The organism is Alteromonas sp. MmMcT2-2, assembly GCF_022348305.1.
Lineage (GTDB): Bacteria > Pseudomonadota > Gammaproteobacteria > Enterobacterales > Alteromonadaceae > Alteromonas > Alteromonas macleodii.
The window spans coordinates 461,371-507,528 of record NZ_JAKRFA010000001.1 but is presented as its reverse complement, the minus strand read 5'-3'; the positions used below and the strand labels follow the sequence as shown (position 1 = coordinate 507,528).

The 46,158-nt window shown below is 45.4% G+C and carries 44 protein-coding genes (1 of these 44 only partly in view); 22 read left to right on the top strand and 22 right to left on the bottom strand.

From position 1 onward, the window contains the following. Positions 1-373: 373 nt before the first annotated feature. Entirely contained in the window at positions 374-1,285 is a 912-nt protein-coding gene (locus MHM99_RS02155) for a UDP-N-acetylglucosamine 2-epimerase (protein WP_239217968.1), read from the bottom strand. A 343-nt stretch (positions 1,286-1,628) separates the two neighbouring features. Between MHM99_RS02155 and MHM99_RS02150 the strand changes: the two genes are divergently transcribed. Beyond that, a complete protein-coding gene (locus MHM99_RS02150) occupies positions 1,629-2,171 on the top strand; it encodes a gamma carbonic anhydrase family protein (RefSeq protein ID WP_014947739.1) in 543 nt (180 codons plus the stop codon). Here MHM99_RS02150 and aroE read toward each other — a convergent pair. Further along, the gene (aroE, locus tag MHM99_RS02145) at positions 2,168-3,007 is read right to left on the bottom strand and encodes a shikimate dehydrogenase (protein ID WP_039222347.1); all 840 of its coding nucleotides are present in this window, start codon (positions 3,005-3,007) and stop codon (positions 2,168-2,170) included. The genes MHM99_RS02150 and aroE overlap by 4 nt on opposite strands. On the opposite strand from aroE, the gene MHM99_RS02140 reads away from it, so the two are divergent. After that, complete coding sequence (locus MHM99_RS02140) at positions 3,006-3,437, top strand: group II truncated hemoglobin (RefSeq protein ID WP_049586347.1); 432 nt, start codon at positions 3,006-3,008, stop codon at positions 3,435-3,437. The two genes, aroE and MHM99_RS02140, sit on opposite strands and share 2 nt — an antisense overlap. Before the next feature lie 124 nt (positions 3,438-3,561). Here MHM99_RS02140 and MHM99_RS02135 read toward each other — a convergent pair whose 3' ends face one another. The 7 genes from MHM99_RS02135 to MHM99_RS02105 form a co-directional block, all read right to left on the bottom strand. Then, positions 3,562-4,242: an OmpW family outer membrane protein gene (locus MHM99_RS02135; protein ID WP_049586348.1), complete on the bottom strand. Its 681-nt coding sequence runs from the start codon at positions 4,240-4,242 to the stop codon at positions 3,562-3,564. A gap of 234 nt (positions 4,243-4,476) precedes the next feature. Then, on the bottom strand, positions 4,477-5,409 hold the full coding sequence (hemF, locus tag MHM99_RS02130; RefSeq protein ID WP_239217957.1) for an oxygen-dependent coproporphyrinogen oxidase: 933 nt from the start codon (positions 5,407-5,409) through the stop codon (positions 4,477-4,479). Continuing rightward, the gene (locus MHM99_RS02125) at positions 5,406-6,011 is read right to left on the bottom strand and encodes a Sua5/YciO/YrdC/YwlC family protein (protein WP_239217955.1); all 606 of its coding nucleotides are present in this window, start codon (positions 6,009-6,011) and stop codon (positions 5,406-5,408) included. The genes hemF and MHM99_RS02125 overlap by 4 nt, the downstream gene beginning before the upstream one ends. Positions 6,012-6,056: 45 nt before the next feature. Then, on the bottom strand, positions 6,057-6,599 hold the full coding sequence (locus tag MHM99_RS02120; protein WP_239217953.1) for a type I DNA topoisomerase: 543 nt from the start codon (positions 6,597-6,599) through the stop codon (positions 6,057-6,059). Between the two features lie 85 nt (positions 6,600-6,684). Further along, positions 6,685-7,161 carry a DUF494 family protein gene (locus tag MHM99_RS02115; protein WP_014947732.1) on the bottom strand — a complete coding sequence of 159 codons (477 nt, stop codon included), beginning with the start codon at positions 7,159-7,161 and terminating at the stop codon, positions 6,685-6,687. A gap of 1 nt (position 7,162) precedes the next feature. Further along, positions 7,163-8,272 (bottom strand): DNA-processing protein DprA, encoded by a 1,110-nt coding sequence (gene dprA / locus MHM99_RS02110; RefSeq protein WP_049586354.1) that lies wholly within the window; start codon positions 8,270-8,272, stop codon positions 7,163-7,165. Positions 8,273-8,311: 39 nt separating this feature from the next. Next, complete coding sequence (locus MHM99_RS02105) at positions 8,312-9,394, bottom strand: LysM domain-containing protein (RefSeq protein ID WP_239217966.1); 1,083 nt, start codon at positions 9,392-9,394, stop codon at positions 8,312-8,314. Between the two features lie 207 nt (positions 9,395-9,601). Here MHM99_RS02105 and def point away from each other — a divergent pair, with 207 nt between their 5' ends. The 4 genes from def (at position 9,602) to trkA (ending at position 13,836) form a co-directional block, all read left to right on the top strand. Further along, positions 9,602-10,111 carry a peptide deformylase gene (gene def, locus MHM99_RS02100; protein ID WP_239217951.1) on the top strand — a complete coding sequence of 170 codons (510 nt, stop codon included), beginning with the start codon at positions 9,602-9,604 and terminating at the stop codon, positions 10,109-10,111. 8 nt (positions 10,112-10,119) lie between these two features. Next, positions 10,120-11,070 (top strand): methionyl-tRNA formyltransferase, encoded by a 951-nt coding sequence (fmt, locus tag MHM99_RS02095; RefSeq protein WP_039228916.1) that lies wholly within the window; start codon positions 10,120-10,122, stop codon positions 11,068-11,070. 2 nt (positions 11,071-11,072) lie between these two features. After that, the gene (gene rsmB, locus MHM99_RS02090; protein ID WP_239217949.1) at positions 11,073-12,392 is read left to right on the top strand and encodes a 16S rRNA (cytosine(967)-C(5))-methyltransferase RsmB; all 1,320 of its coding nucleotides are present in this window, start codon (positions 11,073-11,075) and stop codon (positions 12,390-12,392) included. Positions 12,393-12,456: 64 nt separating this feature from the next. Next, the gene (gene trkA / locus MHM99_RS02085; protein ID WP_014947726.1) at positions 12,457-13,836 is read left to right on the top strand and encodes a Trk system potassium transporter TrkA; all 1,380 of its coding nucleotides are present in this window, start codon (positions 12,457-12,459) and stop codon (positions 13,834-13,836) included. A 112-nt stretch (positions 13,837-13,948) separates the two neighbouring features. On the opposite strand, the gene MHM99_RS02080 is transcribed toward trkA, so the two are convergent. Both MHM99_RS02080 and elbB read right to left on the bottom strand, forming a co-directional pair. After that, on the bottom strand, positions 13,949-15,400 hold the full coding sequence (locus MHM99_RS02080; protein ID WP_014947725.1) for a TrkH family potassium uptake protein: 1,452 nt from the start codon (positions 15,398-15,400) through the stop codon (positions 13,949-13,951). A gap of 265 nt (positions 15,401-15,665) precedes the next feature. Continuing rightward, positions 15,666-16,319, bottom strand: a complete 654-nt coding sequence (elbB, locus tag MHM99_RS02075) for an isoprenoid biosynthesis glyoxalase ElbB (RefSeq protein ID WP_014947724.1) — start codon at positions 16,317-16,319, stop codon at positions 15,666-15,668. A gap of 421 nt (positions 16,320-16,740) precedes the next feature. Here elbB and polA point away from each other — a divergent pair, with 421 nt between their 5' ends. Then, on the top strand, positions 16,741-19,533 hold the full coding sequence (polA, locus tag MHM99_RS02070) for a DNA polymerase I (RefSeq protein ID WP_101563207.1): 2,793 nt from the start codon (positions 16,741-16,743) through the stop codon (positions 19,531-19,533). A gap of 416 nt (positions 19,534-19,949) precedes the next feature. Here the strand turns inward: polA and yihA are convergent, their stop codons facing one another. Next, the gene (gene yihA, locus MHM99_RS02065; protein WP_014975249.1) at positions 19,950-20,585 is read right to left on the bottom strand and encodes a ribosome biogenesis GTP-binding protein YihA/YsxC; all 636 of its coding nucleotides are present in this window, start codon (positions 20,583-20,585) and stop codon (positions 19,950-19,952) included. A 174-nt stretch (positions 20,586-20,759) separates the two neighbouring features. On the opposite strand from yihA, the gene MHM99_RS02060 reads away from it, so the two are divergent. The 4 genes from MHM99_RS02060 (at position 20,760) to MHM99_RS02045 (ending at position 23,497) form a co-directional block, all read left to right on the top strand. After that, on the top strand, positions 20,760-21,383 hold the full coding sequence (locus MHM99_RS02060) for a c-type cytochrome (RefSeq protein WP_014947721.1): 624 nt from the start codon (positions 20,760-20,762) through the stop codon (positions 21,381-21,383). A gap of 300 nt (positions 21,384-21,683) precedes the next feature. Continuing rightward, positions 21,684-22,385 (top strand): class I SAM-dependent methyltransferase, encoded by a 702-nt coding sequence (locus MHM99_RS02055; protein WP_080986387.1) that lies wholly within the window; start codon positions 21,684-21,686, stop codon positions 22,383-22,385. 127 nt (positions 22,386-22,512) lie between these two features. Beyond that, positions 22,513-23,016: a Der GTPase-activating protein YihI gene (yihI, locus tag MHM99_RS02050; RefSeq protein ID WP_239217947.1), complete on the top strand. Its 504-nt coding sequence runs from the start codon at positions 22,513-22,515 to the stop codon at positions 23,014-23,016. A 19-nt stretch (positions 23,017-23,035) separates the two neighbouring features. Then, the gene (locus tag MHM99_RS02045; RefSeq protein WP_039222303.1) at positions 23,036-23,497 is read left to right on the top strand and encodes a DUF2489 domain-containing protein; all 462 of its coding nucleotides are present in this window, start codon (positions 23,036-23,038) and stop codon (positions 23,495-23,497) included. 111 nt (positions 23,498-23,608) lie between these two features. Here MHM99_RS02045 and MHM99_RS02040 read toward each other — a convergent pair whose 3' ends face one another. Beyond that, entirely contained in the window at positions 23,609-24,217 is a 609-nt protein-coding gene (locus tag MHM99_RS02040) for a DNA-3-methyladenine glycosylase I (protein ID WP_156085682.1), read from the bottom strand. Positions 24,218-24,363: 146 nt separating this feature from the next. Here MHM99_RS02040 and glyQ point away from each other — a divergent pair, with 146 nt between their 5' ends. The 3 genes from glyQ to MHM99_RS02025 all read left to right on the top strand — a co-directional run bounded on the left by glyQ (position 24,364) and on the right by MHM99_RS02025 (position 27,879). Further along, the gene (glyQ, locus tag MHM99_RS02035; protein WP_014947716.1) at positions 24,364-25,269 is read left to right on the top strand and encodes a glycine--tRNA ligase subunit alpha; all 906 of its coding nucleotides are present in this window, start codon (positions 24,364-24,366) and stop codon (positions 25,267-25,269) included. Between the two features lie 2 nt (positions 25,270-25,271). Further along, positions 25,272-27,350, top strand: coding sequence for a glycine--tRNA ligase subunit beta (gene glyS, locus MHM99_RS02030; protein WP_239217945.1), 2,079 nt, complete (start codon positions 25,272-25,274; stop codon positions 27,348-27,350). 85 nt (positions 27,351-27,435) lie between these two features. Continuing rightward, positions 27,436-27,879, top strand: coding sequence for a hypothetical protein (locus MHM99_RS02025; RefSeq protein WP_239217943.1), 444 nt, complete (start codon positions 27,436-27,438; stop codon positions 27,877-27,879). Positions 27,880-28,046: 167 nt separating this feature from the next. On the opposite strand, the gene gyrB is transcribed toward MHM99_RS02025, so the two are convergent. The 4 genes from gyrB to dnaA all read right to left on the bottom strand — a co-directional run bounded on the left by gyrB (position 28,047) and on the right by dnaA (position 34,478). After that, entirely contained in the window at positions 28,047-30,467 is a 2,421-nt protein-coding gene (gene gyrB, locus MHM99_RS02020; protein WP_239217941.1) for a DNA topoisomerase (ATP-hydrolyzing) subunit B, read from the bottom strand. A gap of 8 nt (positions 30,468-30,475) precedes the next feature. Continuing rightward, positions 30,476-31,564, bottom strand: coding sequence for a DNA replication/repair protein RecF (recF, locus tag MHM99_RS02015; RefSeq protein WP_039228901.1), 1,089 nt, complete (start codon positions 31,562-31,564; stop codon positions 30,476-30,478). Positions 31,565-31,689: 125 nt separating this feature from the next. Further along, complete coding sequence (gene dnaN / locus MHM99_RS02010) at positions 31,690-32,790, bottom strand: DNA polymerase III subunit beta (RefSeq protein WP_012516526.1); 1,101 nt, start codon at positions 32,788-32,790, stop codon at positions 31,690-31,692. 32 nt (positions 32,791-32,822) lie between these two features. Continuing rightward, positions 32,823-34,478 carry a chromosomal replication initiator protein DnaA gene (gene dnaA, locus MHM99_RS02005; protein ID WP_049586370.1) on the bottom strand — a complete coding sequence of 552 codons (1,656 nt, stop codon included), beginning with the start codon at positions 34,476-34,478 and terminating at the stop codon, positions 32,823-32,825. A 626-nt stretch (positions 34,479-35,104) separates the two neighbouring features. Here dnaA and rpmH point away from each other — a divergent pair. From rpmH to MHM99_RS01970, 7 genes are all read left to right on the top strand, one after another. Beyond that, positions 35,105-35,239: a 50S ribosomal protein L34 gene (rpmH, locus tag MHM99_RS02000; protein WP_014290886.1), complete on the top strand. Its 135-nt coding sequence runs from the start codon at positions 35,105-35,107 to the stop codon at positions 35,237-35,239. Between the two features lie 15 nt (positions 35,240-35,254). Then, the gene (gene rnpA / locus MHM99_RS01995) at positions 35,255-35,614 is read left to right on the top strand and encodes a ribonuclease P protein component (RefSeq protein ID WP_015000154.1); all 360 of its coding nucleotides are present in this window, start codon (positions 35,255-35,257) and stop codon (positions 35,612-35,614) included. After that, positions 35,599-35,847: a membrane protein insertion efficiency factor YidD gene (gene yidD / locus MHM99_RS01990; RefSeq protein ID WP_014951464.1), complete on the top strand. Its 249-nt coding sequence runs from the start codon at positions 35,599-35,601 to the stop codon at positions 35,845-35,847. Before rnpA ends, yidD begins: the two co-directional genes overlap by 16 nt. A gap of 10 nt (positions 35,848-35,857) precedes the next feature. Beyond that, positions 35,858-37,516: a membrane protein insertase YidC gene (gene yidC, locus MHM99_RS01985; protein WP_049586373.1), complete on the top strand. Its 1,659-nt coding sequence runs from the start codon at positions 35,858-35,860 to the stop codon at positions 37,514-37,516. A 64-nt stretch (positions 37,517-37,580) separates the two neighbouring features. Beyond that, the gene (locus MHM99_RS01980) at positions 37,581-38,063 is read left to right on the top strand and encodes a YajQ family cyclic di-GMP-binding protein (protein WP_014977844.1); all 483 of its coding nucleotides are present in this window, start codon (positions 37,581-37,583) and stop codon (positions 38,061-38,063) included. 2 nt (positions 38,064-38,065) lie between these two features. After that, a complete protein-coding gene (gene mnmE / locus MHM99_RS01975; RefSeq protein WP_239217939.1) occupies positions 38,066-39,454 on the top strand; it encodes a tRNA uridine-5-carboxymethylaminomethyl(34) synthesis GTPase MnmE in 1,389 nt (462 codons plus the stop codon). Positions 39,455-39,623: 169 nt separating this feature from the next. Continuing rightward, a complete protein-coding gene (locus MHM99_RS01970; RefSeq protein WP_062361545.1) occupies positions 39,624-40,805 on the top strand; it encodes a site-specific integrase in 1,182 nt (393 codons plus the stop codon). 41 nt (positions 40,806-40,846) lie between these two features. Here MHM99_RS01970 and MHM99_RS01965 read toward each other — a convergent pair whose 3' ends face one another. The 4 genes from MHM99_RS01965 to MHM99_RS01950 all read right to left on the bottom strand — a co-directional run bounded on the left by MHM99_RS01965 (position 40,847) and on the right by MHM99_RS01950 (position 44,684). Beyond that, complete coding sequence (locus tag MHM99_RS01965) at positions 40,847-41,191, bottom strand: helix-turn-helix domain-containing protein (protein ID WP_034819415.1); 345 nt, start codon at positions 41,189-41,191, stop codon at positions 40,847-40,849. Between the two features lie 60 nt (positions 41,192-41,251). Further along, a complete protein-coding gene (locus tag MHM99_RS01960; protein WP_034819416.1) occupies positions 41,252-42,928 on the bottom strand; it encodes a DUF927 domain-containing protein in 1,677 nt (558 codons plus the stop codon). Between the two features lie 15 nt (positions 42,929-42,943). After that, complete coding sequence (locus tag MHM99_RS01955) at positions 42,944-43,141, bottom strand: helix-turn-helix domain-containing protein (RefSeq protein ID WP_034819418.1); 198 nt, start codon at positions 43,139-43,141, stop codon at positions 42,944-42,946. Between the two features lie 331 nt (positions 43,142-43,472). Beyond that, a complete protein-coding gene (locus MHM99_RS01950) occupies positions 43,473-44,684 on the bottom strand; it encodes an MFS transporter (protein ID WP_233420303.1) in 1,212 nt (403 codons plus the stop codon). Positions 44,685-44,782: 98 nt separating this feature from the next. Between MHM99_RS01950 and MHM99_RS01945 the strand changes: the two genes are divergently transcribed. Continuing rightward, entirely contained in the window at positions 44,783-45,571 is a 789-nt protein-coding gene (locus MHM99_RS01945) for a helix-turn-helix transcriptional regulator (protein WP_034819422.1), read from the top strand. A 453-nt stretch (positions 45,572-46,024) separates the two neighbouring features. Here the strand turns inward: MHM99_RS01945 and MHM99_RS01940 are convergent, their stop codons facing one another. Continuing rightward, on the bottom strand, positions 46,025-46,158 hold the 3' end of the coding sequence (locus MHM99_RS01940; RefSeq protein WP_239217937.1) for a DUF262 domain-containing protein. Its footprint extends 1,966 nt past the window's final position; the window shows 134 of its 2,100 coding nt (coding positions 1,967-2,100); its start codon lies beyond the right edge, outside the window; the stop codon is at positions 46,025-46,027.

The window sequence follows — 46,158 nt, the reverse complement described above, 5'->3', positions numbered from 1 at the left end:
TCAATTAAATATATCGAAATATGAATCGTCGTTGTGACACTCTTAACGAGTGCCCACACAGATTGTCTTGTCTAAATTTTTAAAGAACATTCACTAGAAACCGTTGTTTTTTAGTGACTCACCCTGCTCGAGTGAGGTGCGCATTATACGCTGGAAGTTTTCGTTGTCAACACTTTTTGAAAATTTATTTTCTGAAGCGTTTCTTCTAAACTCCCGTCTTTACTGGCCTATAAAGGTAGTAGAGACTTACTTCAAGAGGCTTGCTGTTTTGCTTTTCCCCCGAAGCGGATGCGCATTTTAGGGAAATGAGCGCTCACGTCAACACTTATTTTAAAAAAAGTGTCATATTCGTTTTGAACGCTCAAAATACCAACTATTTCCAGTATTTCAGCTTATTCCTTAACCTGAACTTGCGCCACAGGTTAAGCGGCTTAGCTTTTATCTTACCTTTATAGTTACTATCAAAGTCATCGACTGCATCTAAAATACGTTCGCAATTACGTCCATCTCTATAGGCTTCATGATAATGGGCAAAGTCATTAACCTCTTTCATTAATGATGCTGGTCGCGTTAATGCAGTTTCAATGGCGTTTTCTACTTCGCTTACTTCTGTGACATTAAGTAAATGTTGTCCGGGGTTTGTATTGCGATAAGTGACAACAGGTTTGTTCATCATCATAAACTCTAAAATTATAGAGCTGCTGTCACACAACATGACATCTGATTGCTGAAAGTCTTCAAGACGCACATTATCAACAAAGGTAACGTTACTATTTTCATCTGCCAGCGCACGATATCTATTTAATAGTGCTTGATCGTTGAGTTTAGGATGAAATGTTAAACGCCAATTCCATTTCTTTTCTTTCACTAACCTACTTATTGTGTCGACAAGTACAGGAGCAGAGGTAATGCCTTTAGAAAAAGTGGTGGCGTAGAGAATAGTGGGAACATCGTTTTCCTTCTTATATGAAGAAAAGTAGTCATCCACTTTCGCCCAACCTGTTTGATACACTTTAAAAAACTGATGCTTTGCTTCAAGCTGCTTAAAATACTCTGTGCTACTTGGCCCCTGAGTACAGTACATATCAAACCACCCGCGAATAGAGAAGTGATCATCTGTAGCGCTACTCTTCTCCCCCCGCTTGCCAATCGGGTAACCGTGAAATACTGATACCTTTATACCTGGCAAAAAGTGATAGATGATATTTCCACACGCAAATATGGCTAAGGGGTTGTATTCAATAACATCATTAATAGTATGAAGGCGAATTTCATCAGGCTTCAATAGATCGGGACATTCTCCTTCCAAAAACCACGCTACTTCGTCACCTCTAGCCCTAATGGCCTCTTGTAGTGGTCTATAAATAGGATACGCATAGGAAAGGGCAGTGAAAAATACATAGCGCTTGGGCATTACAACGTCTCGATAAATTCTATTAGCAAACTACATTATCATTTTTCTCTTTGTGATTTACTACCCTCCTCTTCGCGTGTTGCAACGTAGGATAGTTATCTGATGCTTAAAGCATTACAGGTAGGCTCTGTAACCACCCTACTAGTACCAACTCATCGGCATTGCTGTTAGAGTTTGCGTAATTCACTTTCTGCGCAATTTATATGAGTGTGTAATGCATAAATCGATTGATAGTTTTAAAGGTGTTTCTCCTACATTAGGAAAGAATGTCTATGTTGATGGCTCGGCAAGAATCGTCGGTGATGTAGTTTTAGAAGATGATGCGAGTATTTGGCCGCTGGTTGCAGCTCGTGGCGACGTGAACAAAATTCGTATTGGTGCCCGTTCTAATATTCAAGATGGCAGTGTTTTACACGTTACCCGTAAATCTGAGAAAAACCCCAATGGCTTCCCACTTATTATTGGTGAGGACGTTACCGTTGGGCATAAGTGTATGCTGCACGGCTGCCAGTTGGGTAATCGAATTCTCGTTGGCATGGGCGCTATTGTAATGGATGGTGTTGTTGTTGAAGACGATGTGTTTATTGGTGCAGGTACATTAGTACCGCCGAACAAAAGGTTAGAAAGCGGATTTCTTTACGTGGGAAACCCCATGCAAAAGAAAAGGCCGCTCAACGACGCCGAAATGGCATTCCTGAAACAATCTGCCGTTAACTATGTTGTATTGAAAGATGAGTACCTTGAAGAAGCGAACTAGTTTCGCTTCTCACCTTGCTCAACGATAGCCCTGACACGTTTTACAATATCTGAAGTATCGGGGCGCTTTTGTGTCCATATGTAGAAAGCTTCAGCCGCTTGCTCAACCAGCATCCCTAATCCATCTATTTGCGTTTTGACACCAAGTTCGGCCGCATCTCTCATAAAGCGCGTGGGTGAGTTTTTATAAACCATGTCGTACACCACTTCACAATTTTGTAAAACACCATCATTTAAACGGCACGGCAATTCATTGCTTAAACTGGCGGCTGTTGAATTAATAATAATATGAGGCGCAACATCTGCGATATCCTCAAGCGCGACCACCTGCACTTTAGCGTTAGAGGCAGCATTTACTACTTCCTCAGCTTTTGCTTTGGTTCTATTTGCAATGGTTAAAGAAGCGGCCCCTGCTTTTATTAACGGGGAGATTACGCCACGGGCTGCGCCGCCGGCACCAATAAGCAACACGCGCTTACCCTTAATTTCCACACCGCTGTTAAGCAAGTCGTTTACCAGCCCTACACCATCAGTGTTGTATCCCCACACTTCACCGCTGTCACCATTCATTAGCGTATTAACAGCTTGTGCATCTTTGGCTGCTTGGTCATCTACCTTTGCCAAGTTGAATGCATCAAGCTTAAAAGGCATAGTGACGTTACAACCTACCGCGCCTTCCTGAGCTAAAAACGCGTTGGCGGCATCTACAAAACCATCTACTGGCGCAAGTATCTTTTCATAAGAAATCTTTTCTCCCACTTGTTCAGCAAACATTTGATGGATAGTTGGTGATAAACTCTGTGCAATAGGATTTCCGAATACAGCGAATTTTTTCATGGGAATACGAGACTTATTTAATATAAAGAAGAAAAGCGATAATCGTGCTTCGCAGAGTACACCATATGAACGTATAGGTGGAGAGGAGAAAGTACGGGAATTAGCAAATACGTTTTACGACATAATGGAAACCGATCCACTCGCCAATGAACTGCTAGCTATTCACCCCCAGCCATTTGACAGAATTCGCCACGTGTTCTTTCTCTATTTAAGTTTATGGCTTGGTGGTCCTGATGATTACCAGCAGCAGTATGGCCACCCGCGTCTGCGTGCACGCCACCTACCTTATACCGTAACACCAGAGTTAAAAGCGCAGTGGATGTATTGCATGCGAAAAGCCATGTTTAAAACGGTTGAAGATATCGCCTTAGCTCAACAGTTGATAGACGCACTTGATCAACTCGCCAATCACATGGTGAATACAAAATAAAAAAGCGCGTTGAAAGGATTAACCTTTTAACGCGCAACTCCCCTGTTACTGTCTACGCTCTTTATGGCGCATAAAGTAGTGCAATTGTGAAAGCCTAATAGTTAATAAGGCGTAGAACTAATAATTAGAATGTGTAACCCACCGATAAGGTATACACCCAAGGATCTATTTCAATATCACTTACCTTTCCAGCAGCATCACCCACTTTGAAGGTTGCTTCGGTATCTATATCAATGAATCGAACCGATGCATTAACATGCCATTTGGTATCAATTTGGTAATCCATTCCCACCTGTGCTGACAAGCCAAATGAATTATCAAGCGAAAGGTCGCTTAAGCCAGCTGTTTCATTTGCACCTGTAAACTCTTCATCAAAGATAAAGGTATAGTTGATACCAGCACCAATGTACGGCTGAAACGCAGAGCTGGCATCATTAAAATAGTAGTTTGCGGTAAGCGTAGGTGGAAGGTGCGTGACTTCTCCAAGCTGGTTACCCGTCCCTAACGGGTCAGCAACAGAAAAATTCACGTCGTGCTTAAACGGCGTTGCGGCAAGCAGCTCAATATTAATGTTATCAGTAATAAAGTACGCTACGTTTAGACCTAGCTGAGTATCGTTATCGATATTAAGGGCAACGCCAAGATCAGTTCCACCCGCGACGATGTTAGAGGTAGATTCGTCAGGAGCAACGGTAGTAAGACCGCCACGAACAATCCAGTCGCCCTGCTGGTGAGCGCTAGCTAAAGGTGAGAGTGCAGCAAGAGTAAAGCAAAGTGCAGATGCAGAAAAAAAGTGTTTGCGCATGATGTGTCTCTTTTGTGTTTAACTAAGATGGCGATACTTTACGCCTGTGGTTAAGAGAAACATTGATCCAGCGCAAGTTTGATAACTCACTGAAACACAGATGATATTCCACCTTGATGTAGATCAAAAAAAACGCCGCATTAACGTTAATACGGCGTTTTTTAGTCATTAAAGATGAAAGCTGCTATCGGCGGTCCGCGTAAGGATTTAAGCGGAGCCTTATTTAATAATTAATCACCAATCAGTAGGTTTTAACCAGTCTGTCAGCTTGGCTTCGGCGCTACCCGGTGCAGGTGTATAACAATACTCCCAGCGCGCGAGCGGCGGCATCGACATTAGAATTGATTCCGTACGCCCGCCGGTTTGCAATCCAAATAAAGTGCCCCGGTCAAATACAAGGTTAAACTCAACGTAGCGGCCCCGGCGATAAAGTTGGAAATCACGCTCTCTTTCGCCGAAATCGGTTTGCTTACGACGTTCAACAATAGGAACGTAAGCATCGATGAAGCCATTACCAACAGCCTGCATAAATGCAAATGACTGTTCAAAGCCCCATTCATTCAGGTCGTCGAAGAACAAACCGCCCACTCCGCGAGTTTCATTGCGATGCTTTAAGTAAAAGTAGTCGTCGCACCACTTTTTGTACTTAGGGTAGACATCATTGCCAAATGGTTTGCACAGCTTCTTTGCAGTGTCATGCCAATGCAAAACGTCATCTTTAAACGGATAAAATGGCGTCAAGTCGAAGCCGCCGCCAAACCACCAGATAGGTGCTTCGCCCTCTTTTTCTGCAATAAAAAAGCGAACATTAGCATGTGACGTTGGGATGTACGGGTTATGTGGATGAATAACGAGTGATACACCCATTGCTTGAAAGTTTCTTCCCGCAAGCTCAGGGCGATTAGCCGTTGCTGAAGCAGGCATTTGACTACCAAACACATGAGAAAAGTTAACGCCGCCTTGTTCAATCACCGCACCATTTTTTAGTACTCGAGAGCGGCCACCGCCACCCTCTTCTCGCTGCCAGCTGTCTTCAACAAACTGGCCCTTACCATCGGCAAGTTCAAGGGTTTGGCAAATGGTGTCTTGCAGCCGTAGTAAATAGCTTTTTACTTGTTCTATTACTTCAGCGGCATTTTTACCGTCCAGTAATTCTGCTGATGTCATGCTCTTATTACCTCTGCTGTGTCACCATCGCGAATGGTACTGGGTTTAGTTGCACCGCCTACTTCCCCTTCGACATAGAAGACGGAATCAGCGAATACGGCTTTTGCCTCTTCAGTGGTGATGGCTGGCGGTTGGCCGGTCAGGTTAGCGCTTGTAGAAACTAACGGTTTACCTAACTTGTTGCACAATTCCACTACTACAGGGTGATTAGTTACGCGCACCGCTATTTTACTATGCTTGCCGGTTAACCAAACTGGCGCAGATGACGACTTAGGTAATAGCCAAGTATTAGGGCCTGGCCAGCTCGAAAAAATATCGGTGCGTCTGTCAGGGCGAATGGCGTTATCGTTAACATAAGGCAGTAGCTGACTGTAGTTTGCTGCAATCAAGATCACGCCCTTTTCTACCGGTCGCTGTTTTATCTCTAACAGCGCATTTACAGCGGCTTCATTGTCGGGGTCACATCCGATGCCCATTACCGCTTCGGTTGGATAAACGATTAAACTGCCAGCTTGGAATGCGGATACAACAGGGTCTACTTCAGGTGAGTTAGCCTCAACGGGGGTAAACGTGTTTACGTTCCCATTTTGGATATCAGACATGGTTTTAATCTCTACGTATAGTTCTTCGTTTAGTTGTTCGTATAATTACTTTTTAAAGCCACAACTAGGCTGAGGACACTGTAACTGCCCCTTTTTATCTATCAATACTCCCCAACCGCAGTCTGGGCAGCTTTCATTAACCGGCGTGAAATTTAGCACATATCGACATTGTGGATAATGGTTGCACGCAAAAAACTGTTTGCCGTATTTGTTAGTACGCGAGATTAGATGCCCTTTCTTACACTTTGGACAATCCACCAAAGTATCTTCTTTTTCTTTAATGGGCTCTATGTGATGGCATGAAGGAAAATTGATACAGCCGATAAACATGCCAAACCGCCCTTTCTTTATGGCTAAGTCGGATGCGCATTCAGGGCAGGCTACACCGTCTAAGGTTTTCAGTATGGTGGTTTGTTTATCGTGAAGTGGCTTACTAAAGCTACATTCCGGATAGCCCGTACACCCGATAAAAGGGCCAGATTTACTGTTCTTTATATGAAGAGGTTTACCGCACTCGGGGCAATCTCCGAAATTATCATCGAGAGCATGCTCGTGCGCTGAAAAGAGTGAATGGTCTATTTTAGACATGTATTGGACGTTAAGGCCTTAAACGCGCTGCAATTTCACAGCGCATTTTTAAGTAAAGATTCAAATACCAGTGACTACAACTGCATTAATGCAGAACACCATCTGGCTCTTCGAACAAAAGATCTTCCATTTGTGCGTAGGCTTTCTCTTTGCCAGGTACGTTGAATAGTACCATTAGCACAACCCACTTCAGGTCTTCCAAGCAAAATTCATTGGAATCAATTTCCATAACGCGATCTATAACCATTTCGCGTGTGGAGGCATCCAACACATTAACCTGTTCTAAGAACATAAGAAAACCGCGACATTCCACATCTAAACGCATTTGTTCTTCATGCGTGTAAATACGGCTTAAGCTAGTGCTAATACCTTTGCAAAAGTACGGTTTGATGTCCGTCTCTTGCAGTGCCGCTAACTTTTCTAACCATGCGAGGGCTTTATAAATCTCATCGTGATGAAATCCTGCGCGCACAAGCTCTTCCGTTAACTCGTCTTGGTCAACACGAATTTCCGTTTCACTGTGAATGAAGTTTTCAAACAGATACATGAGGATATCGAACATATTATTTTCCCCTCAATTTAACGTAACCACCAGGGACAGCGGCCACTAAACCACGCAACTCATATTCTAATAATGATGCCATTGCTTGCGATACAGATAAGGCATTGCGCTGGGCTATGACATCAATAGCGGTGATGTCATAATCCACACTAGCTAATAATTTATCGGTTGCCAAGCTATTCGCTGTACTTTTTTCGTTTTGCTCGTCAACATTCAAGCCTAGTTGTTCAGGCTGAACGCCAACTTCATCTAGAATATCGCTTATATTTGTTACTAATTTGGCGCCCTGTTGGATTAACCAGTGACAACCTTCAGCGTAAGCGTTAGCGATATTGCCTGGCACAGCGAATACTTCTCGCCCCATATCTGCGGCCAAATTCGCAGTTATCAAGGTGCCACTCTTAATTTTTGCCTCTACCACTAAGGTTCCAAGGGATAACGCTGCGATAATTCGATTTCGCCTTGGAAAATGCCAAGGCTTAGGTCCCTGCCCCGGAAAAAACTCTGTAACGGTGACACCTCCGTCATTGTTGATAGCTTCATAGAGCTTACTATTTTTAGCCGGATATACCTTTTCAGGTCCCGTACCCATTACCGCAATGGTTCCGGTGCTACCAGACAGGGCGCCTTGGTGTGCGGCGCTATCAATGCCCATGGCAAGGCCGCTCGTCACTACAACTCCGCTACTAGATAACCCATAAGCAATGTCGGTTGCGGTACGCTTACCCTGAAGGCTGGCCCTTCTGCTTCCCACTATAGCAATCTGTGGTTTTTGAAATAGCGCTTTGTTTCCCGTGGCGAATAGCGCGAGGGGCGGACTATCCAATTGCTTAAGTAATTCTGGATAGTGAGGCGATGACAACGGCACGATGTGTCTATTGTCGCTCGCTTGCAGCCAGTTTATTGCTGCATCAATAAGAGGCGGTGAAATGTTGTTGGTGAGTTGTTTAACCTCGTTAGGCAGCGAAGACGTGTTGCTGCCTAAATCGAGAGTAGAAAGTTGATATTTTTCGAGAGCCTGTAGCCATAGTTTAGGTGAAACACGCTGAGCGGAAGCCAGTGCTATCCATGCTAATGCTTCGCTGTCTAACTGAGAAGATTGTGGTGCCATTATCGCTCCTAATGCGAGCGACAATGAACCATGCAATGTTTAAGGCTTGGCGACAATGAAGCCGCGCTTTATCCCCTTATTCGCTCGCGTAATTAATCCGTAACTTGCCGCATCAAATGTTTTAAACACAACAACTTCACCTACTTTAAGCGCGGGTTGCGATACCGTATCGATAAACCACTCACCACCAGTGTTAGCGCCGGGTTCATCTACATAGCGTGGACTTTCTTCGTTAATAATGGCTGGACCTTGTGAGTAAAGCCCCAGGACCGTACCTGGCGCTACTTCCATACTGCCTAAATCAAGAATGACAACGTCGTATTTGCCAAGTAAATCGTGATCATGCAAATCTCCAACTATTGCGCCTCGCTGCGAAGTAGCCGGAACAAGTTCAAAGCCTTCAGGATGTTCAAATCCACCCGCCATTAACTTATCACCGCGCTTAGCTTCTTGGTTCGCATCGTCGATGAAAAGCAACATCGTGTTGCTACCTTCATCTTTTTCCACTAGTGAAGCTGTTGAAACATGGGTAACTTGAATACCAAGGATTTCCCCATCAAGATTTCTAATCGTAGCGTGCTTTCTTACAACTCTGTACTGATCGTCGGTACTGAATTGTTGCTGGCTTAACACAAAATCATCAGACGCAAACCTTACGTTTCCATCCTGATTACCCAGCAATTTAGGTAGCGAAGCATAGCTTTCCTCGTCTAGCAGCATATGTTGTCTTATAAATGGCGAGATAGTTGTCCACGACAACACATCAACAGGCTTCGGTTTTACTCGCTTATCGGTAGCCGGAGAAAGCTTATAGGAAGGCTTGTCGCGCTTTACACTTAATACAGGCTGCCCATCAACATACCCAACGACGATAACATCGCCCGGGTAAATAAGGTGTGGATTGTCGATTTGGGTGTTGGTTCGCCATAATTCAGGCCAGAGCCAAGGCTCATTGAGAAAAACGTTAGCGATTGCCCATAGCGTGTCCCCACGCTTTACTGTGTAGGTTTCTGGCGCGCTCTCTTTTAGCTGCAGCGCAAAGGTAGGCAAAGAAAGCAGTGCACCTAAGATAAACAATGCTGCACGACGCGCGTAAATCAATCGCTTTTTCAAATTAACCACCTGCAAATTATTCACTGTCACTTATTGTTGATTTTTCAGACAATAGCACTATATCGGCATAACTAGGTATTCTAATAGGGTTTCGGTAAAAAACTGCACGAAACAGCCCGATATACGTTAGAATAGTAACTTAATAAGCACTGTAAAGTGTGCTGGCAATTAGATCGTATATGAATTTATACAGCGAAAAGGTGAAGTAAGCGAGAAATGGCAATTTTAGACGTATTAAGTTTTCCTGATGAACGTCTTCGCACGGTAGCTAAGCCGGTTGAAGAGGTTAACGACGAAATTAAACAATTGGTATCGGACATGTTCGAAACCATGAAAGACGAGAACGGTATTGGCCTTGCTGCAACGCAAGTTAACCGCCACGTTCAAGTTGTTGTAATGGACGTATCGGAAGATCAAAACGAGCCACGCGTATTTATTAACCCTGAAATCATTCGTAGAGATGGCTCCACGATTAGCGAAGAAGGCTGTTTATCAGTGCCGGGTAATTACGCGAAAGTTGAGCGCGCCGAATCAATTACCGTAAAAGCGCTAGATCAGAATGGCGAAAGCTTTGAGTTGGATGCAGAAGGTTTGTTAGCGATTTGTATCCAGCACGAGTTGGATCATCTAAAAGGCAAATTGTTTATTGATTACCTTTCACCGCTTAAGCGCCAACGTATTCGTAAAAAGCTTGAGAAAGAAGCGCGTCTTGCTGCAAAAGCCTAAGGAATAACGTGACAACTCCATTGAAAGTGATTTTTGCCGGTACTCCGGATTTTGCAGCTAAACATCTATCAGCGTTACTCGAGAGCGAGCACGAAGTCATTGCTGTTTACACTCAGCCTGATAGACCCGCAGGGCGAGGTAAAAAGCTTACCGCCAGTCCGGTTAAAGTATTAGCAGAAGAAAACGCCATTCCAGTTTACCAGCCTCAGTCGCTTAAAGCTCAAGACGCTCAGGAAGAATTAGCCTCGCTCAATGCCGATTTAATGGTAGTTGTTGCTTACGGACTGATACTGCCTACCGCGGTGTTAAATGCACCTAAGCTAGGGTGCATTAACGTGCACGGCTCTATTCTGCCTAAGTGGCGAGGCGCGGCACCAATACAGCGTTCAATCTGGGCGGGTGACGCTGAGACCGGCGTAACTATAATGCAAATGGACGAAGGTTTAGATACGGGTGACATGCTTCACATAGCAACATTGCCTATTACCTCTGAAGATACCAGCGCCACCTTATATGAAAAGCTAGCAGAGCTAGGACCACAAGCGTTGGTTGAGGTCGTTAATGAATTTGATCGTTACACGCCCACCAAACAAGACGACTCTCAAGCGACCTACGCGAAAAAGCTATCAAAAGAAGAAGCCCTGATTAATTGGGCAGACGATGCTGAGCAAATAGAGCGAAATATCCGCGCCTTCAACCCTTGGCCTGTAGCGTGGATGCAGGTCGAAGATCAGAACGTTAAAGTATGGTCTGCCAGCGTTGTTCCTTTAAATAAAGGTGCCACGCCAGGTACGGTAATCAGTGCTAATAAAGAGGGCATTACTATCGCTACGGGGCGCGATGCGCTTTGCATTACATCTCTTCAAATTCCTGGCAAAAAGGCGCTTCCAGCGTCAGACGTTATCAATGCTCGCCAAACGTGGTTTGAAGTGGGCCGTTGTCTGACACAAGCGGACTAAACGTGAAACCATTACCCCTTCCCAAACAAAAGAACCTGCGCGCAGATTGCGCGTGGGTCATCTATCAAATTTTAGAACAAGGCAAGTCATCTCGTGAGTGCTTAGAGCGCGTTCAGCGCAGACACAACGCTAGAGATAACGCATGGCTTCAAGAGATGTCGTTAGGTGTGATGCGTCGCCTGCCCCTTTTACAACACTGGCTACGCTCTTTGTTGGATAGGCCTCTAAAAGGCAATAAGAAGGTCATTGAACACCTTATTCTTCTTGGTTTGTACCAGCTCAGTTTTTCCCGCGTTAGCAATCACGCCGCCGTAGGTGAAACCGTCGCCGCCGCCTCTTATTTAAATGCTGCAGGGCTAAAAGGGTTAGTTAATGCAGTACTGCGTAATTTTCAGCGTGAGAACCTTGCTGACAAACCGGTAGACGACACCATCATAAACAGCGGCTTACCAAAGTGGTTATTTAAGGCAATTGAGAACGCCTACGGTGACGACGCCGAGCAGGTACGTAGTGAAACGAATGCCATGGCCCCCATCTGGCTTCGCGTGAATAAATTGCAAACATCGTTGGCGGCATTTACTCAGGCTCTAGATAAAGCAGGGGTTGAATATACCCTTAGTGAAAACCACGCTGATGCGGTAATTCTGACTAAGCGAGAAGATATTACTGCCCTGCCCGGTTTTGAAAAAGGTCACTTTGCGGTACAAGATGGGGCAGCGCAATTAGCTGCGCATTACCTAAAGCCTCAAGCAAACGAACGTATTCTAGACTGTTGCGCCGCACCCGGTGGAAAAACAGGGCACATTGTTGAGTGTGCACCTGATACAGAGTACGTGTTAGCGCTTGATGCCGACGCTACACGCCTAAAACGCGTAGAAGAAAACATGACTCGCCTTAAGCATACGGTCGATATTAAGCAGGGTGATGCAGCTAATCCTGAGACCTGGTGGGACGGAAAGCCCTTCGACAGAATATTACTGGATGCCCCCTGCTCTGCAACTGGCGTTATTCGACGTCACCCAGATATTAGATGGCTTCGAAAAGCCAATGACATCGACAATCTAGCACAGCTACAACGGCGCATATTAGAAACCTTGTGGGGTCTATTAAAGCCAGGCGGCACGCTGCTTTATGCAACCTGTTCTATTTTGCCAAAAGAGAACATGGCGCAAATACAGCAGTTTCTCGCCGACACTCCAGATGCCTCGTTATCGCCCATAGTGAAAACAGAAACCGTTGATAAACCCGGGCGCCAGATAACGCCAGGAGAGCAACAAATGGATGGTTTCTATTATGCGAGGCTGGTAAAGTCAGCAGACTGAGTTCAATAGTTGTGCAACGTCACACAGTTAAGACTTGCACGAATATGAAGGCAAAATAATAACGATGAAGATCATCATTTTAGGGGCCGGCCAAGTAGGCGGAACACTTGCTGAAAACTTAGTGGGTGAGAATAACGAAATAACGGTTATTGACTCTGACCCCACTATATTGCGCGCACTTCAAGACCGTCTTGATTTACAAGTAGTAACAGGCGTGGGATCACACCCTGATGTGTTGCGTAAGGCCGGTGCAGAAGATGCAGATATGCTGATTGCCGTAACCAATAGTGATGAAAGCAATATGTTGGCCTGTCAGGTGGCCTACAGCCTATTTAAAACACCCACTAAAATCGCTCGCGTACGCTCTGAACAGTACATCATTTACCAAGAGCAGCTATATAAGCAGCAAGACATTCCCGTTGACCACATTATCGCTCCCGAGCAGTTGGTAACTAAGGCCATCAAACGTCTTATCGACTACCCGGGTGCACTTCAGGTGGTTGAGTTTGCTGAAGGCAAAGCCAGCCTTGTTGCGGTTAAAGCCTATTACGGTGGCTTATTGGTAGGCCACGCGTTATCTGCGCTTAAAGACCACATGCCTAACGTTGAAACCCGGGTTGCTGCCATTTACCGACGCGGCCGCCCTATTCGCCCGTTAGGTACCACGGTTATTGAGGCCGATGATGAAGTGTTCTTTATTGCCGCTACCAAGCACATTCGCGCAGTAATGAGTGAGCTTCAAAAGCTCGAATCAAGCTACAAACGAATTATGATAGCCGGTGGTGGCTTGATTGGCGCAGGCCTTGCGAAAAAGTTAGAGCACAATCATAACGTTAAGCTTATTGAATACAGCCCAGAAAGGGCCAAATATTTATCTGCGAACTTAGATAAAACCATTGTATTTAGCGGTGACGCGTCTGACCCTGAATTGCTAAGTGAAGAAAATATCGAGCAAGTTGACGCTTTCATAGCCGTTACCAACGACGATGAAGCGAATATCATGTCGGCCATGCTGGCAAAGCGTATGGGTGCACAAAAAGCCATGGTGCTTATCCAGCGAAGTGCTTATGTGGACTTGGTGCAAGGCGGTGAGATAGATATCGCGTTTTCACCTCAACAAGCCACTATCTCGGCGCTACTGACTCACGTACGTCGAGGTGACATTGTAAACGTGTACTCATTACGACGAGGTGCTGCCGAGGCTATTGAAGCGATAGCGCACGGTGATGAAAATACCTCTAAGGTGGTTGGCAAACAAATAGGCGATATTAAACTTCCGCCAGGTACCACGATTGGGGCTATTGTTCGAGACGATCAGGTGATTATTGCTCACAGCGATACCAAGATTGAAGCAAACGACCATGTAATTTTGTTCTTGGTTGATAAGAAGTACATCAACGACGTGGAAAAGCTGTTCCAACCCAGCGCATTTTTCTTTGGCTAGCGCTTTTGCAAAGCGTCATAGGTGCCGCAAGATTAAAAGTTGAAGACATAAAAATAAAGGGCGATATTTATCGCCCTTTTTTTAGCTCGTATCAAAACTACCGGTTTATTTGTTAACTGCGCCAGAACGTTGGTGAGAACAAGACCAGCAATGAGAAGACCTCTAGTCGCCCAAATACCATGGCAATCACCAGTATCCATTTGCCTGCGTCAGTAACATCAGCATAGTTGGCCGCTACGCTCCCCAATCCCGGACCTAAGTTATTCAGCATGGCCGCAGTAGCGGTAAAGGCGCTTAGGTTATCTAAACCCGTGGCAATCAAGCCTATCATAATGATAACAAACACCACTGCATAAGCTGAAAAGAACCCCCATACGGCCTCTACTACTCTGTCAGGCATGGCACGGTCACCAAACTTAACGCTGTATACCGCTTTCGGGTGAATTAGCCTATCAACCTCACGCTTGCCTTGTAGAAACAGTAAGCAGACGCGTACTACTTTTAAGCCCCCACCCGTGGAACTTGCGCACCCGCCGATAAAGCTTGAAAAAATAAGCATAATAGGGAGGAATGCCGGCCAGACTGAAAAATCAGTGGTTGCAAACCCGGCAGTGGTACTAATAGATACCGCTTGGATCATAGCTTGGTCTAAAGCCTGCTCTGCCGAGCTATAGTAGCCTGATAGCGTAAGTACTAGGAAACAAATCCCGATGAGTGAGGCTTGAATGATAAAGAACGCCTTAAACTCTGGATCGTTAAAATAGCCTTTAACCGAACGAGAGCTCACCGCCGCATAGTGTAATGAGAAGTTTAACGCAGCAATAAGCAAAAACACGGTACACACCACGTTTACCATAGGACTATTAAAATAGCCTAAGCTGGCGTCGTGGTTCGAAAAGCCACCAATAGCAACCGTTGAGAAAGAATGGCAAATCGCATCAAAAACATTCATTCCCGCAAGCCAGTATGCACCGGCACATGCAATGGTTATGGATAGGTAGATGTACCACAAATGCTTTGCCGTATCGGCAATACGCGGAGTCATTTTATTATCTTTAACTGGGCCAGGAGTTTCTGCCCGATAAAGCTGCATTCCCCCTACTCCAAGGATAGGTAAAATGGCAACTGCGAGTACGATGATACCCATGCCACCTAACCACTGAAGTTGTTGACGGTAAAACTGTACTGAGTGAGGAAGAAAATCTATCCCCTCAATAACCGTAGCTCCAGTGGTAGTCAGGCCAGAAAATGACTCAAAGAAAGCATCGGTTACCGTCATGCTTGGTTGCTCTAGCAAGATAAGTGGAATTGCCCCCACGCTTGCTAGTACTGACCAAAACAGCGCAACAATCAGAAACCCTTCTCGTGCTCTTAAGTCATTTTTCTGCTGACGGTTGGGATACCACAATGCCATACCGCCGATGACACAAAATATAAATGCGAGGATAAAAGGCAGGCCACTGCCATCTTGATAAATCAACGACACGATAGCGGGTGGGATCATGGTTACGCTAAAAAGCGCAATTAATAACCCAAGTATTCGTATGATGGCACGGTAGTGCATTGTTTGTTATGCCTTTATTTTTATAGTGCGCATAAGGACTACTGAGCCCTAGTTACAATGTGCTTTTTGATATGGTTTCAAAAAGCGAATCTATCTACGTGAAACAAGGTAGATGAAATCCTATACGTTACGCATAGGGTTTTGATTATAGGACTATAATGAACAAGGGGAAACCTTTGTCTCCCCACTACATTAGGCTAATTACACATAAAGGCACCTGATCTTTTCACTAGGAAAAAACCAACCACTTTTATTTTTTAGTTTCCTATTTCATAGCAAGCACGGTTTTAACCATTTTAGTAATACTCGCATTGGCTTCACTAATGCTTTGCGCCAGCATATACGCAGGTGTAGTAACAAGCTTTGCGTCATTATCAACAACCACCTCATCAACTGGGCACTCTACATGCGTGGCTCCTAATGCATTCAACCCACCAGCCGTGGCTTCGTCATTGCCAATGGTCAGTTTAGTTTTGTTGCCATACACTTTTGCTGCTAGCGCAGGTGCAATACACGCGTACGCTGCGGGCTTTTTAGCTTGTGCAAAGGCTTTGCACACTGTCAGCACCTCTTCGTTAAAGGTACAATTTTCACCGTCTACAGCAAACGTGCACAGGTTCTTCGCAGCGCCAAAGCCACCAGGTAAAATAAGTGTGTCAAAAGCAGTTACGTCGCACTCAGTCACGGGTTTTATATCACCTCGGGCAATACGGGCCGATTCTACTAACACATTTCGTGCTTCACCTTCTGATACCTCACCGGTTAAGTGATTGACTACATGCAGTTGGTTTACATCTGGAGCAAAACATTGGTAAGACGCACCTTCTTGCTCAATGGCTAAAAGTGTCAATACCGCTTCGTGTAACTCAGCCCCGTCAAACACACCACTACCACTTAAAATAACGGCTACTTGTTTCATATTGTCCTCCTAGACGCTATGCCATCTACTTATTCAAAATTTGGCTATTAAACACACAACTGTTCAAAAAAAGTTCTTAATAATACGTGTATACATTGTTAATGGTTATGCTACATTACTTGACCAACTTGGTTAAACCAAAAATAAACGTACACCAAGTTATCCACATAAAATGGAATGGTAAGTAGCAGGTACGCTGTTTTCACACCTAAGTCTCATTCCCTTATTTTTCTTGATTTGAAAGGTGATCTTTAACTTGACAAAGATCACCCGGATCACTGTGCCCAAAATTTTAGATCACAAAGTTATCCACAGGCGAAATGCGATCCGCTATCGACCTTAATGTTCCTTCATGATATGGCGATCTGCCCTAGCCTGTGGCATCCTTGCGCTCATATTCTCTATTGGAAAATCGCCATCTATGCCTGATTCTAAAAAGCCTCCATTTATTCTTGTCGATGGATCGTCATATCTTTTTCGTGCCTTTCACGGTTTACCACCTTTAACCAACTCAAAGGGCCAAGACACCGGTGCTATTTATGGTGTTGTGAACATGCTTAAAAGCTTGATCAAACAATACAACCCGACGCATATGGCGGTGATTTTTGATGCTAAAGGCAAGACCTTTCGCGATGACATCTATAAAGAGTACAAAGCGAACCGTCCTCCGATGCCGGATGAGCTAAGAAGCCAAATCGAACCGTTGCACGCCATCATTAAGGCAATGGGATTACCTGTTATTGTTGAATCGGGTGTAGAAGCTGATGACGTGATTGGCACGTTAGCCAAACACGCCACAGAAAAAGGTATTGATACCCTTATCAGCACCGGCGATAAAGACATGGCGCAGCTGGTAAATGAACATGTCACCTTAATCAACACCATGACAAACCAACTGATGGATGTCGAAGGTGTAAATACGAAGTTTGGTATTCCACCGGAGCTTGTGATCGACTTCCTTGCGCTTAAGGGCGATAAAGTCGATAACATCCCAGGTGTACCTGGTGTAGGTGATAAAAGTGCTCAAGCCTTGTTAAACGGTATTGGCGGTATCGACGACATATATAAGAACCTGGATAAAATTGCAGATCTGTCGTTTAGAGGCAGTAAGTCGATGGCGGCTAAAATGCAGGAATACGAAGAGCAAGCTCGGCTTTCTTATACCCTAGCTACTATCAGCATCGATCTTGACCTTGACTATGATGTCGAAGCTCTTATGCCTTGCCAAGCCGATAACGAACAACTTCGCGATCTGTTTGCCGAATACGAGTTCAAACGCTGGCATGCAGAAGTAAGCGCGCTAATAGCCGGCGGAGATACCTCTGGTGCCAATGCAAACACCAACGAAGAAAAAAGCGATAGCGCAGAAGAGAGCGAACAAAGTGAATCGGTAGAGATAGATAAGTCGAAGTATGAGACAGTGCTTGATGAGGAACGCTTTAATGCGTGGGTCGCGAAGCTAGAAAAAGCCGAGCTAATCGCTTTTGATACCGAGACAACCAGCCTTAACTACATGGATGCGGAGTTAGTTGGTGTTTCATTTTGTATAGAGGAAGGTGAAGCAGCTTATGTGCCTGTTGCTCACGATTACCCAGATGCACCCGCCCAGCTATCACGAGAATTCGTATTAGACGCATTAAAACCTATTTTAGAATCGGACACCGTGATCAAAGTAGGTCAACACATAAAATACGACAAAAACGTATTAGCGAACTATGACATTACCTTAAACGGCATTGGCTTTGACACCATGCTTGAGAGCTATGTACTAAACAGTACTGCACAGCGCCATGATATGGACTCACTTGCCCTAGCCTACCTTGGTCATAAAACTATTCACTTCGAAGAGATTGCGGGTAAAGGCGCAAAGCAGCTAACGTTTAATCAAATTAGCCTTGAAGAAGCTGGGCCTTATGCCGCAGAAGATGCTGATATCACGCTTCGCTTACACAACGCTATTTGGACTAAGTTGAAAGAAATTCCTGAGCTTAAAAATCTATTGATAGATGTTGAGGTTCCCCTAGCCTGTGTACTTTCTCGTATGGAACAGGAAGGTGTATTGATAGACAGCCAAAGGCTGCGTCAGCAAAGCCAGGATCTTGCCACCCGGATTGCCGAGCTTGAAAGTGAAGTACATGAGGAAGCTGGCGAGCCATTCAACTTAGGTTCTACTAAACAGCTTCAACATGTCTTGTTCGAAAAAATGTCGCTACCGATCATAAAGAAAACGCCTAAAGGGGCGCCGTCTACTTCTGAGGACGTACTGCAAGAACTTGCGCTTGAGTACCCGTTGCCGAAGAAGATCATGGAATACCGTGGCCTAACCAAGCTAAAGAATACCTACACGGATAAACTTCCTAAGATGATCAATCATCGTACGGGTCGAGTGCATACTTCTTATCACCAAGCAGTAACCGCCACGGGACGACTCTCTTCTACCGATCCTAACTTACAGAACATCCCTATCCGAAATGAGGAAGGTCGCCGCGTGCGTCAGGCATTTGTACCCAGAGAAGGAAATAAGTTCGTCGCAGCCGACTACTCACAAATTGAGCTGCGCATTATGGCGCACCTTTCTGGCGATAAAGGTCTGTTAGATGCCTTTGCGCATGGTAAAGATATTCATAAAGCAACCGCAGCGGAAGTTTTTGGTGTGCCACTTGATGAAGTAACCACTGAACAGCGTCGCAGTGCAAAAGCGATTAACTTTGGCTTAATTTACGGTATGAGTGCCTTTGGGTTGTCGAAGCAACTTAATATTCCACGTAATGAAGCACAAAAATATATGGATCTTTACTTCGAGCGCTACCCAGGCGTGCTTGAGTACATGGATTCAACACGTGAGAGCGCGAAAGAAAAAGGTTATGTAGAAACCGTATTTGGTCGCAGACTTTATTTGCCTGATATTAAAGCCAGTAATGGTGCACGTAGAAAAGGCGCAGAGCGCGCAGCGATAAACGCGCCTATGCAAGGCACAGCGGCAGACATTATTAAGATGGCGATGATCAAAGTTGATGACTGGATTAGAAAAAATGCATCTGATGATGTGACAATGATGATGCAGGTGCACGATGAATTGGTTTTTGAAATAAAAGAAGACAAAGTGGAAACCTATGTCTCTACTATTACTGCTCTTATGGAAAGCGCAGCTACGCTAAATGTTCCGCTGGTTGTTGAGGCTGGTGTGGGCGAAAACTGGGATGAAGCGCACTAGTTTGGTAATTAGATTACAGTTTTTACATTAAAAGGCGCGTTATATTCATTAAATTTGGTAATTTAATTACATAACACCCTTGCCTTTTCTGTGCTTTGTTGTAATATTACACATGTAGGGTACAGAGGTGAGAAAGCTGTTTTCAAACCTTTGCTTTAACCCCGACAGTTTTGTCGGGGTTTTTTTATATCTGCGGAAAATAAATAATTCATAAATATCAATAACTTAAAAAATAAAGCGAATTTTATTTTAATTTTTCTGAACTTCTCTATTTATCACGACTCTATATCTACGGTTTTTATGTGTTTTCTCTCAGTTTACGCCTCGCTCTATGCGGGGCGTTCTTTTTTCTAACACCCCATCATACCTATCCATCGGGCACGTCAGATCAGCACAAACGGTAAGGGTGAATTGCGCTACTGTACTTCGCTATCAGACTCTTCTGTTTCGTCTTGTTTATCTAAGCCAAACCACGTATCCAAAATACGCTCTAATTCGGGTAACCCGTGCTTATTTAATGACGAGAAGGTTTGCACGGTAACATCGCCCATAAATGCCATCGCAGCTTCACGCGCCATTAACAGCTGTGCCTTTCGCTTACCGCTTTTAAGTTTGTCGGCTTTAGTGAGAAGTGCCAGTACTGGAATATTTGAGGCTACTGCCCAATGGATAAGATCTTGGTCTAAATCTTTGAAGGGGTGACGAATATCCATTAAAACGACTAATCCTTTAAGGGACTTGCGCTTTTGAAGATATTCACCAAGTGACGCCTGCCACTTCTTTTTCATGGCTACTGGCACTTTTGCAAAGCCATATCCTGGCAAATCAACCAAGCGTAAGTCTTCTTCTAATTTAAAGACGTTGATCAATTGGGTGCGACCCGGTGTTTTACTGGTTCTTGCCAAGTTCTTCTGACGAGTTAACGTGTTAAGTGCACTCGATTTACCCGCATTAGAGCGGCCCGCGAACGCTACTTCAATTCCGGTATCATTCTTTAAATGACGAATATCAGGTGCGCTCGTAAAGAATTTTGCTTTGGTGTAATACGACATCTAGACTTACCTCCACATGCGTCTCAACCTTCGGTTTACAGTTTTTTAATGAATAAACCAACTAAAAACCATAGTTTTATCATGGAATAGGTTTTTCTGACGCGTTAAATGTGTAAAATACGCATGATATCACGTATATCACGCGAGCCGTTGGATCCATTTAAGAGATTTATTATGAAAAAACTGTGTTTGTTGGTATGTATGTCTTTAGGTTTAAGCGCAACTGCTATGGCAGAAGGCGACGCCGAGGCAGGTAAAGCGAAATCTGCAGTATGTGCAGCCTGTCATGGCCCTGATGGCAACAGCATGATTGACATGAACCCAAAGATTGCTGGCCAGCATGAGAAGTACATTGTTAAGCAATTAACCGAATTTAAACTTGCCTCTCAAACAGGTGGCGAGGAAGGTCGTAACAATGCTGTGATGAACGGCATGGCTGCCCCACTTTCAGAGCAAGACATGAAAGACCTAGCCGCTTATTTCTCAAGCCAAGAGCCAAAGGCGGGTGAAACACCAGAGCAATACGTTGAAGCTGGCCGTGCATTGTACCAAGGTGGCGACGAGTCTCGAGGCGTAACTGCATGTATCGCGTGTCACGGTCCTAAGGGCAACGGCATGGGCTTAGCAGGTTTCCCTGATATCAGCGGTCAACATGCAACTTACACTGCAGCTCAATTGAAAGCATTCCGTTCAGGCCAACGTCACAATGACATGAATGGCATGATGCGTGATATTGCGATGAAATTAACCGACGAAGATATTGAGATTTTATCTAACTATATCGCGGGCTTACACTAAGCATTACCGTTTTTGCATATTGTTGTTAAAAATTTGTTACCGAAAAAGTTGTATTTTGAAATTATTCGTGTAATCTAACGGCGTAGTTTGTAGGTGCCTTTGAAAAGCTACAAGCTAAATAACAAGAATAATAATAAAAATGCAGCATGGAAGACGGGATAAAGAGCCACGAGGGCCAAAAACAACAATACAGCTCTGCTAACAATAAAAATAAGGGGAGCACGGCTAGGGAAGCAAGATACACATAGAAGTGTATAACGGGAGAGGTGTCATCTGACACTCATACAATGTAAGGTGATGGTGAGAACCATCACCTTTTTCTTTTTTAAGCCCCTTATTATTGTTCACTTTCCTATGTACTGTCCTTTATGCAAAAGCGCTAACGCGCCATCTCACTATCACTCAGATAAAAAGCGCGATTACCTTCAATGTAATCAATGCAAACTCGTTTATGTTTCTCCTGAATTCTTACCATCTAAAGAAGTAGAAAAGCAGGAATATGACCTTCACGAGAATAGCTTTGAAGACGAAGGGTATCGAAAGTTTTTAGGAAAGGTTTTAACGCCACTTACACCTTTTATAAAAGACATGAAATTTGGTGAACTCCGAGGACTAGACTTTGGCTGTGGCCCTGCGCCTGTTTTAGCAAGTATGCTGGAAGAAGAAGGCGTTAGGATGAATATGTACGATCCCTTCTATGCACACAACTTATCGGTACTTGAGCAAAGCTATGACATAGTGACATGTACAGAGGCTATAGAACACTTTCACGCCCCTCATGTGGAATGGGCGCTATTTAACAAACTTGTAGCTTCTGGTGGCGTTCTTGCCATCATGACCAAGCGCGTACTTGATAAAGCCAGGTTTGCAAATTGGCACTATAAAAACGACGTCACCCACGTTAGCTTTTTCAGCGAAGCAACCTTTCAATATTTGGCACAACGAGATGGCTATGATGTCACTTTTCCTGCCAGCGATGTCGTTCTATTGAGAAAGCGCTGAAACAAATCCCCGTAATACTTTATGTTCCCCGTATTGATTTTGCACTGCATACCCAAAGATCAATACGTAGACACTAATTCGCGCTATAATAGCGCTGTTTTTTCACTCTCTTTGTTATTTGGAAATTATGGCACGTTCAAAGAAATCACGTAAAGTCGGCCTAATCGGCGTTCGTAAAGATCCTGACTTTAAACCAAGCGAAAACCGTAAATCAGACTCGCCTCGCCCTAAAAAGCATAAAGGTAAGCCCGCTGGTAATCGCCACAATGTTGAACATAAAAAAGTGACGGGCAAAAAGAGTGCTGAGAATAAAGATCCGCGCCACGGCAGTAAAAAGCCTATTCAGCTTGTAAAAGCAGTGACGCCCACCCCTGCTCAAAAGAAAAAGTACGCCACACCAGCCCAAGAACTGGCAGCGCTTGAAGCAGATCAACGCTTGTCAGATTTACTCGACAAACTTGACGACGATAAACCGCTCACCCGTGAGCAACAAGCTTATGTCGACGAGAAGATGGCACGCCACCGCATTCTTTGTGACCTATTAGGAATAGTAGAAGAGGATGATGAAGACGACGATATGGATCCGTTTAATGATTTAGACGCTATTAATATCGACGACTTTAAGCACTAATAAAAAACGGGAAAGAGTCATGCTTTGGGCAGTACTTTCAGGCATCGCGCTACTAATTATTCTTGCGCTAGGTTTTTACGCAGGCAAACTGCTGTTTATGTTAAAACAACAAAAAGAGCGACAAGAAGCGGCAAGGCAGTCGCGCGTAGCCACTATAACCGACAGTATTATAGTAATAGCTAAGGCGATGGAGCAGCAGCAATGTGATTTGTCAGAAGGCGTAATTCGCATCGTGAACTTGCTTAACGCGCTTCCAATAAGTACTCCGCCTGATTTTAAAGCGCAGTATCCCAACATTCATGCACTATTCACAGAGGTAAGCGGTTTTGCAATTTTAGAAGCAAGGCAACAGCTACCTAAGAATGAGCGAAGAAAGCAAGATATCGCTCGCGAGCAGATTGAATCGGAATACGAATCTAAGGTGCTGGACGAATTACCACCGCTGAAGGCGTATTGTGAGACACTCGTAGCCACTAAATAACGAGTAAGCGCTACGCTGATTTAAAAGATAAAAACTGATGCAATCAATATCGAAAATGGCCGAGTACAGTATGTAGTCGGCCATTTTTTAACCCGGTTACCTTTGCCTATGTCACTTTATCGCGAGCTCGCAGGTACGTTCGTAGCAATGACACCCTACTTCGTGGTCATTGACCATACCCACAGCTTGCATAAAAGCATAGCAAATCGTTTCACCTACAAAATTAAATCCGTGCTTTTTAAGTGCTTTTGACATTGCTTTAGACGCATCAGTTGATGTGGGTGCTTGCCTGAAGTCTTCCCATGCATTAATGACCGTACGTCCATCTGTAAATTGCCAAATAAAATCACTGAATGGCTGCGACGCTTCGATAGCTAAAAAACCCTTGGCATTTTTGATAACCGACTCTATTTTGAGCTTGTTTCTGATTATGCCGCTGTCTTGCATAAGTCTGTCGACATCAGCGGGGCCCATCTTCGAAATTTTCTCAGGGTCGAACTGATAGAATGCCTGTTCAAAATTCTGCTGTTTTTTCAAAATGGTCAGCCAAGATAAACCAGCCTGTTGTCCATCGAGGCATAACTTAGCAAACAACGCGCGACTATCTAGCTCGGGTACACCCCATTCGTTATCATGATACGCTAAATAAATAGGGTCGCTGCTTACCCAACCGCAGCGATGCAAAGGCGTATTTTTTTCTATTTTTGTTTGATTGGGCATGGCTTAAGATTAAATCCTTGTTGTGAAGTGGCATATTGGCTTTATTCGTGACGTTTTTTCACCCTTTACACCTACATACTATGCCTCACAAATTGTATACTATCCCACCTTTATTTTAAGTCAGATAACTAATAAGCAGCGGATGTATGCAGAAATACGATATTAAGACCTTTCAAGGGTTGATCCTTGCGCTTCAAGATTATTGGGCGCGTCAGGGCTGCGTTATTATTCAGCCTCTGGATATGGAAGTGGGTGCCGGTACTTTTCACCCTATGACGTTCCTACGTTCTTTAGGTCCAGAGCCAATGAGTAGCGCCTATGTTCAACCGTGCCGTAGACCGACCGATGGTCGTTACGGTGAGAACCCAAACCGCTTACAACATTACTATCAGTTCCAAGTAATGCTTAAGCCTTCACCTGACAATATTCAGGAGTTGTACTTGGGCTCTTTGAAAGAGTTAGGTTTCGATCCGCTGGTTCATGACATTCGCTTCGTAGAAGACAACTGGGAATCACCCACGCTCGGTGCATGGGGTCTAGGTTGGGAAGTGTGGCTAAACGGTATGGAAGTAACTCAGTTTACCTACTTCCAGCAGGTAGGCGGCCTTGAATGTAAGCCTGTTACCGGCGAAATTACCTACGGCTTAGAGCGACTCGCCATGTACGTTCAAGGTGTAGATAGTATCTACGACCTGGTTTGGACTGACGGCCCTATGGGCAAAGTGACCTATGGCGATGTGTTCCATCAAAACGAAGTAGAACAATCGACGTATAACTTCGAACACGCCAACGTTGAAGCCTTATTTAGAACCTTCGACGAATGTGAAGCAGAAAGCAAAAAGCTTATCGAAAACAACCTTCCACTTCCTGCCTATGAGCAGGTTATGAAGGCGTCACACGCATTTAACTTGCTTGATGCTCGTCATGCTATCTCAGTGACTGAACGCCAGCGCTATATTCTTCGCGTTCGAACGCTAGCTAAAGCGTGTGCAGAAAGCTATTACCAAGCACGTGAAGCACTTGGCTTCCCACTATGTAACAAGGAGGCATAAGCGTGCGTACAGAAAATTGTTTAGTTGAATTAGGTACTGAAGAACTCCCACCAAAAGCGCTTAAGTCTTTAGGTGAAGCCTTCGCCACGCAGTTTGAAGCTGCGCTTACGCAAGCTGACTTAAGCTTTGATTCAGTCAGCTGGTTTGCAGCCCCTCGCCGCTTAGCCGTTTATGTTTCAGGTCTTGCTGAAGGTCAGGCTGACAAAGTAGTAGAGAAACGCGGCCCAGCAGTATCAGCCGCGTTTGACGCCGACGGTAACCCTACTAAAGCAGCACAAGGTTGGGCTCGCGGTAACGGCATTGACGTTGCTGACGCAGAGCGTCTTGTAACTGACAAAGGAGAGTGGTTACTTCATAAAGCCCACGTTCCAGGGCAATCAGTTGCAGAGCTTCTAGAAGGGCTGATAAACCAAGCAGTAAGCAAGCTACCTATTCCAAAGCCAATGCGTTGGGGTAATTACAACACTCAGTTTATACGCCCGGTTCACACCCTTTGCGTGCTTTACGGAAGCGAAGTGGTTAACGTTTCTGTATTGGGCCTAACAAGCGGCCGCGTTGTTCAGGGTCACCGATTCCACGGCGAAGGTCGCTTTGAACTGGATTATGCTGACAATTACGCCTCTGCCCTAGAGCAACAATATGTGCTGGCAGATTTTGAGGCGCGTAAAGATAAAGTGCGTCAGCAGCTTGAAGACGCAGCGCAAAGCTTGTCGCTTAAGCCAGACTATAATGAAGACTTACTGGAAGAAATCGCGTCACTTGTAGAGTGGCCGGTTGTACTTCAAGCTGGGTTTGATGAGGCTTTCTTGGCAGTACCGAAAGAAGCGCTTATCTATACCATGAAAGACGACCAAAAATATGTGCCGCTGCTAGATAGCGATGGTGCACTTTCAAACATTTTCTTATTTGTAACGAATATCGAAAGTCGCGATGCGTCTCAAGTTATTTCTGGCAATGAAAAGGTTATCCGCCCTCGTCTTGCAGACGCTGAGTTCTTCTTTAACAGCGATAAAAAGACGACATTAGAAAGCCGCCTTGAAAGTTTAGAAACCGTGTTGTTCCAAAAACAGCTTGGTACGCTAAAAGAAAAGTCTGAGCGTATATCTGCCCTATCGGCGTTTATTGCGTCGCAAATAGATGCGAATGAAACACAAGCTGCACGAGCAGGTCTTCTAGCTAAAACCGACTTGATGTCGAACATGGTTATGGAGTTCCCAGACGTTCAAGGTGTTATGGGTAAATACTATGCGCTAAACGACGGTGAAGATGCGCCTGTTGCAGAAGCACTGTATGAACAATACATGCCGCGTTTTGCTGGTGACGCACTTCCTAGTTCTGGCGTTAGCGCGTCGGTCGCGCTTGCTGACAAACTAGATACTCTTGTGGGTATTTTTGGTATTGGCCAGTTACCTAAGGGTGATAAAGACCCATTCGCGCTTCGTCGTGCAGCTATCGGTGTACTACGTATTGTCACTGAGCTGTCACTGCCGCTAGATCTTGAAACGCTAGTAAGCAAAGCTATCGATGTGTATGGCGATAAGTTAACGAATGCTGAAACACAATCTCAGGTTGTTGATTTTGTATTGGGTCGATTTACTGCGCTCCTACAAGATCAAGCTATCGCCATTGACGTTATTCAGGCCGTTGCTGCTCGTCGCCCTACTAAGCCAGCTGACTACTTAGCCCGAGTTCATGCAGTAGATAAGTTCAGAGCATTGGAAGAAGCCGAAGCGCTAGCTGCCGCTAACAAGCGTGTTGCAAACATCCTTGCTAAGCAGAACGTTGAAGTGACAGACACAGTGAATATTGATGAGTCACTGTTAGCCGAAGAAGCTGAAAAAGCGCTTTATGTTGAGCTGAAAGCCGCACAGGAAGAAGTTGATATTGCTGTTCCTTCACAGGACTACACGCGTATTCTTACTGCGCTTGCAACCTTACGTAATGTAATCGATAACTTCTTCGATAACGTAATGGTTATGGCTGATGACGAAGCGGTTAAGAATAACCGACTTGCTTTACTGTCGCTTTTAAGGCAACTTTTCCTTACTACCGCAGATATATCTATTCTCGCGAAGTCTTAGGCTAGTAAGAGTTAACGCGGTTTTATGCTGCGAAAAACAAAAAGCCCAGCCTTAACGTTGGGCTTTTTTTATAAATGGAGACGCTGTGAAAAAGTTACTAACTATTGCTTCTATGTGCATAGCACTTTCAGCATGCTCAAGCAGTGGAAGTTTTAAAATTCCAGAAATAGCACCGGACGTGCCTCGCATTCAATTCGAAAACATGTTCCTAAGAGGTGTATTTAACTGGTGGGAGGCTGACCCAAGTTACAAGTTCAAACGATCAAATTCAGGCTGGACAGTGGACGTTGAACTCATAGCCGACGGACAACCTTATGATTTTAGGTTGTCAGATGCAAAATGGACGCCTTCACAAAGCTGTGGCGGCAAGTATAAAGGGCAGCCTGTAATGATAGGCTCCACTGTTTATTTAGTCTGTGAACAGGGCTCAGAGAACTTGCAATTTACCCCCTCGTCAACAGGCACCTATCGCTTTACTGTAACAGCAGCAAGTGCTGGGGAGGTCGCCTTGGTTGTTTCTAAAATTTAGACTTGAGTGCCGTGTAGTAGCGGCATTCACTATTCCTTTTTCATTGGAAAGACTCTTGCCTCACATTCAATGCCAATGAAAAGTTCTGTGTTTTATACGAGTAATTCACCTGAGCTCAGGCATAAAAAAAGCGACCGTTGGTCGCTTTTTTCAAATAGCTAAAAGCTCTACACGTCTAAGTTTTCCACTTTCAGCGCGTTAGCTTCAATAAACTCTCGACGAGGCTCAACTTGGTCACCCATCAATGTAGTGAACAGCTGGTCACAACCAATGGCATCCTCAATGGTAACTTGAAGCATACGGCGGCTTTCTGGGTCCATGGTGGTTTCCCATAGTTGCTCAGGGTTCATCTCACCTAGCCCTTTATAGCGCTGAATGTATTGGCCGCGTTTCGCTTCATTCATTAGCCACTCTAGGGCTTCTTTGAAAGACTCAACTGGCTGTCTACGTTCGCCACGCTGGATGTAAGCGTCTTTACCCATCATGTCATTGATAGCAAGGTTAAGCTCTTTAAGGCGCTGATATTCAGACGACTCGATAAACTCATGATCGATAACGTACTCATAATCGATACCGTGCATACGCATAATGATTGTAATGTAGTACTCGCTAAGCTCAGCATCAGTGCGAATTTCATAACGGTATGTAGCACCATCGTTTTCGCGCTCTGTAAGCTGCTCTACGAAGTGTTTCGCCACATGCTCTAGTGCAGATTGATCTTTAAGGTCTTCAAGGTTTAGCGTAGGCGTGTAAAGCATTCTGTAGAGGATAGATGCAGGCATAAGACGTTTCATACGTGCAATCATCTTCTCTACCGATTGGTACTGCTTAACAAGGTTTTCAAGCCCTACACCACTAATACCTGGGTCTTCATCGCTGGTGTGCAAAGACGCACCGTCAATGGCGATTGATGTTAGGTAGTTAGTTAACGCATCGTCATCTTTAAGATACTGCTCTTGTTTACCCTTCTTCACTTTGTAAAGCGGAGGCTGTGCAATATATACATATCCACGCTCAATGATTTCAGGCATTTGACGATAGAAAAATGTGAGTAGAAGTGTACGAATGTGAGAACCATCCACGTCAGCATCGGTCATGATAATGATGCTGTGATAGCGTAGTTTTTCAGGGTCATACTCGTCGCGACCAATACCACAACCTAGTGCAGTGATTAGCGTCGCAACTTCCTGCGAAGAAAGCATCTTATCGAAACGCGCTTTCTCAACGTTTAGTATTTTACCTTTAAGCGGAAGAATAGCTTGGTTTTTACGGTTACGACCCTGCTTAGCTGAACCGCCCGCAGAGTCACCCTCCACTATGTATAGTTCACTAAGTGCAGGATCTTTTTCCTGACAGTCAGCTAGCTTACCTGGTAGGCCAGCCAAATCTAGCGCACCTTTACGGCGTGTCATTTCACGGGCCTTTCGTGCAGCTTCACGAGCACGAGCAGCATCGATAATCTTACCCGCAATGATTTTACTTTCTGCAGGGTTTTCTAATAAGAACTCAGCTAGCTTTTCATTCATTGCCGATTCAACAGCTGGACGAACTTCAGAAGATACAAGCTTATCTTTAGTCTGTGAGCTGAATTTTGGATCTGGTACTTTAACAGAAATAACTGCGGTTAGACCTTCACGCGCGTCGTCACCACTGGCATTCGTTTTAGCCTTTTTGTTCAGGCCTTCCTTTTCCATGTAGTTATTCAATGTACGCGTCAACGCTCCACGGAAGCCCGCCAAGTGAGTACCGCCGTCGCGCTGAGGAATGTTGTTGGTGAAACAGAACACGTTCTCTTGGAAGCTATCGTTCCATTGCATCGCTACTTCTACTGCAATACCGTCTTCTTGTTCACAGCTGAAATGAAACACTTTCTGGTGAACTGGTGTTTTCTTCTCATTCAAATATTCGACAAAAGCTTGTATACCACCTTCGTACATGAAGTGGTCTTCTTTACCGTCGCGTTCATCTTTCAAGCGAATCGACACACCAGAGTTAAGGAATGATAGTTCACGAAGACGTTTAGCAAGAATATCGTAGTGGTAAAGCGTATCTGTGAAGGTGTCTGAACTTGGCCAGAAACGGATCATAGTTCCCGTTTTGTCAGTATCGCCTGTTACGGCTAGTGGCGCCTGTGGAACACCATGATGATATTCTTGTTCATGCGCTTTACCACCGCGACGAATACGAAGCTTCAGTCGGCTTGAAAGTGCGTTTACTACTGATACACCTACACCGTGCAAACCGCCCGATACTTTATAAGAGTTATCGTCGAACTTACCGCCGGCGTGAAGAACCGTCATAATAACTTCAGCTGCAGACACACCCTCTTCTGAGTGCAATTCAGTTGGTATACCACGTCCATCGTCAGACACAGATACTGAGCCATCGCTGTGAATGAGCACAGTAATCTCAGAACAATGTCCAGCAAGTGCTTCATCGATAGAGTTATCGACCACCTCGAAAACCATGTGGTGTAATCCGGTACCATCATCAGTATCACCGATATACATACCAGGACGCTTTCTTACGGCATCTAATCCTTTAAGTACTTTAATACTGGACGAGTCGTAGTTGTTCTCTGCTGACATACTAGCTTTTACTCCTCTTTCACGCTTCCATGTTCCACGTGAAACATTTTCTTTTCGTTGTATTTTTGTATAAAAGCGAGTTGCGTGGATTCTATTGCAGTAACGAAAACCTGCGTATCCATTTTGAGCAACCCATCAATAAATTGTTCTCTTTTATCGGCATCTAGTTCGGCACCTACATCATCAAGTAAAAAGATACTTTTACGCTGCGTTGCCTTATTAAATAGCTTAGTCTGTGACATTTGAAGCGCTGCCACAGCCATTCTAAGCTGTCCTCTTGATAAAAGCTCCTGAGCGTTTACTCCATTCACTTTAAGCCTTAAATCGGCTTTATGGGGCCCAGAAGAGGTATGTCCTATTTTACCATCATACTCACGTTTTTTAACTAGGCTTTCTGATAAACCGACATCTTTTTCCCACCCTTTATAGTAACTTAATTCCACATCGAAGTTAGGAAGAAATTCTTGCGCATATTGCTTAAAAATAGGCGTAAGGGTATCCACATATTCCTGACGCGTAGCCGATAGAGATTCACCTAGTTCTGAGAACTGAGACTCCCAATATTGATTTTGTGGTGCGCTTAAATTTGCCTGCTGTTTCAGTAAGGCATTTCTATGTTTTAAAAATTTACCATACTGATTAGCAAGTGATTGAAACTGATGTTCCACGTGAAACAATCCCCAATCACAAAAACGTCGACGCTCGGAAGGCGAACCAATTATAAGGTCAGTACTCTGCGGAGTAAAAAGTTGAAGTGGTACCAAGCTAACTAAATCTGATAACTTATTTGAATGTTCACCGTTAATACTACAGGTGAATGTCTCGTTTCTACTTCGTTGAAAACCTAGCTTTAATTCATCCCCTTCTTCAGTTTTGCATGACGCGAAAACACTGAAGCTGTCCTTCTCATTTTGAATAACCGAACTGTGTTTATTTGTTCTAAAAGAACGTCCAAAGCCCAGGTAATAAAGTGCTTCGATTAACGAGGATTTTCCACTCCCATTCACGCCTTTAATGATAGTCAACGCTGGTGAAGGAGAAAGTGATACGGAAGTAAGATTACGAAACTGTGTAATCTGGACGCGGTCCAGTTTCATGAGGTCACACTGATGAAAGAAAAGAAGCGAGGAGTATCAACACTCATCGCTTCTTGAATTGATAATTTAAATAACAAAATAACGTGGAATATGCGAAACGCTGCAAACACTTAATGTAGTAGTGACTAAAGTCGCATTGGCATAATAACGTATAACGCGGCGTCATCAGCATCATCTTCGATTAGCGCACTTGCGTTTGAGTCTGATAGGCTAACTTTAACACCATCAGATCCAAGCGCATTCAATACGTCAATTAAATAGGCAACGTTAAAGCCAATTTCTAAATCGTCACCTTGATATTGAACATCAACGATTTCTTCCGCTTCTTCTTGCTCTGGGTTATTAGCCGTTATCTTAAGCTCACCAGAAGACAAGTTTAATCGTACGCCTCTAAACTTTTCGTTAGATAGAATGGCCGCACGTGAAAATGCTTCTTTTAATACGGCTTTACTCGCAATAATTTCCTTGTCGCCATTTTGAGGTAAAACACGGCGATAATCAGGAAATCTGCCATCAACTAATTTCGAAGTGAAAATGAAATCGTTTGAGAAAATTCGAAGATGGTTGGCGCCTATTTGCACCTTAAGAGATTTATCATCTTCGCTAATAAGACGAGAAATTTCTAACACGCCTTTACGTGGAATAATCACCTGACGAGATGGCAAAGCGGTCTCGTAGTTTAGGCGACAAAGAGCAAGACGGTGACCGTCTGTTGCAACGGTACGAATGATATTCTCTTCCGTTTCAAGGGACATACCATTTAAGTAATAACGTACGTCTTGTTGAGCCATTGAAAAGCTCGTTGCATCGATAAGACGTTTTAGATCACTGCACGATAATTCAAACTCAACTTCACCTTCCCAGTCTTCTAAATTTGGGTAGTCGTTGGCAGATAAAGTAGAAAGCGTATAACGACCTCGACCGGCACGAATAAGTGCTTTGCTGCCGTCTAACGAGAAATGAATATCTGTTCCTTCAGAAATACCGCGAATAATATCAAACAGCTTTTTAGCAGGAACAGTAATTTCACCTTCCGTGAATTCACCTTCTAATTTCACGCTAGAAATTAGTTCTACCTCTAAATCTGTACCAGTAAGCCAAAGTGCGTCCTCACTTACTTTGATGAGAACATTGGAAAGAATTGGCAGTGTGTGTCTACGCTCTACAGCACCAGATACCAACTGTAGGGGTTGTAAAAATTGTTCGCGGCTTATAGTAAATTTCATCGCAGTGCTATCTCGCCTCTAAGGTCGTGGTGTTAGGAAGACAAAGTCCTAATGAGGTTCTTATAGTCCTCTTTTATATCATGACTTTCTTCTCTTAGCTGCTCTATTTTTCTACAAGCGTGTAAAACCGTAGTGTGGTCTCGTCCACCAAACGCGTTTCCTAGTTCAGGTAAACTGTGGTTGGTAAGTTCTTTGGCCAGCGCCATCGCGACTTGGCGAGGACGCGCCACACTACGACTACGTCGTTTAGACAAAATATCAGCTACTTTTATCTTATAATAATCTGCGACGGTTTTCTGAATATTATCAACGGTTACCAATTTTTCTTGAAGCGCAAGAAGGTCTCGAAGCGCTTCGCGAACGAAATCAATAGTGATAGGGCGACCGGTAAAGTTTGCGTTAGCAATAACACGGTTAAGTGCACCCTCGAGCTCACGTACGTTTGAACGCAATCGCTTAGCTATAAAGAACGCCACTTCATTAGGTAAGTGAATCCGGTTCTCTGCCGCTTTGCGCATCAAAATAGCCACTCGGGTTTCAAGCTCTGGTGGCTCTATAGCAATAGTTAAACCCCAACCGAAGCGCGATTTCAATCGATCCTCTACCCCATCAATCTCTTTAGGATATCTATCAGAAGTAAGTATGATTTGTTGGTTACCTTCAAGAAGCGCATTGAACGTGTGGAAGAACTCTTCTTGTGAACGCTCTTTATTAGCAAAGAATTGAATATCATCGATAAGTAACGCATCAACGCTGCGATAGAAGCGCTTAAAGTCCTCTATAGCGTTATTTTGTAGTGCCTTAACCATATCCTGCACGAAACGCTCTGAATGCATATACACAATTTTAGCGTCACCGTTATTAGCTACGATGCCATTACCCACTGCATGTAATAAGTGAGTTTTACCTAAGCCCGTACCACCGTAAATGAACAGTGGGTTGTAAGAACCGCCTGGGTTATTTGCAACTTGAGTTGCAGCCGCACGTGCTAGCTGGTTAGATTTACCTTCGACAAAGTTGTCGAATTGATAAGTCGGATTAATATTACTTTTATGCTTCATCGCCTCAGGGATCGGGATCACTTTCGGCGGTGTAGACGATCTTGGCGCTTGATCTGCGTATGCATTATATCCATTACGGTCGTGGTTTTGCGCACCGCGATCATTTAGATCCATACCCTGTGTGTATGAAGGTGATTTTGAAAACGCATTGTTTTGTCCTTGATCACCCGCTTGGCTTGCCGATGATGGCATACCGCTATTCGACATTGGTGAATAAGACGATGTGTGCTGCCCATTACTGCCGCTGTGAACAGGCTGATTACTAGGATTATAGTTCTGATACCCTTGACCGCCCGCAGGTGCACTAGGCTTACTTGGTTGATTATTAGGCGTATTTGGAGCAGGCGAAGATCCGCTGGTACTTACAGGCTGACTACGGCTTACGCTGTGACGATTCATCACTTCTAAACGCAATTGTGGTGCGTCACTTCCGGCAAACTCTTTTAGTAGTGCGGTAATATTATTCAGGTACTTGTCTCTTACCCAATCAAGTACAAAACGATTGGGAGCATAGAGTGCAACCACGCCTTGTTGTTCTTCACAAACAAGCGGTCGTATCCACATACTAAACTGCTGCGTTGGTAATTCTTGACGCAATCTTTCAAGGCATTGGTTCCACAAGGACATGGTACGTAGTTAGCTCCCGTAACTCGCTAGAAAAACCAACTCCTGAAAAGCCAAGCATAAAGAAAGCAGGCACTAAAAAGCGCCATTAGAAGAAAATAGCGTTGGAAGTGTTGGGTAGCAGCGAGAAATTAAGTTATCGTTTTAATCGCTGTGGATTATCTTACTTTATCAACACAATGTAAATGGCGATCCCGATCGATCTTTTCGATCAAAACAACAAGCAACTGATTAGCAAGCTTTTTTCTTTTAGATCAAATCAAACTATAACGAGAAAAATTCATTCTAAATTTGTGCTAAAAAACCGTTAGATCACCTTGCTTTTTATATATATCTCTGTGTTTTTCACAACGCACTGTGGATAACCTAACCAAATTTTACGCGTTATTCACAGACGATTTGTACGAAAACTGCGTTATCGATTAGGCTATCGATTAGAAAATGCAAAAATTGTTCACTTATTCATCCGAAAAGCGAGAATATGCATTGACAGCACGCCCCGAGATCTCTAGAATTCAGCGTCCTTTTTCGATGGGCTTTTCTGGTGAAAACACCACATTGTTCTGGCAACAGCATAATGTGTTACCAAAAACGCCTATGTTTAACTAAATATAAGTGAGACTTTGGTCATGAAAAGAACATTTCAACCGAGCAATCTAAAGCGCAAGCGTTCTCACGGTTTTCGTGCTCGTATGGCGACTAAAAATGGTCGTAAAGTACTAGCAGCTCGCCGTGCAAAAGGCCGCGCTCGTCTTTCAGCTTAATTGAAAGACGCCAAAGTGGGCGAGAATAATTTTTCTAGGGAGTTACGTCTGTTAACTCCCACCCACTTTACCTATGTGTTTGATAACGCAACCCCAGCTGTATCTCCCTCTTTTACTGTCCTAGCCAGAAAAAATACACTTTCAACTCCTCGTTTAGGCATTACGCTCGCGAAAAAACGTATCCGTAAAGCTCACGATAGAAATCGTTTGAAGCGATTAGTCAGAGAAAGTTTTAGGCATAAACAGCACAACTTACCCAATGTCGATATTATCGTTATTGGCAAGTCTGGCGCTGACAACCTTAGCAACCAAGAAGTTTTCGCTACATTGGACAAGCTATGGAAAAAATTAAACAAGCGTTGCGGCAACTCTTAATTGCAGTGCCTTTGGCATTGATAAAATTCTATCAATGGTTCATTTCCCCTATGTTAGGGCAACGATGTCGTTTCCATCCTTCTTGTTCTTGGTATGCTATAGACGCATTAAAAACGCACGGATTAGTAAAAGGCGGTTGGTTATCTATTAAACGCATATTAAAATGCCACCCTTTGCATGCCGGCGGATATGATCCAGTGCCGGAAAAACAACAAGATAAACACTCAAAATAAAGAGACCTCTATGGAATCGCAACGTAGTTTTCTGATAATTGGCCTTGCGCTAGTTAGCTTTTTGCTTTGGCAATCATGGCAAAAAGATTATGGGCCACAGCCAGTTGTGCCTGTTGAGCAACAACAAACGCAAGAGACATCACAAGGCGTACCGTCATTTAATGAAAATGGCAGCGAAGATGTACCTAGTAGTGATAGCGTTCCTGCTGCACAACCTATCGCAGCGGCGCAAAGCTCAAACCGCATTATTGAAGTAAAAACCGATACGCTTGATTTACGCATCGATTTGCTAGGCGGCGATGTAGTATCAGCAGACTTACTGAAGTTTCCGGTAGAGCAAGGTTCGGATATTCCTTACAGCCTACTTCGCTCTGGCAACGGTCTTTATGTAGCGCAAAGTGGCCTAATAGGTGCTCAAGGGCCTGATGCAAGCAGCAGTGGCCGCCCGGTGTATAATGCACAAAGTGACTATTATGAAATGACTGGCGACACCCTTGTTATTCCTCTTACATGGAAAAACAACCAAGGCTTGTCAGTTACCAAAACTTTCACTTTCACTAAAGGTCAGTACGACGTAAACGTGAGCTATAACGTTGAAAATGGCACCGGCAGCGCAGCAACAGTTCAGCCGTATGCGCAGCTTAAGCAAGTGATGGAGTTTGAAGACGACAGCAACATGTTTATGCCAACGTACCGTGGTGCCGCTTACTCAACGGAAGATGACCGTTATCAAAAGTACTCGTTTGACGAGATTGAAGATGACAACCTACGCGAAACCACGAAAGCGGGTTGGGTTGGCATGCTTGAACATTACTTTGTATCAGCATGGGTACCTTCACAAGAGCAAACTAACACGCTTTATTCTCGTAACCTGAAAAATCAGTATGCGGTAATTGGTGTATTATCGCCGTCTGAGAGCGTAGCGCCTGGTGAAACCAAAACCCTTGCGTCTACCCTTTACATGGGTCCTAAAGATCAAGAAAGCCTAGCGAAAATTGCGCGCGGATTAGACCTAACCGTTGATTACGGTATTCTTTTCTGGATTTCACAGCCGCTGTTCGCCCTTCTTACCTTCCTTCATAGCCTAGTTAATAACTGGGGTGTGGCAATTATCCTTATCACTATTGTAGTGAAAGGCGCGATGTACTGGCTAACTAAGAAGCAATACGAGTCAATGGCACGTATGCGCAACTTAGCACCTAAGATGCAGCAGCTAAAAGACCGTTTTGGCGACGACAGACAAAAAATGTCTCAAGCTATGATGGAGCTTTACCGCAAAGAGAAAGTAAACCCAATGGGCGGTTGCTTACCTCTTCTTCTGCAAATGCCTATCTTCCTTGCGCTTTACTGGGTACTGATGGAAAGTGTTGAACTACGCCATGCAGACTTTGTGCTTTGGATCACTGACCTTTCTACAAAAGACCCATACTTTGTGCTGCCAATTCTAACTGGCGCAAGTATGTACCTATTGCAAAAACTTCAGCCAACCACCATTACTGATCCAATGCAGCAGAAAATCATGCAATGGATGCCGGTAGCAATGAGTGTATTCTTCCTGTGGTTCCCTGCAGGTCTGGTACTATACTGGCTAGTCAGTAACGTGATTACCTTGGTTCAAGCCAAAATGATTTATGCTTCAATGGAGAAGCGGGGCATCAGCAGTAAATAACACGCTGATCAATGAATTATACAGCCCGCCTATGCGGGCTGTTTTGTCTTAAGAGGAATAACCTGTGCCATCATTTGATATTGTTTCTGAAATCAACATGGAAGAAGTACGTAACGCCACTGAAAACGCAAGCCGTGAGCTATCAACGCGTTTCGACTTTCGCGGTATTGACGCGAGCTTTGAGTACAAAGATAAAACCGTGGTCATGAAAGCTGAAGCTGAATTCCAACTTCAGCAAATGGAAAGCATGTTTAGAACGGCGATGTCTAAACGTAACGTAGACACTTCATCTATGGATGTTAAACCCTACGATGCACACGGTAGAACTTACCGTCAGACCATTACCTTTAAAGAAGGTATTGAACAGCCGATGGCGAAGAAGATTGTGAAGCTGGTGAAAGACGCCAAAATCAAAGTGCAAACGGCTATTCAAGGCGAAGAACTTCGCGTAACAGGTAAAAAGCGTGATGATTTGCAGCAAGTGATTTCGCTGGTTAAAGAGTCGAACTTAGGCCAACCTTTCCAATTTAAGAACTTCCGCGACTAATTATGGAATCACTCACCCTTTCTACCGACACTATTACCGCACAAGCGACAGCGCCCGGTCGTGGCGGCGTAGGTATTGTACGTGTTTCAGGTCCTAAGGCTAAAGCCATCGCTGAGGCGTTAGTACCAAGCGCACTAACACCACGTTTTGCGACCTATACGCCGTTTGTTGATGCTAACAACAGCGTAATAGACCAGGGCATAGCACTGTTTTTTAAAGGGCCTAATTCATTTACCGGTGAAGATGTACTTGAACTGCAGGGCCATGGCGGTCAAGTTGTCATGGACATGCTGATTGATGCCGTACTTGCAACGGGCCATGCCCGGCTTGCCAATCCAGGTGAATTCAGTGAACAGGCCTTTTTAAATGATAAGTTAGACCTTGCTCAAGCAGAGGCGATTGCTGACTTGATTGATGCAAGCTCTAAACAGGCAGCCAAAAGTGCGTTGCGCTCGCTACAGGGTGAGTTTTCTACACAAATTCAAACGCTATCTAACCAAATCGTGCACCTTCGTATGTACGTAGAGGCGGCCATCGATTTTCCTGAAGAAGAAATTGATTTCTTATCTGACGGGAAAGTATCAGGTGACTTAAGCGCAATTATGCAAAGCTTAACCAAAGTGCGCGAACAGGCTAAGCAAGGCACCTTGTTACGCGAAGGTATGCAGGTAGTGATTGCGGGGCGCCCTAACGCAGGTAAATCGAGCTTATTAAACGCCCTGGCAGGACGTGATAGCGCCATTGTTACCGATATAGCCGGTACCACACGAGACGTACTTAAAGAGCATATTCACATTGATGGTATGCCTGTTCACATTATCGACACAGCAGGACTTCGAGAAAGCCCAGATAAAGTGGAACAAATTGGTATTGAGCGCGCGTGGCAAGCTATCAATGAAGCTGACCACGTATTATTCGTTGTAGACTCTACCGCAACTGCTGTTATCGACCCTTATGAAATATGGCCAGAATTTATGGCCCGATTGCCACAAGGCATCCCCGTTACCGTAGTTCGCAACAAGGCCGACCTTAGTACCTTAGATATTGGACAAAGTACAGTTGCCACCGAGCAAGGTGATATCTCAGTTATCAATCTATCAGCCAAAGAAGGTAGCGGCGTCGACACGCTAAAAGCACATCTGGCCAAAACCATGGGCTTCGATACTACAACTGAAGGTCAATTTATTGCGCGCAGACGACACATAGATGCACTCGACCAAGCCTACAGTTATGTAAGCACTGGCGAACAACAACTGCATGACGCTATGGCGGGTGAGTTGCTTGCTGAAGAATTGCGCTTGGCTCACCAGGCACTATGTGAGATAACCGGTGAATTCACGTCAGACGACCTACTTGGTAAGATTTTTTCATCGTTCTGTATTGGGAAGTGAAACGGCCAAAAAGATCGAAAAGCATCCAATCAAATACAAATAAGCCTTTGTTTTATAAATAAAATTATTCTATTTCTTTGCAGGCAATTTGATCCGTTTTGCCCCCTCTTGCTCCGTGTGTGCTCCGAGTATAAGTTTTCGGAGCACTCGGAGCACAAAAGGAGCAAACATGAAAATCACTATCCAGAAACGCGAACCAGACAAGAACGGCCACCGTGCCTTGCGACTGGTCTACTACCACGGTTCCAAGACAGGCCAGAACGGTTCTCGGGCGCAGAAGCGCTCGTATGAGCCCCTGAACCTGTTCCTCTACGACAAACCCCGCCTTCCGGCGGAGCGTGAGCACAACAAGACGGTTAATCAGAAGGCTGAGGCCATCAGGGCAAAGCGGCTGTTGGAAAGCGAGTCGTCACGACATGGATTGGATGATCGGACCAAGCTTTCTGCCAGCTTCTTCGATTACTTCGACCAGCTGACCGACGAGAAAGCTTCCGGAAGCAAATCCAACCATTCGATCTGGATCTCCACCCGTCATCACCTGCACCGCTACCATGGCTTGTCTGAACTGACCTTTGAACAAGTCGATAAGCGATTCCTGGAGGGGTTTCGGCACTACCTTCAGCATGAAGCCACCACCAAATCCGGTACCAAACTGGCCAAGAACACGACCAGCAGTTACTTCAACAAGGTTCGGGCAGCGCTCAACCAGGCCTATCGGGACGGCATTGTCCGCGACAACCCGGTTCAACAGGTTAAGTCCATCAAGCCGGAAAACACGAAACGGACTTACCTGACCCTGGAAGAGGTCCGGGCTCTGACCAAAGCCGAATGCCGGTATGACGTGCTGAGGCGGGCTTTCCTGTTCTCCTGCACTACAGGCCTTCGCTGGTCAGATATCCACAAGCTGGTCTGGGGTGAGATAGAGGAATTCGCCGATGGCCACTACCGCATCATTTTTCGGCAGAAGAAGCTGGTGAACGCCGGGAACTCGCTGCAATACCTGGATCTTCCAGACTCAGCGGTGAGATTGTTGAATCTGGAGAATCGCGGAAAGCCAGGTGATCGCGTATTCAAGGGTCTGAAGTATGACTCCTATACCAACGTTGCGTTGGCACAATGGGTCATGCGCGCGGGTATCACCAAGAGTGTGACTTTCCATGCCGGACGGCACACCTTTGCGGTCAATCAACTGGCCAGGGGTGTGGATATCTACTCGTTGTCCCGGCTTCTGGGCCACAGCGAGCTCAGAACCACGGAGATCTACGCGGACATACTCGAAACTCGCCGTACAGAGGCCATGAGGAGTTTTCCTGACATATTTGAGGAGACACTGGACGGAGAGCCTAAGTGACGAGAGGGGCTTTCACAGCCCCTCTTTCCTCCTGCCCCACATCAAACACTCCGCCGTCCTGGTCTTCGGTGGCTCACCAGGTGCTGAGCAGCCGACTGCTCGATCTCGTCCGCCGTCGCGATCCGGTTGGACTGGAGCCACTTCAAGGTGTCTGCGCGGCGAAAGAAAATCCGGTGACCATTTGGCTTGAAATGAGGGATCTTCTTTTGGGAGGTTAACTGGTACAGGGTGCTTTTCTTCAGCCCAGTGTATTCCGCACACTCCTCAAGGCTCATGATCTCCTTGTCGGCCTCCGGGGCCTTGCTACCATTAATATGGTCCAAAATGATTTTTTTGAGGACCATCATGTCCTGCAATACTCGCTGTAACATTTCTTTTTCTGTCATCGCTATACCTCTACACCGCCATAACCAAAGTGGGAAAACTGGGAAATTGGGAACACCGTGTCAGTCCTCATGCTCAATCCTCTCCAGTTCTTCAAGTTGCCGTCTAACTTGGTCAGGCCTGAGCGCGAAAAATCGCTGCAAATCTCCATTGACTCTGGTTTTGTAGGTCCCACGGGAGCGCTCATTACTCACCAGGCAGTCACGCTGTAACAGCACCTCCACTTCCCTCATGTAATGGGTCGGCAGCCCGAGCCGCTTCAGGAAGTGCGATTTATAGATCAACCACAACTCGCGTCCCTCGTGTGAGCGTCGAAAACCAGCTCCCCCCTGGCCACTCGCTTGTTCAATATCACTGAGACTGCGCTCCCAGACTTTCATGGCCCGCTCCAGCGCTTTGAGAAGCCGGAATTCCTCCGAATTTCTGGAGTGGCCTCTATTATCCAGCCAAGCCTTCAAGGTTCGGTGGACGGCTGCCAAGGACTCTTCCTCGCTCCAAGGGAGAATGAAATTCCTACTACCGAGACAAAGTGCCGCCCCTATGAGCGCAAACCGCCTGATGACCCGTTGCACCTGCGATGCCATCTGGTCTCGTGTCCAAATACCGCTTAGGCGACCAATTTCGTGACTCAGGTAGCTGTTCAGCTCGTCATGACGCTCGGTCAGTAAAGAGATCCACTCGCGAATTATGGTGCCGTGGTAGCGCTGACAAGCTGATTTCATCTCGTCCACAAACTGCTGAGGGTGCTTATGACCGTGTAGTTCATCGAACGCGCCGTAGGTCCCAAACACTGGGAGCTCCACCAGTCGAATCTGCTGGCCTGCACGTAACGGCTTACCGATCTGCTGGAGTAGCTCAGCAATCCAGACTTCACCGCTGCTCAACACCAGCGTTCGCCAATGCGAGGTCGCGGCCAGCTCGCCGGAGACGTTAGCCCGTAACTTTCCTGATCCGTTCATGATCTGATAGATCGCCGTATCGATGTCTTCTGGGCGAGCCATGCCAATCTCATCTAACGGCAACAACATGTCGTTGTGCTCTGATGAGACTGCCGCTAACCCGTTACTGGTTGAGATCCAACTGCGAACATAGCGGTTTCCCCCATACACGCTAGCCGCCAACTGCAACAAGGTGGTCTTTCCGGTCGACGATGCTCCAACCAAGTGGATGGCGCCATTTTCCATCCCAGCAGAGGCAATCAATGGCGCAGCCAGCGCCGTGCCAATACTGAATATTGCTAACGGGTTGCCTCGGCATAGCTGACCGACATAAGTCTGCCAGTCGCTGAGACTTCCAGACTCCTCTAACGTCGCAGAGCCTGATAATTGGCCTACGAAATGGTGCGGCTCGTCAGCGGAGCCGATAGTCCAATTACTGGTGGCAAATACTCCATCGTGCCAACCCGTTCGATTAACCACCGTCGCCGGTTCGGCCAGAGCCATCTGTTCCAACAGATAGTGCTGAAGCCGGCTCCAACTTGCCTGCCCGGGTGTCAGTGGATAACCGGTATCAACCAGCATATCTCGCACCTGTCGGGCATTATCGCTGTTGAGATCTCGGGCATAGACGACCTCGCGTAGCTTCACACCATCGAAATTCTGCCATTCCAGCAACGCTCCGTGTCCGTGCCGCCTGTCGGTTAACCTGGTGCGAGCCATTACCTGAATCCAGCCGCCGACACGCTGCCAATGGTCCCCTGATAAGGCATAGAGCCCGTCATCTTGCAGTTTGTATTGCATATCACGCAGCTCCTCTCACAGCTTGTCCAGCCACGCTTTTACGTCCTGGTAGCGAAAGCGAACGGCTCGCCCATGGGGATTCGGCTTCACAGGTGCCGGGAACCGCCCCTGTTTTACATAGCGGCGCAGCGTTGCCTGCGATGTTTTCAGGACGGTGCAGACTTCTTCATAAGTCAGTAGACGCTCAGTCGAGGTATTTGATTGTTTCTTCATGACTACTCCAGTTCGGTTGTGAATCGTTCGGAGCAATCATCGGAAATATTCGTCTTAGGGGAGAACCGCGGAATTGCCCAAAAAGGGCGCAAAGGAGAGGTCGGCTAATAAGCCATTGATTATTAATAGATAAAAATCACAAGAAACCAGAAAAAGAACGTCATAATCGCAAAATTAGGGCTTACATGAGTGGGTTTTGTGCATTTAATGACCAAGTTAGCTGCATGGCTTTCACATGTGAAAGTCATTCTCCGGTCTCAGAATCATATTTTGATTCACAGCCACTATTCCTATCCTAGCCAGGATAGGAATAGGTTTGAGGAAATCAGAGTTAGATACCAATTCTACGGACGTTAATACACTGCAATACGGCTCCAATTACAGCCACAGCTCCCGCTCCAACAGGCAATGCCCAGATCGGTAAATCCATCGCCAGAGCCATACCACCTGCCGCAGCACCAATAGCGCTTCCTAAATACAAAGCCGATTCATTAAGTGCTACAGCTAGATTTCCGTCACCCTTAGATTCCCTCACATGAATCAGCTGATTATTCTGGGGAACCTGCAGTGCCCATCCAACGGCCCCCCACAGAATGATTGGCACCATTGCCAACCAAGCATTCCAGGACGCAACTACTGGTAGAATAGCCAGAGATATTGCCAGAATTAACATAATAGCCAATGTCATCTGGGGTCCTTTAACGCGATCAGCGAGAGGTCCTACTAAGAAGCTGCCAAGCACACCTCCAATCCCCCAAACCCATAGAAACGGCGTGATCGAGTCAACGTCCCCGTATTCAGAAGAAGACATAAGAGGAGCCAAAAAGGTATACATCCCTAAACTGGCGATAGCGGCAAGCAAAGATACTGACAGGACCACGATTACCTGACCATCTACCAACAAGGACAACTTTTTACGTAACGGTACGGCATCTGAACTTGGCAGCTCTGGTAGTCGCCAAGCCAACCCGAGAAACGCTATCATTCCAAGTAATGTCACCAGCCAAAGCGCGGAGGCCCAACCGAGTTTTTCCGCCAGTACAAGTCCTCCCGGAACGCCCAAAACAGTACCTGCCGCCATTCCTCCCATGATAATAGCTATTGCTTTGCCACGAGCTGAGGATGACAGTGACGCCGCGATCGCGATCCCCATTGCAAGATAAACACCGGACCCAACCCCTGCTAAGGCACGGAAAGCAAGCAGAAAGTAAAAGTCTGTGGATAGTGCGCTCGCAGCGTTTGACAGAACAAATAACCCAAGCGCAGCTAATAGCCCATTTCGTTGCCGGTTTCCTGGTAACAAAGCCACAACGATCGGTGACCCAATGCCATAGGCGAGAGTAAAAGCTGTCACAAGCTGAGCAGCCACGCCAACGGAGACTCCGAAAGACTGTTCAATCAGAGGTATTAACCCAGCGGTAACATAAGAAGCCATACCCAGCGCAAAAGCGCCTAAAGCAATTAAGTAAACTATGAGTGAATTCGAGTTTGTCGTGATTGTGGGCGCACTCTCTGGGACGCACATTTCATTATTTGAGCTCATAAATAGACTCTCCTAGTGGAAAAGCCGTCATTCTATAAGCAGCATTAAGGTGTTACAATTTAACCATTTATGCTATTACTAAAAGCAACAGGAAACACATGAGTAAGTTAGAGCGTACAAGAAAGGAGCTAGCTGCTTTCTTGAAATCACGGCGAGAACGTCTGGCTCCTACAGACGTGGGGCTCCCTAGTGGGGGGCGTAGACGGACACCAGGGTTGCGGCGTGAAGAAGTTGCCGCTCTATCAGGGGTGGGACTCACTTGGTATACATGGCTCGAACAGGGGCGAGATATTAGTACGTCTTCCTCGTTTCTCGATAACTTGGCCCAAGCGCTGAAACTGGATGCCGCCGAACGTAGGCATCTGTTTTTGCTCGCTCATGACAGGCTGCCGCCGGAACCTGGCAAGACTTACTGTAAAGTTCCGCCTTTAATATTGAGGCTGATGAGAGACTTATCGCCTCACGGCACTTATGTACTTAACCTACGGTGGGATGTGTTGGCTTTCAACGAGGAGGCCGACCGGCTTTTTGGCTTCAATCGCCATCCTCCTGGGCAACGCAACCTGCTTTGGATGCTATTCACAGATCCCGCTCTCCGCGAACGTCTGGTTGACTGGGACAATCAGGCGGCTCAGATGTTATCCAGTTTTAGGCGAGACTACGCTCACGCAACGCAAGAAGCGGATATCCAGGCTCTGGTTACCAATTTACAGAAGGCTTCTCCTGACTTCAGGCAATGGTGGAATCGCCATGATGTTGACGCCCCGTGTCAAGGTGTCAGGGATATGAAAATGGAGAGTGAGACTATCTCTTTTGAACACACTTCAATGACCGTCGATGCTGATCGTCATCTCCGATTGGTTGTTTATGCACAGAGGATTGAGTAGTTGCACGCAATTATTTCGGGAGAGAAATAAAATATTATAAAGGCCCTTTCAGAGCCCCATCCACGTCGTATAAGTAAACGTCGATTCTGGAAAACATTAAGAAATGCGCAACGAGTCCTTTTCGAGGCTCTTCGGAATGGGTCAGGCTCAGAAACACTGGCATGGAGGTTATTGGACTAAGAGCCCGTCGTTTCCACCTGATTTGGAAAACTCACGCACTGGGATTCCGACGACAACTTATCCAGATTAATAGCGTATGTGCAGATCATATCTCCAAGAGGCCGCCTAATAGAGCGCATGGAATGAGCTCAAAGTTATCCAAATCAGATAGGTATGTGTAGCGATTGGAAAGTTCTCCAGGAGAGTCCCCTACCGCTGTTGGAGAACTCTCACTCAGTGTCATCATCCAGCCACTACTTTCCGCCCCAGTTGTCGGGGCGCTGTTCTCACCGCTCAATCAGCATCGTTCCCCATCTGCTTTTCGAACGCCTGTCGAATGAGCCCCATTACATAGGCAAGCTCAGATTCCTCACTAAACCCTACTTCCACATCGCCATTTCCCCAACGTCCGAGGTTGGTCACGTCAC

Coding starts and splice junctions, on each gene's coding strand:
- MHM99_RS02040 (WP_156085682.1), bottom strand. CDS start 24,217: ATGCCCAATCAAACAAAAATAGAAAAAAATACGCCTTTGCATCGCTGC.
- glyQ (WP_014947716.1), top strand. CDS start 24,364: ATGCAGAAATACGATATTAAGACCTTTCAAGGGTTGATCCTTGCGCTT.
- polA (WP_101563207.1), top strand. CDS start 16,741: ATGCCTGATTCTAAAAAGCCTCCATTTATTCTTGTCGATGGATCGTCA.
- MHM99_RS01960 (WP_034819416.1), bottom strand. CDS start 42,928: ATGCAATACAAACTGCAAGATGACGGGCTCTATGCCTTATCAGGGGAC.
- MHM99_RS02125 (WP_239217955.1), bottom strand. CDS start 6,011: ATGTCTGATATCCAAAATGGGAACGTAAACACGTTTACCCCCGTTGAG.
- dnaA (WP_049586370.1), bottom strand. CDS start 34,478: ATGTCCTTGTGGAACCAATGCCTTGAAAGATTGCGTCAAGAATTACCA.
- mnmE (WP_239217939.1), top strand. CDS start 38,066: ATGGAATCACTCACCCTTTCTACCGACACTATTACCGCACAAGCGACA.
- aroE (WP_039222347.1), bottom strand. CDS start 3,007: ATGAAAAAATTCGCTGTATTCGGAAATCCTATTGCACAGAGTTTATCA.
- gyrB (WP_239217941.1), bottom strand. CDS start 30,467: ATGTCAGCAGAGAACAACTACGACTCGTCCAGTATTAAAGTACTTAAA.
- MHM99_RS01945 (WP_034819422.1), top strand. CDS start 44,783: ATGAGTAAGTTAGAGCGTACAAGAAAGGAGCTAGCTGCTTTCTTGAAA.
- MHM99_RS01965 (WP_034819415.1), bottom strand. CDS start 41,191: ATGACAGAAAAAGAAATGTTACAGCGAGTATTGCAGGACATGATGGTC.
- yihI (WP_239217947.1), top strand. CDS start 22,513: ATGGCACGTTCAAAGAAATCACGTAAAGTCGGCCTAATCGGCGTTCGT.
- MHM99_RS01950 (WP_233420303.1), bottom strand. CDS start 44,684: ATGAGCTCAAATAATGAAATGTGCGTCCCAGAGAGTGCGCCCACAATC.
- def (WP_239217951.1), top strand. CDS start 9,602: ATGGCAATTTTAGACGTATTAAGTTTTCCTGATGAACGTCTTCGCACG.
- MHM99_RS02140 (WP_049586347.1), top strand. CDS start 3,006: ATGGGAATACGAGACTTATTTAATATAAAGAAGAAAAGCGATAATCGT.
- MHM99_RS02135 (WP_049586348.1), bottom strand. CDS start 4,242: ATGCGCAAACACTTTTTTTCTGCATCTGCACTTTGCTTTACTCTTGCT.
- MHM99_RS02115 (WP_014947732.1), bottom strand. CDS start 7,161: ATGTTCGATATCCTCATGTATCTGTTTGAAAACTTCATTCACAGTGAA.
- MHM99_RS02080 (WP_014947725.1), bottom strand. CDS start 15,400: ATGCACTACCGTGCCATCATACGAATACTTGGGTTATTAATTGCGCTT.
- dnaN (WP_012516526.1), bottom strand. CDS start 32,790: ATGAAATTTACTATAAGCCGCGAACAATTTTTACAACCCCTACAGTTG.
- rpmH (WP_014290886.1), top strand. CDS start 35,105: ATGAAAAGAACATTTCAACCGAGCAATCTAAAGCGCAAGCGTTCTCAC.
- MHM99_RS02150 (WP_014947739.1), top strand. CDS start 1,629: ATGCATAAATCGATTGATAGTTTTAAAGGTGTTTCTCCTACATTAGGA.
- MHM99_RS01955 (WP_034819418.1), bottom strand. CDS start 43,141: ATGAAGAAACAATCAAATACCTCGACTGAGCGTCTACTGACTTATGAA.
- yidC (WP_049586373.1), top strand. CDS start 35,858: ATGGAATCGCAACGTAGTTTTCTGATAATTGGCCTTGCGCTAGTTAGC.
- MHM99_RS02060 (WP_014947721.1), top strand. CDS start 20,760: ATGAAAAAACTGTGTTTGTTGGTATGTATGTCTTTAGGTTTAAGCGCA.
- dprA (WP_049586354.1), bottom strand. CDS start 8,272: ATGGCACCACAATCTTCTCAGTTAGACAGCGAAGCATTAGCATGGATA.
- recF (WP_039228901.1), bottom strand. CDS start 31,564: ATGAAACTGGACCGCGTCCAGATTACACAGTTTCGTAATCTTACTTCC.
- MHM99_RS01970 (WP_062361545.1), top strand. CDS start 39,624: ATGAAAATCACTATCCAGAAACGCGAACCAGACAAGAACGGCCACCGT.
- elbB (WP_014947724.1), bottom strand. CDS start 16,319: ATGAAACAAGTAGCCGTTATTTTAAGTGGTAGTGGTGTGTTTGACGGG.
- trkA (WP_014947726.1), top strand. CDS start 12,457: ATGAAGATCATCATTTTAGGGGCCGGCCAAGTAGGCGGAACACTTGCT.
- MHM99_RS02120 (WP_239217953.1), bottom strand. CDS start 6,599: ATGTCTAAAATAGACCATTCACTCTTTTCAGCGCACGAGCATGCTCTC.
- hemF (WP_239217957.1), bottom strand. CDS start 5,409: ATGACATCAGCAGAATTACTGGACGGTAAAAATGCCGCTGAAGTAATA.
- MHM99_RS02045 (WP_039222303.1), top strand. CDS start 23,036: ATGCTTTGGGCAGTACTTTCAGGCATCGCGCTACTAATTATTCTTGCG.
- yihA (WP_014975249.1), bottom strand. CDS start 20,585: ATGTCGTATTACACCAAAGCAAAATTCTTTACGAGCGCACCTGATATT.